We start from the raw sequence: 57411 nt of genomic DNA, 5'->3' as shown, positions 1-57411 counted from the left end.
TTCGCTGAGGCCAATGCCAATCTCTGGGAAGAGATCGCCGGCCCCGACCCGGACCCGTGGACGAAGCGCATGCTGGACGCCGCGCGACGCTGGTCTGCCCACCGCTCCGCACGGTGATCCACGTCTGAGGAATGCCCGGCCCCGGCCGACCGCCCGAGACGGCGCCGGGGCCTGTTACAGGCAGCGCGAGCTACTCGGCCGGCTGCTGGTCGCCCGGGGCTGTGACCCCGAGGTGGCGGTGCAGGTCGTACCGCGAGGCCCTGTACTGCCGGCCATGGCGCATCAGGCGAATCGGGTAGGCCCCGCGCTTCGCCATGTCGTAGCCGCGGGTGCGTCCGATGCCGAGCGCGCGGTTGGCTACCTCCAGTGGGACCGCCACGGGCAGGCCGATCAGTTCCTCGTGCGACATCTCGTGCTCAGTGCTGGCCATCTCCACCCCTCGTTGGCTCGCCGGCGGGCACTTTCTTCATCAACCGGTCTTGATCGACAACGTACGGCAACCCTCTGGACTTACGCAATCGGCAAAGCTAGCTTTGCCATATGCAAAACAACCGCACGACAAGCGATGTGATCGCGGATCAGGTCCGCCATCACCGAACCCGCCTGAACCTCTCCCGCGAACAGCTCGCCGCCGAGTGCGCCAGGCTCGGCGCCCCCGAGCTCACATACGCCGCCCTGGTGAGCATCGAACTCGGACGGCGCGACAAGAAGACCGGCAAGCGCCGCCGCGACATCAGCGTCGACGAGCTGCTCGTGCTCGGCCTCGCCCTCGCGGTCCCCCCACTCCTCCTGGTGCTCCCCTTGGGCACCGAGGACACGGTGCCCACCGTGCCCGCGGCAGAGCCGCGCGACCCGTACACCGTGTGGCGGTGGGTGACCGGCACCGAGACACCCACGCTCGTCGGCCCCATCGACGGCCGGCACCACGCCGATCACCGGCCCATCGCGGACACCGGCCCCAAGTGGTCCGCAGCATGGGGTGCCGCCGCGTACCCCGCCAGCCTCTATCCCCTGTTCGACCGGCGCCGGCAGGCGGTGTTCAAAGCTCACCGCCTCGTCGAGAACGCGAAAGCCGACCCAGCCGAGGGCGGAAGGGTGCCCGAGTTCCGCCGCGCCTACGTCGAGGAACTCAGCGACCTCGCCCACACCATCAACGAGATGACCCGCGCAGGTCTCACCCTGCCCCTGTGCGCCCCCGAGTGGATCAGGGACATGACCGAGCTCGACATGCTCGACAACCCCAGAGCGCTCACCACACAGGAAGACAACTAGGTGAACGGCACAATCACGAAGCGCTGCGGCTGCCGCGACGCAGACGGTAAACAGCTCAACAGCTCTTGCCCGAAGCTGTCGCAGCGCCAACACGGCGTGTGGACCATGACTCAGGAACTGCCGCCCCGCAGGGACGGCAGCCGCCGCCGGTTCCGCCGCAGCGGGTACGCCACCAAGGGCGACGCCCAGACCGACATGGACGCGCTGCGTGCCCTCCTCGACATCGCGGACAAGAAGACCGACCCGGAGGGCCGCGCCCGCATCGCCGACTTACTCGAAACCGTCGCAGCCAGCAAGGAGAACATCCCCGACTACGACGAGACGAAGCGCAAGTTCGCAACTGGACAGCCACTCAGCACGCACACGACCATCGGCGAGTGGCTTGAGCAGTGGCTTGAGAGCAAGAAGGGGCTCCGCAAAAAAGGATGGGACCGATACGAGGTCGACGTCCGCGTGCACCTCATACCGCGACTCGGACACATCCGTCGCGACAGGCTCATCGTTGGTCACCTAGACGAGATGTTCGCCAACATCGCCGAGTCGAACATCGAGATCAACGAAGCGAATGCCCTGCGTCGCGCTGCGCTGGACGAGCTCAAACTGATTCCGTGTAAGGGACTTGAAAACCGTCGCCGACGCAAGGCGCTCAAAGAGACCATCGACGCGATGCCGCCGTTCCGGCGGATCACGGGAGTCTCGACGCAGCACCACATCAAGGCGACGCTACGCGCCGCACTGAACGCAGCCATCGCGCGCGGACTGATCGTGTTCAATGCCGCCGCACACGTGGAACTCGAAGCCGCCAAGCGGCCCAAAGCTCTTGTGTGGACCGAGGAACGCATCGCGGAATACCTGCGGACCGGCGTCAAGCCGTCCCCGGTCATGGTGTGGACCCCGGAGCATGCCGGGCAGTTCCTCGACTTCCTCGCCGACACGGGAGAGCGCCTGTACGGACTCTTCCACCTGATCACCTTCCGAGGTCTGCGCCGTGGCGAGGCGTGCGGCGTCCGGCGCACTGACCGGAACCGCGCCGCGGGCACTCTCACCGTCGCGACGCAGCTCGTGCAGGACGGTTGGGAGGTCATCGAGAACGCGCCGAAGACCGACAGCGGCGAGCGCGTCGTCGCCCTCGACGAGTACACCAATGAGGTACTCGACGAACAAATGCTGCGGCAGGAAGCCGAGCGCCTCGCGTACGGCGAGGCGTGGATCGACTCCGGGCGTCTTTTCACCATGCCCGACGGGTCGTTCATTCACCCCGGATGGCTGACCGACTACTTCGAGCGGCTTGTCGAGCTCGCCGGTCTGCCGCCGATCCGGCTGCACGACCTGCGGCACGTCGCTGCCTCGCTCATGCTCGCCGCCGGCGTCGACATCAAGATCGTGTCCGAGACCCTCGGGCACTCCGACTCCCGGATCACCCGAGACATCTACCAGTCGGTCATGCCCAAGGTTGCTCACGATGCTGCCGAGGCAACCGCCGCCATCGTCCCCCGGGGCACCGTCCGTCGCCCGAAGCCGGTCGAGGCCCAGGTCGAGGCACTTGAAAAACACGATGGCCACACACCGGCCACACATGAGGGCGCGAAGATCATCGCGTTCCGCCCCCGCCGAGTCCCGGCATAAGCAAAAGCCCCAGGTCACGGCGAGTGAGTCCTGAGGCTTCCACAGAGCCGCCTTCGGGATTCGAACCCGAGACCTACGCATTACGAGTGCGTTGCTCTGGCCAACTGAGCTAAGGCGGCAAGCTGCCGAGCGCCGGAGCGGCATCAGCAGCGCGGCCTAGTCTACACAGTTTCCAGGGGTGCTCCGTACCGAGTAAGCGGGAGGGGGAAGCGCAGGTCAGGTGCACTTCCGGGCGGCGGGGGGCGCGGTCGTGGTGAGGAGGTAGTCGTTGATCGTCGTGTCGACGCAGTCGCTGCCCCGGGTGTAGGCCGTGTGGCCGTCGCCCTCGTAGGTGAGGAGGTGGCCCGAGGAGAGCTGGGAGGCGAGGGAGCGGGCCCAGGCGTAGGGGGTGGCGGGGTCGCGGGTGGTGCCGACGACGAGGATGGGGGCGGCGCCCTGGGCCTCGATGCGGTGGGGGCTGCCGGTGGCGGGTACCGACCAGTAGGCGCAGCTCAGAGCCGCCCAGGCGAGGCTCTCACCGAAGACCGGGGAGGCCTCCTTGAAGTCGGCGACGGCGCTGTGGACCTCCGCCGGGTTACGGAAGGCCGGGGGGAGGTCCAGACAGTTGACGGCCGAGTTGGCGTACATGAGGTTGGCGTAGGAGCCGCGCTGGTCACGCTCGTAGTAGGCGTCGGAGAGCTTGAGCAGCGGGGCGCCGTCGTTTTGCCGGGCGGAGCGCAGGGCGGCGCGGAGGAGGGGCCAGGCGCGCTCGTCGTACATGGCGGAGATCACACCCGTCGTGGCGAGGCTCTCGGTGAGCTCGCGCGGGGTGCCCGTCGGCACGGGGTGGGTGTCGATCCGCTTGAAGAGGTCCTTGAGGCGGTCACCGGCGGCGCCGGTGCTCCCGGTGCCCAGGGGGCAGTCCGCGCGGCCGACGCAGTCCTTCGCGAAGGACTCGAAGGCGGTCTGGAAGCCGGCCGTCTGGTCGCGGTTCACCCGCCGGGCGTCGAGGGAGGGGTCCAGCGCGCCGTCGAGCACGAGGCGGCCGACGCGGGACGGGAAGAGTCCGGCGTAGGTGGCGCCGAGGAAGGTGCCGTACGAGGCGCCGACGTAGTGGAGCTTGTCGTCGCCCAGGGCAGCGCGCAGGACGTCCATGTCGCGGGCCGCCTCGACGGTCGAGACATGACCGAGGACCTTGCCGGAGCGCTTGGCGCAGCCGTCGGCGAAGCCCCGGTACGCGTCGGTGAGTTCGCCGACCTCCGACGGGCTGTCCGGGCTCATGTCGACCCGGGTGTACGCGTCCATCTCCGCGTCGGACAGGCAGCTGACGGGCTCGCTGCCGGCCACACCACGCGGATCCACCGCGACCATGTCGTACCGGGCACGGACGGCGGCCGGGTAGCGGGTGCCCGCGTACGCCTGGAGGTAGCCGACGGCCGAACCGCCCGGGCCGCCGGGGTTGACCAGCAGGGAGCCCAGCCGCTTGCCGGGGCCGGTGGCCTTCTTGCGGGAGACCGCGAGCTTGAGGTCGCCGCCGGCCCGGGGCCGGTCGTAGTCCAGTGGGGCCCGCAGCGTGGCGCACTCGAAGCGGTCGCCCGCGCAGGAACGCCAGGTGAGCTTCTGCGCGTAATACGGCCGGAGCTCGACGGGCAGCTCGGTGGGCAGCGGCGCGAACCGCTGCGCCGGGCCGGCGTCGTCCCCCACATCCACTGGACCCTGCGATCTCGCCGACGCGGCCGCCCTCGGCGTCGCGGTCCCCGAAGCGCACCCGGAGATCAGCAGGGCCGCCGTCACGACGACGGTGGAGGAGGTGCGGAGCAGACGGCTGGTGTCCAAAGCTGTTCCCTCGGGGTGGGGGGCGGGTGGACAGTTACGCATAGGACATACACAGGGCCATTGCAGGCATACGGAGCGTATCCGCAGGAATGCCCAAGTTGGCTAATCCCGAGACCTACTAGTCCTCGTACGAGTGAGGTACGCGCCAGTACGGAGCGATCCGCCGCCGGATGCCGTACACCTCTGCCCCTACCGAGCCCCCGCTCACCCCGCCCGCAGCGCCACCGTCATCGCCTCGACCGCCAGCAGCGGCGACACATTCCTGTCGAGTGCGCGACGGCACTCGATGATCGCCTCGATGCGCCGCAGCGTCCGCTCCGGCCTGGAGGCCGACGCTATGCGCTCCAGCGCGTCCCGCGCGTCGATATTGGCGATCTCGACCCGGGAACCGAGCTGGAGTGCCAGCACATCGCGGTAGAAACCGGTCAGATCGATCAGGGCGAGATCGAGGCTGTCGCGCTGCGTCCGGGTGGCGCGGCGCTTCTGCCGGTCCTGGAGCTCCTTCATCGCGCCGGCCGTGCCGCGCGGGAGCCGACCGCCCGTGCCGGCGGCCGCGCCGAGTGCCGCGCGCAGCTCCTCGGTCTCCTTGGTGTCGACCTCCTCGGCGACCTGCTTCGCGTCCTCCCCCGCCGCGTCGATCAGCTCCTGCGCGGCCTTGAGGCAAGCACCGATGTCGTCCACGCGCAGCGGCAGCTTGAGCACGGCCGCACGACGGGCGCGGGCCCGCTCGTCCGTGGCGAGCCGCCGGGCCCTGCCGATGTGGCCCTGGGTGGCGCGGGCCGCCTGCGTGGCCAGCTCGGGCTCGATGCCGTCGCGGCGGACCAGGAGATCGGCCACCGCCGCCGGGGGCGGGGTGCGCAGGGTCAGGAGGCGGCAGCGGGACCGGATCGTCGGCAGCACGTCCTCCAGGGAAGGCGCACACAGCAGCCACACCGTGCGCGGAGCGGGCTCCTCCACCGCCTTGAGGAGGACATTGCCCGCGCCCTCGGTCAGCCGGTCCGCATCCTCCAGGACGATCACCTGCCAGCGGCCGGTGGCGGGCGACAGCTGGGCGCGACGGACCAGGTCACGGGTTTCCTTGACGCCGATCGACAGCTGATCCGTACGGACGATCTCGACGTCCGCGTGCGTGCCCACGAGCGAGGTGTGGCAGCCGTCGCAGAAGCCACAGCCGGGGCCGTTGAAAGCCCGGTCGGGGCTGACGCACTGGAGTGCCGCGGCGAAGGCCCGGGCCGCGGTGGACCGGCCCGAGCCCGGCGGGCCGGTGAACAGCCACGCGTGCGTCATGGAGCCGCCGCTGGTCGCGGGCGCGGGCGCCGGGGACGAGGCGGTGGCCGAGGCGACGCCCGTGACGAGCGCGTCCGCGTCCCGCGCGGCAGCGGCGAGCTGCTCCTGCACCCGGTCCTGGCCGACCAGGTCGTCCCACACCGCCATGGCTGTCCTCCGCGCTGTTGGTCCTGCGGTTACCCATTGTGGGACACGGCACTGACAACGATCCCCGCTGCCGGCAGGGCAGCCACGGCCGGCAGCGGGTCCGTCGGCCGGCCGCCCCCGTCCTACCGGCCCTTGCGCCGGCGGCGGCCCTCGTCCTCCTCGTCGCGTTCGCCGAAGAGCTCGTCCGCGAGGGTGGGAGCGTCCTTCTTCGGAGTCCGGCCGGCCCACCCCGGGCGCCGCTGGTCGGTGCGCGTGGGCTCCGCGCGACCGTCCGACTCGTCGGCATCGGTCCGGCCCTCGCCGACCTGCGGCAGTTCGCGCGTACGCTCACTGTCCGATTCCGCCGGGGACTTGCCCCGCTCGTCGTCCTCAGGCCGGAAGAGCCACGTCGGCACCCGGTCCGCCGGATCCGCCGGGCGCTCGACGCGCTCGGGTCGCGAGGACCGCGTGGATCGTTCGGACCGCTCGCGCCGTTCGGGCTTCACGGGCGGCAGCACCGCCGTGTCGTCCATCGCGCCGGGCGGCACGGACGGCTTCGGCGGGGTGGCGTCGGCGTCGGGCTGCGGAAGGACCGCGGTCTCCTCGGATTCCGACTCGGGCCCGGCCTTGGGCTTACCGGCCGCTCGCCCGCCGCGTCCCCCCACACCCCACGTGATCCGCTGGTCGTCCGGCCCGCCATCACCTACGGCGGGCGGAGTCGCGGGCGGAACGGGCGGAGCAGGAGGTACGGGCGGTACCGGCGGGACAGCCGGCATCACCGCGGTATCGGCGTTCCGCGACCAGTCCTGGTCACGCGGGTCGGCGGGACGGACCGCAGGCGTCTGCACCGTCTGCGCCTCGTCCGAGGCACGCCGCGCGTCAGCGTCCCGACGGGCGCCCGCGCCCTTGCGCGCGTCGGACGGGCGGAACGCCGGCCGCTCGACCGTCGGAGCCTCGGAATCGTCGGCCCCGGAACGGCGCTTCACGGAACGATCCGCCTCGGCCGCCGCGGCAGCCTCAGCGGCGACCCGCGCGGCCTCGGCCTCGGCCGCCGCGTCGGCCGCGGCCTTCGCCTCGGCCTCGGCCCTGGCCTGCTCGGCCAGGCGGGCCTGCTCGGCGGCCCGGGCCCGCTCGGCGGCCCGCTCCTCCTCGGCGACCCGCGCCCGCTCGGCCGCTCGCTCCTCCTCGGCCAGCCGCTCCCGCTCCGCCGCCCGTTCCTGCTCGGCGATGCGCGCCTGCTCGGCCCTCAGCAGGGCCTCTTCCGCCTTGCGCTGCTTCTCCAGGCGCCGTTCCGCGGCCTCGGCGCGCAGGCGTGCCTCTTCCTCGGCCTGCTTGCGCAGCCGCTCCTGCTCGGCGGCGTGGGCGCGCTCCTCCGCCTCACGGCGCTTGCGCTCCTCCTCCGCCAGGCGACGGGCTTCCTCGGCCGCCTGCCGGGCCTCCTCCGCCAGGCGCTCCTCCTCACGCCGCCGGGCCTCTTCCAGCTCGCGGCGCTTGCGCTCCTCTTCCTCCGCCCGCTCGCGGCGCTGCCGCTCCTCCTCCTCGGCGCGGAGCTTGGCGAGCTGGGCCTGGCGCTCGCGCTCCAGCCGCTCCTCCTCCGCCTTGCGGGCGGCCTCTTCCTCGGCCTTGCGGCGGGCTTCCTCCTCCGCCGCCTTCCGTGCCGCCTCCAGGGCCTTGATCTCGGCCTCGGAGAGGGGCAGCACCTGGTCGAGACGGTGGCGTACGACGGTGGAGATGGCCGCGGGCTCCTGGCCCGCGTCGATGACCAGATAGCGCGCCGGGTCGGCGGCTGCGAGGGTCAGGAACCCGGTCCGCACCCGCTGGTGGAACTCCATCGGCTCCGACTCCAGCCGGTCCGGGGCCTCGGTGAAGCGTTCACGGGCGGTCTCGGGCGAGACGTCCAGCAGGACCGTCAGATTCGGCACCAGCCCGTTCGTGGCCCACCGCGAGATCCGGGCGATCTCGGTCGGCGAGAGATCGCGCCCGGCGCCCTGGTAGGCGACGGAGGAATCGATGTAGCGGTCGGAGATGACGACCGCGCCGCGCTCCAGGGCGGGCCGGACGACGGAGGCGACGTGCTCGGCGCGGTCGGCCGCGTACATCAGGGCCTCGGAGCGGTCCGACAGGCCCGCCGACGAGACGTCGAGAAGGATCGCGCGCAGCCGCTTGCCGATCGAGGTGGCACCGGGCTCACGGGTGACGACCACCTCGTGGCCCTTGCCGCGGATCCACTCGGCGACCGCTTCGACCTGGGTCGACTTGCCCGCGCCGTCGCCGCCCTCGAAGGCGATGAAGAAGCCGGTGCCCGAGGGCGTCTGGCCCGGGTCGCCGCCGCGCACCACGTCCAGCAGGTCGCGTCGGAACGGCACACCGTCCCGGTCGTCGATCTTGCCGAGCACCAATGCGGCGACGGGCAGCAGCAGCGCGCCGACGAGCATCAGCGTGAAGGCCGCCCCGCCGTGCGCGAAGACGAAGCTGCCGCTTGCCAGCCGGTGCGGCCCGATGGCCGCCGCGAGCAGGGGCGCCACGACGGCGCTCAGCGCGACGGCGACGCGGACGACGGCGTGCAGGTGCTCGGTCGTACGGGCCCGGCGGGCCTCCTCGGTCTCCTGATCGAGGAGGGAGTGGCCGGTGTTGGCGGCGACGCCGGCGGACACCCCCGCGAGCAGAACGAGCAGCAGCACCGTCGTGGGGTCGGGCACCAGGCCCGCGGCCAGCAGCGCCACGCCCGTCACCGCGATCGCCAGCACCAGCAGGCGGCGGCGCGAGAAGCCGGGCAGCACCTTGCGGGCCGTGCGGATGCCGATGACCGGGCCACCGCCGAGCGCGAGGACGAGCAGCGCGAAGCCGACCGGGCCCCCACCGAGGTCGACGGCCTGGAGGGCGGCGATACCGACGGACGCGGCGATCGCGCCCGCGACGGCCGCGCAGGCCGGCACGAGCACCGGGATCGCGCCCGTGCGGCCCTTGTCGGGGCCCTGGGCGGTCCTGGGGCGGCGCAGCCCCTCGAGCGGGGAACGCGTGCGGGGTGTCTGCGTGGCGGGGAGTTCGAGGGCCTGGAGGAGCGCGATCGACGTCGCGAACAGACCGGCCGCGACGAACGAGCCGAGGGCCGCCTGGTGCAGATGGAACCAGTCGATCCCCGAGCCGAGCAGATTGCCGACGAGCGTGACGACGACGAGCACGGCCGCGGCGACGGGCAGGGCGACGAAGTTCGTACGGATCGAGAGCCGCCGCAGGGCGTCACAGTGGTCCGGCAGCGGCCGCACGGCCGCGCCTTCGGCGGGCGGCGCGGGCAGCAGCGCGGGGGCCGCGCTCTCCCGGGCGACGGTCCAGAAGCGCTCGGCGACGCCGACGACGAAGGCCGAGACCAGCAGCCAGCCGAGCGCCCGGCCCTCGGTCCAGTCGATCCACAGCGGTGCGACGGCGAGCAGCGCGAGCCGCACCCCGTCCGCGCCGATCATGGTCCAGCGGCGGTCGAGGGGACCGGCCGGGGCGATGAGGGAGGAGAGCGGGCCGAGCAGGACCGCGCCGAAGAGCAGGGTCGCGAGCAAGCGCGCGCCGAGGACCGCCGCGACGGCGAATGCGGCGCCTCGGTAGCCACCCCCGAACGACCCTGCGGCGACGGCCGCTTGCAGCGACAGCAGCATCAGGACGAGGAGGGCGAGGGAGTCCCCGATCCCGCCGACGGCCTGGGCGCGCCACAACCGCAGGAGCGGCGGGAAGCGCAGCAGGGCCCGTACGGCGCGCTCGCGGGAATCCGCGGCTAGGGCGCCGGATGTGGGGGTCACCACTGTTGGCTGCTCGGCTCGCGTCATCCTGCCAGCCTATCCGGACTGACCGAATCACAATCCTCTGCCCGAAGGCACCCATATGACCGGGCGACGACCGGGCTTCGCGTTGACCCCGCACACGACAGGGCGGTGAACCGGGTTCCGGTTCACCGCCCTGTGCATCACTGTGTGCGTCGTTCTGTGCGAACGGGCCCGGGTGCCGCCCGCCCGATGTTGCTACTCGTCCGAAGCCGACCCCGCCGAAGCGGCAGCGGTGGTCTTCTTCGCCGCGGCCTTCTTCGTGGTGGCCTTCTTGGCCGTCGTCGTCTTCTTCGCCGTCGTGGTCTTCTTGGCGGCCGTCTTCTTCGCGGCGGTCTTCTTGGCCGTCGTGGTCTTCTTGGCCGCCGTCTTCTTCGCCGGGGCCTTCTTGGCCGTCTTCTTGGCCGGGCCCTTGGCGCGCTTCTCCGCGAGGAGCTCGTAGCCGCGCTCCGGCGTGATCGTCTCGACGTCGTCGTCACGGCGCAGCGTGGCGTTGGTCTCGCCGTCGGTCACGTACGGGCCGAAACGACCGTCCTTGACCACGACCGGTCGCTCGCTGACCGGGTCGGTGCCCAGCTCCTTCAGCGGCGGCTTGGCCGCGGCCCGCCCGCGCTGCTTGGGCTGGGCGTAGATGGCGAGGGCCTCGTCGAGGGTGATCGTGAAGAGCTGGTCCTCGGTCTCCAGCGACCGCGAGTCCGTGCCCTTCTTCAGGTACGGGCCGTAACGGCCGTTCTGCGCGGTGATCTCCACGCCTTCGGCGTCCTGGCCGACGACGCGCGGCAGCGACATCAGCTTGAGGGCGTCGTCGAGGGTGACCGTGTCGAGGGACATGGTCTTGAAGAGCGACGCGGTGCGCGGCTTGACCGCGTTCTTGCCGGTCTTCGGGGTGCCCTCGGGCAGGACCTCGGTGACGTACGGGCCGTAGCGGCCGTCGCGGGCGATGATCTGGTGCCCGCTGACCGGGTCGGTGCCCAGCTCGAAGTCGCCGCTCGGCTTGGCGAGCAGCTCCTCGGCGTACGCCACGGTCAGCTCGTCCGGCGCCAGGTCCTCCGGCACGTCGGCGCGCTGGTGGCCCTCGGAGTCCTTCTCGCCGCGCTCCACGTACGGGCCGTAGCGGCCGACGCGCAGCACGATGCCCTCGCCGACGGGGAACGAGGACACCTCACGGGCATCGATCGCGCCGAGGTCGGTGACCAGCTCCTTGAGGCCGCCGAGGTGATCGCCGTCGCCGTTGCCGGCGTCGGCGGCGGAGGCGACCTGGCTCTCCTCGGTCCCGCCCTCGGAACCGAAGTAGAAGCGGCGCAGCCACGGCACGGCCTGGGCCTCACCGCGGGCGATGCGGTCGAGGTCGTCCTCCATGGAGGCGGTGAAGTCGTAGTCGACCAGTCGGCCGAAGTGCTTCTCCAGCAGGTTGACGACGGCGAAGGACAGGAAGGACGGGACGAGCGCCGTGCCCTTCTTGAAGACGTAGCCACGGTCGAGGATCGTGCCGATGATCGACGCGTAGGTCGACGGGCGGCCGATCTCGCGCTCTTCGAGCTCCTTGACCAGCGAGGCCTCGGTGTAGCGGGCCGGGGGCTTGGTCGCGTGACCGTCGGCGGAGATCTCCTCGGCGGTCAGCTGGTCGCCCTCGGTGACCTGCGGGAGCCTGCGCTCGCGGTCGTCCAGCTCGGCGTTCGGGTCGTCGGCGCCTTCGACGTAGGCCTTCATGAAGCCGTGGAAGGTGATCGTCTTGCCGGACGCGCTGAACTCGGCGTCCCGGCCGTCGCTCGCGCGACCGGCGATCTTGACGGTGACGGAGTTGCCGACCGCGTCCTTCATCTGGGAGGCGACGGTCCGCTTCCAGATCAGCTCGTACAGACGGAACTGGTCACCGGTCAGGCCCGTCTCGGCGGGCGTGCGGAAACGATCACCCGACGGCCGGATCGCCTCGTGGGCCTCCTGCGCGTTCTTGACCTTGCCGGCGTACGTGCGCGGCTTCTCCGGCAGGTAGTCGGCGCCGTAGAGCTGCGTGACCTGCGCCCGGGCGGCCTGCACGGCCGTCTCGGAGAGGGTGGTGGAGTCCGTACGCATATAAGTGATGAAGCCGTTTTCGTACAGCTTCTGGGCGACCTGCATGGTCGCCTTCGCACCGAAGCCCAGCTTGCGCGAGGCCTCCTGCTGCAGCGTGGTCGTACGGAACGGCGCGTACGGCGAGCGGCGGTACGGCTTGGACTCGACGGACCGGACGGAGAACCGGGTCTCCGCGAGGGCCGCGGCGAGCGCACGGGCGTTCGCCTCGTCCAGGTGGAGGACGGTGGAGCCCTCCTTGATCACGCCGGTCGAGCCGAAGTCACGGCCCTGGGCGACACGGCGGCCGTCGACCGAGGTCAGACGGGCGCCGAAGGTGCCGGGGTCGGAGGCGTCGCCGCCGCGGCCCGTCGCGAAAGTGCCGGTGAGGTCCCAGTACTCGGCGGAGCGGAAGGCGATGCGCTCGCGCTCCCGCTCGACGACGAGACGGGTCGCCACGGACTGCACCCGGCCGGCGGACAGCCGGGGCATGACCTTCTTCCACAGGACCGGCGAGACCTCGTAGCCGTAGAGGCGGTCGAGGATGCGGCGGGTCTCCTGGGCGTCGACGAGCTTCTTGTTCAGCTCGCGCGGGTTGGCCACGGCCTCACGGATCGCGTCCTTGGTGATCTCGTGGAAGACCATCCGGCGGACCGGGACCTTGGGCTTGAGGACTTCCTGGAGGTGCCACGCGATGGCTTCACCCTCGCGGTCCTCATCGGTGGCGAGGAAGAGTTCGTCGGACTCGGCCAGCAGGTCCTTGAGCTTCTTGACCTGGTCCTTCTTGTCGTGGTTGACGACATAGATGGGCTGGAAGTCGGCGTCGACGTTCACTCCGAGGCGGGCCCAGGGCTCGCCCTTGTACTTGGCCGGGACCTCGGCGGCCCCGTTCGGCAGGTCACGGATGTGCCCGACGCTCGCCTCGACGACGTATCCGGGGCCGAGGTAGCCCTTGATCGTCTTCGCCTTGGCAGGCGACTCGACGATGACGAGTCGGCGGCCGCCCTGTGCGGTCTCGCTGGTCGGGGACAACTTCGCTCTTCTTCCGGTCGGCACTCGGTGTGGGCGCTGCGGTGACGCTGCGGAGTGTGACGGTACATCCCGCCCCCGTGTCAAACGGAAAAAGCCCGCAACGCCACTCGAACGGTAACCCGACAAGCGTCCTGTCTGCCGCCCGGACCGGCACACCGCCGGTGCGAAGGGGGCGCCGGGGGCCACCTCGGGACCAGGTGGAAAGCGGTGCGTACGGGGGTTTCCGACGGTAAGCGGCACGTTTTATATCGGCTGTACCCGCTCGTGGCGCGTTGCGTGTCGACGAACCGACGGAAGCTCACCCTCCGGAACCGGCCCCGCCCGCGCGGCAGGGCCTCAGACGCCGAGCAGCAGCCAGAGGCCGGTGGCGAGCGTGCCCGCGCCGAAGAGGAGGGAGAGCGCTACCGCGGCGCGTGGGCTCGCCCCCTCCACCACAGGTGCCCCCAGCACCGCACGCGCTCCGGTCCACAGCAGCAGCGCCCCGCCGAACAGCGTGAAGGCGGTACCGGCGAAGCCCGCGGGCGCACTCTCCATGGCGGGCAGCCTGGCACCCGCACGAGGCGTACGGGCGAACCTGAAGTGAACGCGTCGAACATGACGAGAACCCGCCCCCTCCTTTTCCACCCCTCATGAGTCGGGGCGACGCCGGACGCCCGTCGGCGGCGGGGCGAGCGGCCGACGCTCGCGCGCTCGGCCGATCAGCCCCCACGGGCACCACCCCTCAGTCGCCCACGGGCACCCCCCAGTCGCTCACCGGCGTGAGGAAACCCTGCTCGACCAGCAGCCGGATCGACTCGGGCGTACGGTCGCGCAGCAGCACCGCGTCCTCCCCGACGAGCTGGGCGATGGCGTCCAGGATCCGGCCCGCGCTGAGTGAGCCGTCACACACGCCTGCGAAGCCCGCGCCGACCGTGTCCACCTTGGTCGCCCGGCGCATGCCGCGGTTCTGGCGGAGCACGACGTGCTCCGGGTCCTCCGCGCCCGGCAGCCCGACCTGCTCCTGCACGACCTCGTCGGCCAGCTTGAAACGGGCGGCGAGCAGCGACGCGTCGTCGTGCGCGCGCAGGAAGTCCTGCCGCTCGAAATGGGCCCGCACGGACGCGCCGAGCGGCTGCTCCACGGGGTGCGGCCACTCCTCCGCCATCACGGACGGCCGGTCCGAGCCGGATTTACGCAGCGTGATCCAGCCAAATCCGACGCCCTTGGTCTTACGGGCCTCGAATTCGTCCAGCCACGCGTCGTAGCGGGCCGCGTAGTCGGCCGGGGCCGTGCGGTGGTCGCCGGCGTCGCGCAGCCACAGCTCGGCGTACTGCGCGACGTCCTGCACCTCGCGCTGGACGATCCACGCGTCACAGCCCCGGGGCACCCAGGACGCCAGCCGCTCCCGCCAGTCCTCGCCCTCGACGTGCTGCCAGTTGGCGAGCAGCTGGCAGTAACCGCCGTCGTTGAGCCGGGCGGCGGACTGCTGGACGAGGGTGCGGCAGAGGTCGTCGCCGCCCATGCCGCCGTCGCGGTAGGTGAGCCGGGCGCCGGGGGAGATCACGAAGGGCGGGTTGGAGACGATCAGGTCGTACGTCTCGTCGGCGACCGGCTCGAACAGCGAGCCCTCGCGCAGATCCGCCTCGGGCGCTCCGGACAGCGCGAGGGTGAGCCGGGTCATGTGCAGGGCGCGCGGATTGAGGTCGGTGGCCGTGACCCGGGTGGCGTGCTGGGCCGCGTGCAGCGCCTGGATGCCGGAGCCGGTACCCAGATCCAGGGCGCTGGCCACGGGCGTACGGACGGTGATCCCGGCGAGGGTCGTGGACGCGCCGCCGACGCCGAGGACCAGCTCCGAACGGTCCGCCCCGCCCGGGGCGTCCGCGCCCCCGGCGATGCCGCCGGCGCCGCCGACCGCGCAGCCGAGGTCGGAGACGATCCACCAGTCCTGCCCCTCGGGGCCGCCGAACGGGCGGACGTCCACGGTCGCCCGTACGCCGGCCGCGTCGCGGACCAGCCAGCCGTCGGCGAGGCAGTCGTCCATGGGGAGCGCGGCGGCGGCCCGCCCGTACTCGACCGGCCGCTGCAGCAGGAAGAGCCGGACCAGCGTCTCCAGCGGGCTGTCGCCGCGCGTGGCGCGCAGGGCGGGGACGGTCTCGCTGCGGGCGAGCGCGGCGTAGGCGGGGGCGCCGAGCAGGTCGAGGAGGCCGTCGGCGGTGAAGGCGGCGGCGAGCAGGGCATCGCGCAGCCGGGCGGTGCGCGCGCGGTCGGAGGCGGCGGGCAGGTTCGTACTCACGGGACCATTGTCGGGGGCACCACTGACAAAAGGCGAAAGCCCGACGCCGCGCCCTGCCGGGGCGTGGCGCCGGGCGGAGCCAACCGCTGCTGTCTTCCGCACACTTCGGGCCCGGACCGTTCCCGCTCTCCGGCCGGGCCACGTGTGCGTCGGAGCTGTGTCCGCCGACAGCCGTCCGTGCGGCTACTTCTTCGTCGGCGTGGCCGAGGTCGACGTCTTCTGGCAACCGGGCTGCTTCGCCATCGCCTTGCCGACATCACCGGACTGCAGCTTCTTGAGGGCCTCGTCGCTCTGGCTGCTGAGCTTGCCGATGTCGCCCGCGATGCTCTTGAGCCCCGCGGCGAACTTGCCCTTGTCCCCGGTGTCCAGACCGTCCATCCGCTTCTTCAGGTTGGTGTAGGCCGCGGAGAGGTCGTTGAGCGCCTTGACGGCGTTCTGCTGGCTGGTCTCGCCGTCCTTGACGGGCGGCGCGCCCGCGTTCTGCACGGCCGAGCCCAGCGCCTTGTAGGCGTCGGCGTTGGCCTGGAAGGCCTTGGAGTCGGTCTGCTGGATCTTCTTCGAGTCCTCCTCGTTCTGGACGGAGGCGATCGAGGAGTTGGCGTCCTGGATCTTCTTCACCTGGGGCTGCATCTGGTCGCAGACCTTCTTGGCCCAGTCGTCGAGCTTCTTGTCACCGTTGTCGCTGTCGCTGCAACCGGTCAGCGCCATAACGAGCGCCGCACCGCCGGACAGTGCAGCCACAAGCTTCTTGTTCACCGGATTGGTCCCTTCGATGGCTCTCGGCCCGGAACTTACACGGCCGAGCCGTGCGGCCCATGAGCCGAGCACCCCATGCGCCCCCTTTTGAAGCCATTTGCACCAAGCTCGGCGTGGCGTTCGCCGCACCCCTGACGGCCCGCGCGCCACTCGCACGAACGGGCGGACGGCGTGCCCCCGCACGCCGTCCGCCGCCGTTGCCCGCTACCGGTCCGGGCTTTGTCTCCTGCCGTCTCGGGCTTGTCTCCTGCCGTATCCGGCCTTCGCCTGCCCGGGCGCCCCTTAGGACACCACCGCCCGGTCGACGGGTTTCGCCGCTCGTCCGGGGCTCTCCTCGTCGTCGCCCACGACGACGCCGCGCCGCTTGGAGACGTACACCGCGGCCACGATGACCACGATGGCGAGCACCGCGACGCCGATCCGCAGCCCGCTGTTGGCGTCGTCGCCGTAGGAGAACTTCACCACCGCGGGAGCGATCAGCAGTGCCACCAGGTTCATCACCTTCAGCAGCGGGTTGATCGCCGGGCCCGCGGTGTCCTTGAAGGGGTCGCCTACCGTGTCCCCGATGACCGTCGCGGCATGCGCCTCACTGCCCTTGCCGCCGTGGTGCCCGTCCTCCACGAGCTTCTTGGCGTTGTCCCAGGCACCACCGGAGTTGGCGAGGAACACCGCCATCAGGGTGCCGGTACCGATAGCGCCGGCGAGATACGAGCCGAGGGCGCCGACCCCGAGCGAGAATCCGACGGCGATGGGCGCCATGACGGCGAGCAGACCGGGGGTGGCGAGTTCGCGCAGCGCGTCCTTGGTGCAGATGTCCACCACGCGCCCGTACTCCGGCTTCTCGCTGTAGTCCATGATCCCGGGGTGCTCGCGGAACTGCCGCCGCACCTCGTAGACCACCGCGCCCGCCGACCGCGACACCGCGTTGATCGCCAGCCCCGAGAAGAGGAAGACGACGGCGGCGCCGAGGATCAGCCCGACCAGATTGTTGGGCTGCGAGATGTCCAGGCTCAGGCCCAACTCCCCGGACTTGGCGTGTACATCCGCCACGGCCGTGGCGATCGCGTCCCGGTACGAACCGAACAGGGCCGACGCGGCCAGCACCGCCGTGGCGATGGCTATGCCCTTGGTGATCGCCTTGGTCGTGTTGCCCACGGCGTCGAGGTCGGTCAGCACCTGCGCGCCCGCGCCCGTGACGTCACCGGACATCTCGGCGATGCCCTGCGCGTTGTCGGAGACGGGGCCGAAGGTGTCCATGGCGACGATCACGCCGACGGTCGTCAGCAGGCCCGTACCGGCGAGGGCGACGGCGAACAGCGCCAGCATGATCGACGTGCCGCCGAGCAGGAACGCCCCGTAGACGCCGAGCCCGATCAGCAGCGCCGTGTAGACCGCCGACTCCAGGCCGATGGAGATCCCGGCGAGGACGACGGTGGCGGGACCGGTCAGGGACGACTTGCCGATGTCCCGCACGGGCCGCCGGGTGGTCTCCGTGAAGTAGCCCGTGAGCTGCTGGATGAGCGCCGCGAGCACGATGCCGATGGCCACGGCGACGAGCGCGAGGACACGCGGGTCCCCGTCGTGGCCGCTGATGGCGTCGTCGCCGATGCCCTTCAAGTCCGCGTAGCTCGACGGCAGATACACGAACACCGCCACGGCCACCAGGACCAGTGAGATGACCGCCGAGATGAAGAAGCCGCGGTTGATGGCGGTCATACCGCTGCGGTCGGCGCGGCGCGGAGCGACCGCGAAGATGCCGATCATCGCGGTGACCACACCGATGGCGGGAACGAGCAGCGGGAAGGCGAGGCCCGCGTCACCGAAGGCGGCCTTGCCGAGGATCAGCGCGGCGACGAGGGTCACGGCGTAGGACTCGAAGAGGTCCGCCGCCATGCCCGCACAGTCGCCGACGTTGTCGCCCACATTGTCCGCGATGGTGGCGGCGTTGCGCGGGTCGTCCTCCGGGATGCCCTGCTCGACCTTGCCGACCAGGTCCGCACCGACGTCCGCGGCCTTGGTGAAGATGCCGCCGCCGACCCTCATGAACATGGCGATGAGCGCCGCACCGAGGCCGAATCCCTCCAGCACCTTGGGCGCGTCGGCCGCGTACACCAGCACCACGCAGGAGGCGCCCAGCAGACCGAGGCCCACCGTGAACATGCCGACGACACCGCCCGTACGAAACGCGATCTTCATGGCCTTGTGCGATACGGCCGTCAGATCCTTCTGCGGCTCGCCCTCGGCGGGAGTGGCCTCGCGAGCGGCGGCGGCGACCCGCACATTGGCGCGCACCGCGAGCCACATGCCGATATAGCCGGTGGCCGCGGAGAAGAGCGCGCCGATCAGAAAGAATGCCGAACGCCCGAGACGCTGTGACCAGTTGTCCGCGGGCAGCAGCATGAGCAGGAAGAAGACGACCACGGCGAAAACGCCGAGCGTCCGCAACTGCCGGGCAAGATAGGCATTCGCGCCTTCCTGCACCGCCGCGGCGATCTTTTTCATGCTGTCGGTGCCTTCGCCTGCCGCGAGCACCTGACGCACCAGCACCACGGCCACCGCGAGTGCCGCGATCGCGACGGCCGCGATCACCAGCACCAGCGTGCGGTTGCCCTCGGTCAGCTCGACCGCGAGGTTCTGAGTGAAGTCCACCTGTTCAGGGGTAAGGGGCCCCGCCATTCGTCCTCCTTGACGTTTGGCACATGGGCGCGCGGCTGACCCGCGACCGCGGAGCAGCCGCCACGCTCAGGCGTCCTGAGCTCAAGATGGACGGATTGTAGGGAGCATGGCGAGATCAAAACAGAGCGCGGGAAACGGAATGAGCCTGTGCAAGTGAAGGCCGGATGGATGATCCGCCGGATTCCCGATCTACGGGTGAAGATCCGAAGAAGAGATCGGTGAAGGAGATCGTCGAGCGGGCGCGGCGGTAAAGATCCGCGGCGCCGGGAGGAATCCGCGCGACGCCGTCCCGGAGAAAGATCGACGGCTGAAATCACACCCTGAAGAGGGAAGGAATTCGGCCATCGGCAGCGGCGGCGCCAGGGGCTTTAACGGCTCGGGCGGTGATGACATCGAATCAGGCCGAATCGGGGAGGCCGGACTACGACAAACGGGTGACGTGAGGCTACGGCGGCGGTGGAAGAGGGCCAGGATCCGCCGGCGGCACGGGAGAGCCGGGCTACGCCGGTGGCAGGGGTAGGGACGCCAAGGAACCCAGGCACCTGCATGCCGGGCCCCGGGGATCCGTGGTGCCGGGCTAGGGCAGCACGGGGGCGGGGATCGTCGGCCAGCTCATCCGAATGAGGCCGCCGGATTCGTCCGCGGTCACCTCGACGTCGTCGACCAGCCCGCTGATGACGGCGAGACCCATGTCGTCCTCGCCCTCTTCCGGCGCAGCGGAAGCCTCCCCCGCGGCGGCATCGGCGGCGGACGGATGGGGCGCGTCGTCCCCGACCTCGATGGAGAACTTCTTCTCGTCCTCGATCAGCACGACCCGCACCGGGGTGGTCACACCGTGGCCGGCATGCAGCCCCACCGCGCGCGTGCAGGCCTCACCCACGGCCAGGCGCACCTCGTCCAGCACGGCCTCGTCGACCCCGGCCCGGCGAGCCACCGCGGCGGCTACCAACCGGGCGGTGCGGACATGCTCGGGAAGGGCACTGAACAGCAGTTCGACGGTGGCCATGCCATCCCCCTCGGTCGCACGTGCCCTCTTCCCCAGTCCTGGAACAGGGCGAACTCACGGAGGGGCCGGGCCCTCACAGCCCGGTGCCCCCCGCGCGGCAGTGTCGTCCGGCGACCGTCAGTCGGTCGCCTGCACCGCGTCCTCGACCGAGGTGTGAATCGGGAACACCTTGGTCAGGCCGGTGATACGGAAAATCTTGAGAATGCGCTCCTGGTTGCAGACCAGGCGCAGCGAGCCCTCATGGGCACGCACACGCTTGAGCCCGCCGACCAGCACGCCGAGCCCGGTGGAGTCGAGGAAGTCGACGCCCTCCATGTCCACGACGAGGTGATAGCTGCCGTCGTTGACAAGCTCGACCAGCTGCTCACGCAGCTTGGGCGCGGTATACACATCAATCTCGCCACCGACCTCGACGACCGTACGGTCGCCTACGGTCCGGGTCGACAGGGACAGGTCCACGGATCCTCCAGCACCTTGCATCGAGCGGTCGCCCCCCATGGATCGGCAGCCGCGATGGCATTCAATCACTTACCGGCAGGCGCGCACGACGCCTTGAGTCCATTGTCCGTCACGCCAATGACACACTCGATGTCGATGGCCCACGATCAACTCCCGCCGGAGGCGGGCGTACATCCCGCTCCCCGGGTGGTCCTCGACAGACTCGCCACCGGGGCAGGCCGGGCTGCACGCATCACTCATACGGAGCACTTGCCCCCTCGTCCGGGACGTCATGCCCCCTGGCCCGAGAAGATCCGGCCGGAAGTGATCGGCGCGATCCGTGCCGCCGGAATCGACCGTCCGTGGGCGCACCAGGCGCTGACGGCCGAGCACGCGCTGCGCGGCGAGTCGGTGGTGGTGGCCACGGGCACCGCGTCCGGCAAGTCGCTCGCGTACCTCGCCCCGGTCCTCAGCGCGCTCCTGGACGGCTCCGAGGCGCCCAACGGGCGCGGCGCGACCGCCCTGTACCTGGCGCCCACCAAGGCCCTGGCAGCCGACCAGCGGCGCGCCGTACGGGCCCTCGCCGCCCCGCTCGGCAAAGGCGTCCGGCCGGCCGTCTACGACGGCGACACGCCCGTCGAGGAGCGCGAGTGGGTGCGCCAGTACGCCAATTACGCGCTCACCAACCCGGACATGCTGCACCGCTCGATCCTGCCCGCCCACCCCAAATGGGCCTCCTTCCTGCGCGCCCTGCGCTACGTCGTCATCGACGAGTGCCACACCTACCGCGGTGTCTTCGGCTCACACGTCGCCCAAGTGCTGCGTCGGCTTCGGCGTGTCTGCGCCCGTTACGGCGCCGATCCCGTCTTCCTCCTCGCCTCCGCCACCGCCTCCGACCCGGCCACCGCCGCGACCCGGCTGACCGGGCTGCCGGTGGTGGAGGTCACCGAGGACGCCTCCCCGCGCGGCGAAGTCGTCTTCGCCCTCTGGGAGCCCCCGCTCACCGAGCTGCACGGCGAGCGGGGCGCCCCCGTCCGCCGTACGGCCACCGCCGAGACCGCGGACCTTCTCACCGACCTCGCCGTCCAGGGCGTCCGGACCGTCGCCTTCGTGCGCTCCCGGCGCGGCGCCGAGCTCGTGGCCCTGATCACCCAGGAGCGCCTGGCCGCGGTGGACCGCTCCCTCCCTTCCCGGGTCGCCGCCTACCGCGGCGGCTACCTGCCCGAAGAGCGCCGCGCCATCGAGCGCGCCCTGCACACCGGCGAACTGCTGGGCCTCTCCGCCACCACCGCCCTGGAACTCGGCGTGGACGTCGCCGGCCTCGACGCCGTCCTCATCTGCGGCTACCCCGGCACCCGCGCCTCCCTGTGGCAGCAGGCCGGCCGCGCGGGCCGGACGGGCCGGGGCGCGCTCGCGATCCTCATCGCCCGCGACGACCCGCTGGACACCTATCTCGTCCACCACCCCGAGGCGCTTTTCCGGCAGCCTGTGGAGTCCACCGTCCTCGACCCGGACAATCCGTACGTCCTCGCCCCCCATCTGTGTGCCGCGGCCGCCGAGCTGCCGCTCACCGAATCCGATCTGTCACTCTTCGGCCCCGAGACGCCGGGCCTGCTGTCCCAGCTCGAAGGCCGGAAACTGCTCCGCCGCAGGGGCTCCGCCTGGCACTGGACCCGCCGCGAGCGCGCCGTCGACCTGGCCGACATCCGGGGCGGCGGCGGCCGCCCCGTCCAGGTCGTGGAGGAGGGCACGGGCCGGCTGCTGGGCACCGTGGACGCGTCCGCCGCCCACACGGCCGTCCACGACGGCGCCGTCCACCTCCATCAGGGCCGCACCTACCTCGTCCGCCATCTCGACCTGGAGGACTCCGTCGCCCTGGTCGAGGAGGCCGCCCCGCCCTACTCGACCACGGCCCGCGACACCACGGCCATCTCCATCCTGGAGACCAGCGCCGAGATCCCCTGGGGGGACGCACGGCTGTGCTTCGGCTCCGTCGAGGTCACCAATCAGGTCGTCTCCTTCCTCCGCCGCAAACTCCTCACCGGCGAGGTCCTCGGCGAGTCCAAGCTGGACCTCCCGCCCCGTACGCTGCGCACCCGCGCCGTGTGGTGGACGATCACGGAGGACCACCTCGACGAGGCCCGTGTCCACCCCGAGGCCGTCGGCGGCGCCCTGCACGCCGCGGAACACGCCTCGATCGGCATGCTCCCGCTCTTCGCCACCTGCGACCGCTGGGACATCGGCGGCGTCTCGGTGCCCCTCCACCCCGACACGGGCCTGCCGACCGTCTTCGTCTACGACGGCCACCCCGGCGGCGCCGGCTTCGCCGAGCGGGCCTTCCACACCGCCGCGAGCTGGCTCACCGCCACCCGCGAGGCGATCGCCGCCTGCGAGTGCGAGGCCGGCTGCCCCTCGTGCATCCAGTCCCCCAAGTGCGGCAACGGCAACGACCCACTCGACAAGAGAGCCGCCATCCGCCTCCTGACCCGCCTTCTCGCCGACGCCCCCGCCGAGGAGGAGCCGAGCACCCCGCTCCCGTAGCGCCACGGCCGCTCGGGGGCCTTGTTTGCCGGTGGGGCAGGCGCCCCCGAGGCGTCAGGGCCCGATCCCCGGGTGACCCGGACCGTCAGGGCCTGAAGCCGTGGTGGCCCGGGCCGTCGCCGCCCATCGGCTCAGGGGCGGTGAGCGGGCCCGTGAGGTCCGGAGGGCCGGCGCGGGAACTCACCCGGACGGTGTACGGCCCGGCCCGTGCCTCGGCCGCCACTTCGGCGATCTCACCGCTGACGGCGCACCGCACCACCCGCGCCGCCTGGGCCGCGGCCACCTTCCGGGCCAAGCCGCACGCCGTCCGGTGCCCCGACAAGGCGTGGTCGGCCGCCGCCAGCACCGCCAGGTCCGCCGCGCCGCCCGCGCGGTGGCGGGCCACCACGGCCTGCCCCATGGCCAGCGTCGCCGCGAACACCGCGCAGAAGGCCGCCGCGGCGATCGCCACCCATACCGATGCCATGCCCCCGTCACCCCACCGTCTCCTCCGCAAGGGCCACCGCCTCCCCGCCCAGCCGCACCGTCAGCGGTCCCGGGCCCGCGGTCCGGGCATCGACCCGCACCCGCACCAGGTCGCCCTCCCTCGCCACCGCGATCCGGGCCCCGGCCGGAGCGGCCGATCTGGCGGCGGCGACCGCCGCCGACGCCGGCTCCGAGCGGGCCGCCGCCCGAGCGCCCGCGCGGGCCGCGTCCACGCACTGGATCTGCGCGGTCGCCGCCATCAGCCCCCAGAGCAGTGCCATGCCGAACAGCGCCAGCGTCGGGAGGACCAACGCGGCCTCCGCCGTCACATAGCCGCCGTCAGAACGACGCATGGAGGGCCTTCACGATCAGCGACTGCAACGCCGAGCTGACCGCCCCACTGGTGACCACCTTGTAGAGCACCGCCGCGAGCGCGCATGCCGCCAGCGTCCCCACGGCGTACTCCGCCGTCGTCATTCCGTCCTCGCCGGCCACCCTCAGCCGGGCCCAACGCTTCGACCACCACTGCACGACCATCACTTGATCCCCCTGTCGTTTGCCTCAAACGCCTCATGTGCCTGATGCGCCACATGCACCTCATGTGCCTCACGCACCGTCAATTGCCCTCCATGAGCCCGCTCGCCAGACCGATGACCACCGGCACCACACCGACCGTCAAGAACGCGGGCAGGAAGCACAGCCCCAGCGGAGCCGTCGCCAGGACTCCGGCGCGCCGGGCCCGCATGCCCGCCGTCCGCCCTCGCGTGGCGCGCAACTGTCCAGCCAGCCGCGACATGGGCTCCACCGCCGGCACGCCTGTCGCCTGGGCCCGCTCCAGACAGCGGGCGAGCCCCCGGGCGCCGGGAAGGCTCCCCAGCCGGCCCCAGGCCGTGGCCGGCTCCCCGCCGAGCCGCACCTCGGCCGCGGCTTGGGCGAGTCGCTCGCCCACGGGCCCGCCCAGCGAGGCGCCTACCGCCGCGGCGGCCTCCCGGGGACCGGCCCCCGCGGCCATGCAGGCCGCCAAGAGATCCGCCGCGAACGGAAGTTGAGCTTCCGGTCCCTTCCCGGCCGGCTCACCGCGAGTACGCTTGTCGCGTCGCTGCCACCGCCACACGCCGTACGCGGCCCCGAGCCCCACCACACACCCGGCGATCCCCCCGACGAGGAGGAGACCGGTACACCCCGCCCCGACGGCCGGGAGCCCGGCCCGCACCACCGTCGGCCGCCCCGACCACCTCCGCAGTCGACTCCCCGGCCCGGCCGATCCACTCCCCTTCAGCAGCGACGCCGCCCGTCGGCGAACCGAGCGGATCCCGCGCGCCCGGCCCGCCCAGCCCAGGGTGATCATCAGGCCCGCGCCTCCGGCGGCGATCGAAATAAATATCCCCAGGCTGTGGATAACTTTTTCGCTCACGCCCTCCCACCCCCATCCGCTCCCCCAGCCGCCCGTACGATCCGAGCGGTCCACACGAGTCCCGCGCATTCCAGGACGCCACCGAGCGCCAGACAGCCCAGCCCGGCGGAGGTGTGCAGCAGCACCCGCAACGGGGCCGCCCCGAGCGCGCTGCCCATCAACAGGGCGAGCACCGGAAGCACGGCGAGCATCACGCCGGTGGACCTCGTTCCCGCCAACTGCGCGTGCAGGTCCTCCCGTTGATCCCGCTCGGCACTGAGAGCCGCCGCCACCCGTTCGAGTCCGGCGGCGAGCCCCGCCCCGCCATCGACCGAGACCTGCCAGCAGGCGGCCACTCCGTTCAGCCCCTCGGCCCCCGGCTGCCGTGCCACCTTCCGCAGGGCTTCCGGCACATCGCCGCCGAACCTCGCCGCCGCCGGAACGGCCGACCACGCCGCCCCGAGGTCCACCACCAGCCCCACCAGCGCCTCGCCGGGCTGCCGCCCGGCTCGCAGATCACCCGCGACGGCCCCGCACAGGTCGATCACGGCCGCCTCCCGCCGATCCCGCTCGCGTTGGCGCCGCCGGGTGGCGAGTCCACGTCTCACAAGGGGGACAGCGGCCACCGCGCCGATCAGCGGCAGCATCGACTCGCCCAGCAGCGCCACGGCACAACCGACCGGAAGACAGAGCAGCTCACGCCTCTCCCGCCCCCACCGACGCCATCGGCCGAAGCGCTCCCCGACCCACGGAAGAGACGCGCCACCGGACAGCCCTCCTCCCCTGGGAGCGAACAGGGCTCTGGCCCGCCGCGACTCCTGCCCCGGCCACATCGAGCCCCGGAGCGAGACCACCGCGCACCACACCGCCCCGAACACCGGGACCACAGCCCGGTACTTCGCTACGGCAACGGTCACAGCGCACCACCGCCCCGTTCGCACAGGGCTGCCAGCCGGCCCCAGCCACGCGCCGGCTCGAAACCGCTTTCGCCCCATACGGCCGCCGGTGCGGTCGTCACGAAGCCTCCGGCGTCGCGGTCCAGGACGTGGAGCTCCGCGATCCGCCGCCGCCCGCCCCGGTCACGCGCCAGGTGGACCACGACCGACAGCGCGGCCGCCAACTGGCTGTGCAGGGCCCCGCGGTCGAGTCCCGCCGTCGAACCCAGCGCTTCCAGCCGCGCGGGCACATCCGCCGCCGCGTTGGCGTGAACCGTGCCGCACCCGCCCTCGTGCCCGGTGTTGAGGGCGGCCAGCAGATCGGTGACCTCCGGGCCGCGCACCTCGCCGACGACCAGCCGGTCCGGCCGCATGCGCAACGCCTGCCGGACCAGGTCCCGCAGGGTGACCAGGCCCGTGCCCTCCTGATTCGCGGGCCGTGTCTCCAGTCGCACCACATGCGGATGCTCGGGGCGCAGCTCGGCCGAGTCCTCGGCCAGCACGATCCGCTCGTCCGGCGCGACCAGTCCGAGCAGGGTGGACAGCAGGGTCGTCTTTCCCGACCCCGTGCCACCGCTGATCAGGAAGGAGAGCCGGGCGTCCACCACGGCCCGCAGCAGGCGCTGCCCGCCGGGCGGCACGGTACCGGCGGAGACCAGCTCGTCCAACGCGAAGGCCCGGCGTCGCACCACACGCAGCGAGAGACAGGTCGAACCGACGGCCACCGGGGGCAGCACGGCGTGCAAACGCGTCCCGTCCGGCAGCCGGGCGTCCACCCAGGGCCGGGCATCGTCGAGTCGGCGTCCGGCGATCGCGGCGAGCCGCTGCGCGAGTCTGCGCACCGCCGCCGCGTCGGGGAAGGACACATCGGCGCGCTCCAGGCCCGCTCCGCGGTCCACCCACACCTGGTCGGGCGCGGTGACCAGGACATCGGTGACCTCGGGTGCGGAGAGCAGGGGCTCGAGCGGGCCGGTGCCGATCAGCTCGGACCGCAGCCGGGACGCGACACCGAGCACTTCGGCGTCGCCGAGCAGCCGGCCTTCGCGGCGCAACGCCTCCGCGACCCGCGCGGGCGTCGGCTCCACCCCGCTCTCCGCCAGCCGCAGGCGCACCGCGTCGAGCAGATCGGCGCTCATGTCGGCACGCCCGTGCCGTCGGCCGACGTCCGCGCCCAGAATTCCGCGCAGAAGCGCGCCAGCGGCCCGCGCTCGCCGCTCCCCGGTGGCCGACCGGCGAGCAGGGCGTCCGACAGGCCGGGCTCCGGTGGGAGTTCACCCGCCAGGGGCAGGCCGAGCAGGTTCGCGATCTCTTCGCCCCGCAGTCCCGAGCCGGCCTGCGCGCGCGTCACCAGCCGGAGGTCGCTCAGGACCATGCCGACCAACGAGGCGACCCGGTGGGCGGCCGCGACGGCTCGCAGCTCCGCGGGGACGACCAACAGCCCCACGTCCATCTGTTCGAGGGCTTCCACCGCCGCGTCGTCGAGTCGGCGCGGCAGGTCGACGACCACCGCCCCGCCTCGTCTGCGGGCCGCGGCCAGCACGGCCCGCATGGCATCGGACGAGACTGCGAGACAGTCGCCCCGGTCCCAGCTGAGGACCCGCAGCGAATGCAGCTCGGGCAGCGCTTCCTCCAGTGCCCGCCCGGCCACCCGGCCCCGCGAGTCGGCGAAGGCCGGCCATCGCAACCCCTCGGCCTTCTCTGCACCGAGCAGCACATCGAGGCCCCCGCCCAGCGGATCGCCGTCGATCAGCATCGTGCGCCGGCCCGCGCGGGCCGCGCCGACCGCCAGCGCGCAGGCGAGCGTGCTCGCCCCGGCGCCGCCCCGTCCGCCGATCACCCCTACCGTGAGCGCCGGGCGGCCCACGCCTTCCACGGCATCGGCGATCCTGTCGACCAGCCAGCTCTCGCCGTCGGGCAGGAGCGCCACATTGCGGGCTCCGATGCCCACCGCGCGCTGCCAGACGCCGGGGTCGTCCTGGTCCCTGCCGACCAGCACCACCCCCTCCCTGCGCATGGCGCCCCCGAGGCGGGCCGCGCAGTCGTCGCCGACCAGGACCAGCGGCGCGCTTTCCCAGCTCCCCCTGCGCGCGGGCATTCCCTGAGCGACTTCGGGCACGGCCCCGGCTGCGGCGCACAGCCGCAGCAGGTCATCCAGCAGCCCCTCGTCCTCCGTGACGACCAGCGGTCCCCCCGGCCTTCCGGCAACGGCGTCCGTCCGCCAATCGGATGTGATGGATCCGGTCACGGGTCTCCCCTCCCACTACGCGCTCTCTTCCGCGAACATCGCGGAACTCGCGGGGAATCACCGTGCATCGAACTGGAAAACCTTGTGGATCTTGGACAAAAACTGTGGACAACTCAGCGGTTGTGAATATCCCGCTCACCTATACCGGTGACTTCCGGAGAGCGCCAAGCCGATTACGCAGCGTGACGTGTATGAAGGAGGAGAGACCACGGCCGGACGGGCCGAACCAGAGGGAGGAACGCGGGATGAGGGCGCTCAAAATGCATCCGGACATGCGACGACCCCCGCCGGGGGGGAGAGCGGGGGTCGTCCCCACGGCCGACTCGGGGGGGGGAGGAGTCGGACCGGGTTAGACACGGTCGCGAACGATCCGTGACTTCCATGGTGTACCCGAGAGCCTTCTCAGGCAAACCCACACGCCTCAGCTTACGCCGAATGGAGGTCGGCCTATGCTCGGCGACGTGGAAAACCACTCGCTCCCTCGGACAGCCGCGTTCTTTGATCTGGACAAGACGGTCATTGCGAAGTCGAGCACGCTCACCTTCAGCAAGTCCTTCTACCAAGGCGGCTTGATCAACAGGCGCGCCGTGTTGCGCACCGCGTACATCCAGTTCGTCTTCCTGGTCGGTGGAGCCGACCACGACCAGATGGAGCGGATGCGCCAGTATCTCTCCGATCTGTGCCGTGGCTGGAATGTCCGCCAGGTGCGGGAGATCGTCGCCGAGACCCTGCACGAACTCATCGATCCGATCATTTACGACGAAGCCGCTTCCCTCATCGAGGAACACCACACCGCCGGGCGCGATGTGGTGATCGTCAGCACCTCCGGCGCCGAGGTGGTGGAGCCGATCGGCGAGCTGCTGGGCGCCGACCGCGTCGTCGCCACCCGCATGGTCGTCAAGGACGGCGCCTTCACCGGCGAGGTGGAGTACTACGCCTATGGCCCGACCAAGGCCGAAGCCATTCGGGAGCTCGCGGAGTCGGAGGGCTACGACCTGGCGCGCTGCTATGCCTACAGCGACTCCGCGACCGACATCCCGATGCTGGAGTCGATCGGCCACCCGCACGCGGTCAACCCGGACCGCGCCCTGCGCCGTGAGGCGATCGCCCGCGACTGGCCGATCCTCACCTTCAGCCGCCCGGTACGACTCAAGCAGCGCGTGTCGACCCTGCCTATGCCCTCACGCCCTGCCCTGATGGCGGCAGCAGCGGTCGGCGCCGCCGCGACGGCCGGCCTCGTCTGGTTCGCCAGCCGACGACGACCGCCCCACGTCCGCCTTGACCAGTTTTAACGCTAAAAGTAAAGAAACCGCGGCTTGGGCTTCCGCTTCCACCACGACAGGAGTAGAAAGGAGTTGACGGCCCGCGAGACCAGGGACATCCGAGAGGATGCCTTTAACGCAGTAGGCCCCACGGACCGAAGCACGGAAGCCGAGCACCCACGCGACGCCGACCCGTCGATTACGGGCCAGCCGCACCAGGTAACGGGCGAAGATCCCGGCCTGATGGGCAAATCTCGTGCACGCATGGTAACTCGGCCGACGTGCCAGCGGCGGTACCAAAGCTTGACGGTACCGCCGCAACCCTGTCCGCCTGCTGTCGACGTCGGCCGCTCCCCGAGCCCGCCGTGACGGAGACCCGTCAGGCCGCACCGCGTTGGAGCGCCTCGCACACGGCCGTACTCTCCCGCACACCCAGCTCGACAGCACGAGCGCAGTGCGTGATCCAGGCCGCCATGCCCTCCGGGGTCCCGGACGCGTAGCCGTCGAGCGCTCCCAGATAGGCCGCACGCCCCAACTCCGCGTGCCCCACCTCCGACGGGCAGATCGACTTGGGATCCAGTCCGCTGCCGATCAGCACGATCCGCTCGGCGGCCCGCGCGACCAGGCCGTTGCACGAGCCGAACGGGCGCAGGGCGAGCAGTTCGCCGTGCACCACCGCCGCCGTCACCAGCGCGGGTGCCTCACTACCCGCGATCAGCAGTCCGGCCAGCCCTTCGAGCCGGCCTGCCACCTCGTCCGCGCCCGGCAGCGCCAGCTCGATCAGTGGCTCGTCGACCGGCTCGCCCGCCAGCCGCGGGCGCCCCACGGTGTCGTCCGGCCGGGCTCCGCCCGCAGCCACCAGATGCAGTCTGGCCAGCACACGCAGCGGCGACTGCCGCCACACGCTCAGCAGTTGGCCCGACTCGGCGGTCAGCCGTAGCGCGGCGCCCACCGTGCGCGGCTCGCCCTCGACACCGAAGTCGGACCTCCGGCGCACCTCCTCGAGCGCCCAGTCCGCCCCTGACAGGGCGGCCGAGCCCCGGGCGCCACGCAGCGCCGCCTCGGCGGTGACCTCGTTGCTGCGGCGGCGCATCACCCGGTGGCCGTAGACGCGGTCCACCGCCTTGCGCACGGAGTCCACGGAGTCGGCAACGCCAGGAAGCGAGCCCAGGGCGGCGAGCGGATCGGCTGTCGTACTCATGGGTAAGACACTACGCACTTCGGCCTCACACCCCTCGAAGGAGTGGTTTTCTTCACTCACATCTCTCACTTTCCGCGCTTGCGCACCTACGCTTGGTGAACATGAAGATCGCTTTCGTAGGGAAGGGCGGCAGCGGCAAGACCACGCTGTCCTCACTGTTCATCCGCCATCTCGCCGCCGACCGGGCTCCCGTCATCGCGGTGGACGCCGACATCAACCAACATCTGGGCGCGGCGCTCGGTCTGGACGAGGCGGAGACGGCCGCACTCCCCGCGATGGGCGCACACCTGCCGCTGATCAAGGAGTACCTGCGCGGCACGAACCCTCGCATCGCCTCCGCCGAAACCATGATCAAGACGACCCCGCCGGGTGAGGGCTCGCGGCTGCTGCGGATTGACGAGGAGAACCCGATCCTCGAGACCTGCGCCCGCACCGTACGGCTGGACGAAGGCGCCGCCGTCCGGCTGATGGCGACCGGCCCCTTCACCGAGTCGGACCTCGGCGTCGCCTGCTATCACTCCAAGGTCGGCGCGGTCGAGCTGTGCCTCAATCACCTTGTCGACGGGCCCGGCGAGTACGTCGTCGTCGACATGACAGCAGGCAGCGACTCCTTCGCCTCCGGGATGTTCACCCGCTTCGACATGACGTTCCTGGTCGCCGAGCCGACCCGCAAGGGAGTCTCGGTCTACCGCCAGTACAAGGAGTACGCCCGTGACTTCGGCATCTGCCTGAAGGTGGTCGGCAACAAGGTGCAGGGCGCCGACGACCTGGACTTCCTGCGCGAGGAGGTCGGCGAGGACCTGCTCACCACGCTGGCCCACTCCGACTGGGTGCGCGCCATGGAGAAGGGCCGGCCACCGCTCTTCGAGCTCCTCGAGGGGCCCAACCGTGAGGCGCTGCGCACGTTGCGCGCGGCGGCGGACGGCGCGTACGAGCGACGCGACTGGCAGCGCTACACACGCCAGATGGTGCACTTCCACCTGAAGAACGCGGAGAGTTGGGGCAACGCGAAGACGGGCGCGGACCTGGCGGCCCAGGTCGATCCCAGTTTCGTTCTGGACGAGCGGCTGTTGGCCGCTCCGCAGCCCGTCTGAACTCACCGATCAGCCTTCCAGCCGAGGGTAATTGAGGAACTCTTACCGCAGGGAGACCAGAGAGGCCTGGCCGCCGGAATGGCCCTTCCGGCGGCCTTCCGGTGCGACGACACATCCGGCGAGGGGATTTCCCGCCCTTCAAGGAACGGCAGGGGCGGCCCATCCCCGATAGCGGTCCCGCCGCTTCCGCCCTTGACGGGGCGGACCCGCATTCCGGATTTTTCCCGTCCACTTCTCGGCCGACCAGCGACCGGTCCGCCATCGGGCCCACGGGAGGGCGGGACGAAATGGGACCCGTTTTCATCGGTTTTCAGCCTGACCCCAGCAGATTGAGCCACAGATCCGCACACGCCCGGCGCCAACGAATGCGGTTTGCGAACAAGAGCATGTACACGCCATTCACTCGTCGGTAACCCCTTCGCCTCGCCCGAGTGCCGGATGTTCGGTTTTATGCCGACCAAGGGTGAATTCGATCGCGGACAGCAGGCCCGCGCGTCCGCGAGAGGGTGGACGCCGAATCCCTCCCCCTTCGCCTCCAAGCACCCGAGGCCCCCCACCCACCCTCCGGCACCCGGCCGCGCCCAACGCCACTGCCACATGGGTCCGATAGAGGTATGGAACGACAAGCAGATAGACGTACGGATTCACTCGTTGGAAGGAAGTCGCCTTCCGCCAGCCCTGGCGAACTTCCCCATCTCTTTACTCTCCATTACGATTCGTTTACTCAGAGTTGAGAAAAGCCCGCCATCGCAGCCGCTCCCGCCGCTGCACGCCGTGACCACGGCCGCGCCCCATCACCGCTCGGCCGCGCCGCCCCGACGAAGACGGGAACGCCCATGCACGCTCAGCCGACGCAGACGAATCACCCCACGCCCCCGGCCCAGTCGGGCGGCCAGGACCTGCCGGTCCGGCGCCCGCGCAGTTGGCGCCAGGACCTCTCCGCCTCCGTGGTCATCTTTCTGATCGCGATCCCGCTCTCACTCGGCATCGCGCTCGCGACGGGCGCGCCGCTCCAGGCGGGGCTGGTCGCGGCAGCGGTCGGCGGGATCGTCGCCGGTCTGCTGGGTGGGGCCCCGCTCCAGGTCAGCGGCGCCGCCACCGGCCTGGTGGTCGTCACTGCCGAGCTCGTGCAGCGCTACGGCTGGCGGGCGACGTGCGCGATCACCGCGCTCGCCGGGCTGGCTCAACTCGCCCTCGGCGCCGCCCGCGTGGCCCGTAGCGCGCTGGCCGTCAGCCCGGCCATCGTGCACGGCATGCTCGCCGGCATCGGCGTCACGATCGCGCTCGGCCAACTTCCCGTCGTGCTGGGCGACCACCCCAACATCTCCGCGCTGGAGAACCTCGCGGCGCTGCCCTCGCGGCTGGCGGACCCGCACCCGGCCGCGCTGCTGGTCGGCGGGATCACGGTGGCCGTGGTGGCGTGCTGGCCGAAGCTGCCCGGCCGGGCCGGACGGTGGGCCCGTACGCTTCCGGCACCGCTCGCGGCCGTGGCAGCCGCCACCGCGGCCGCCGTCAGCATGGATCTGCCCCGGGTCAACCTTCCCCAGTGGGAATTGCGCGTCCTGCCCGCCCTGCCCGACGGTCCTGTGCTCGGCGTGTTCGCGGCCGTCCTCACCGTCACGCTCGTGGCCAGCATGGAGTCGCTGCTGTCCGCCGTCGCGGTGGACCGCCTGCGCGCCGCGCGGTCGGACGGAGAGCACCCTCCCGCCTCACTGGATCGCGAACTCGCGGGCCAGGGCGCGGCGAACGTGGTGTCCGGGCTGCTCGGCGGGCTGCCGATCGCGGGCGGCGCGATCCGCGGCACGGCCAACGTCGAGGCGGGCGCCGCCACACGGAAGGCCACGGTCCTGCACGGCGTGTGGGTGCTGGTATGTGCGGCGCTGCTCAGCACCGTGCTCGAGCTGATCCCACTGGCCGCGCTGGCCGCGCTGGTGATGGCGGTCGGCGTACGGATGGTGAGCTTCGCGCACATCAAGCACGTACAGCGGCACCGCGAGTTCCCCATGTACGCGGCCACGCTCGGGTCCGTGGTGCTCCTGGGAGTGCTGCAAGGAGTCGCCGTCGGCATCGCGATCGCGGCCTTCCTCTCCCTGCGGCGTCTCGCCCATACCCGTATCACCGTGGACGCGGACAGGGACTGCCATCGGGTCCGCGTCAATGGCCAGTTGACGTTCCTCGCGGTCCCCCGGCTGTCCCGGGCACTCGCCCAGGTGCCCGCCGAGGCCAATGCGGTGGTCGAGCTGGGCGGCTCCTTCATGGACCACGCGGCGTACGACGCGCTGCAGACCTGGTCCAACTCCCATCGGGCGGGTGGCGGCTGGGTCACTCTGCGAGGCCGTCACGGCCGGCCCATCGCGGAGCCCGCCAGCACGCACGTGTGCCGCCCCTGGACCCCCTGGCACAACCACCGCTGCACCCGCACCACCGCAGCCGCGAAGCCCGGCGTCAAGCACAGCGGAGATCAGCAACTCCTCGGCGGGGTGAGCGCGTTCCAGCGCAATACGGCACCCCTCGTACGGGACGAGCTGGCGCGGCTGGCCCGTGAGGGTCAGACCCCCAGCCAGCTCTTTCTGACCTGCGCCGACTCCCGGCTGGTGACCAGCATGATCACCTCGAGCGGCCCGGGCGATCTCTTCACCGTGCGCAACGTCGGCAATCTGATGCCGCCTCCCGGCAGCGACGGCACATGCGACTCGGTCGGGGCCGCGGTGGAGTACGCGGTCGAGGTGCTGAAGGTCGGCACCATTACCGTGTGCGGGCACTCGGGGTGCGGCGCGATGCAGGCCCTCCTCGACACCTCCGCCCCCGAGCCCGGCGCACCGACCCCGCTCGGGCGCTGGCTCCGGCACGGCCGGCCGAGCGTGGCCCGGATGCAGCGCATCGGACGGCTCGGCCGCGGGGAAGTCGCACTCGCCGACCGGCCCGTGTCCGACGACGTCGAACGGCTCGCCCTCGTCAACGTCCTCCAGCAGCTCGACCATCTGAGGGCCCACGCCTGCGTGGCCCGGCGGGTGGCCGAGGGTGCGCTGCGCCTGCAGGGCATGTACTTCCATGTGGCCGAAGCGCAGGCGTATGTACTGGACGAGCGGTCACGCACCTTCACCGCGGTCCGCCCGGAGGTGCTGGACGCCGTGTGACGCGCCGCTGCCGGGCGACGCGGAAGCACGGCCTCGCGCGTGTCCCCGCGCCCCGCCCACCCGTCTGACCTCGTGGAACCCCAACAAAGGACAGGTCTAAACCAATTTTTGTCCACACCCCTTGTCAGGGTGTGCCCCGGGCTGATGAGCTATGGCCGGGACGCAACGGGCACCCTGGGAAAGGGAGATGTCGTGAGCAACGAAAGCCTGGCCAACCTCTTGAAGGAGGAGCGCCGCTTCGCACCGCCTGCCGACCTGGCCGCGAAGGCCAATGTCTCGGCGGAGGCGTACGAGGAGGCGAAGGCTGATCGGCTGGGCTTCTGGGCCGCGCAGGCCCGCCGCCTGAGCTGGGAGACCGAGCCGACCGAGACGCTGGACTGGTCGAACCCGCCGTTCGCCAAGTGGTTCGCGGACGGCAAGCTCAACGTGGCGTACAACTGCGTCGACCGCCACGTGGAGAACGGCCTCGGTGACCGCGTGGCCATCCACTTCGAGGGCGAGCCGGGCGACACCCGTTCGATCACCTACGCAGAGCTGCAGCGTGAGGTCTCCAAGGCCGCCAATGCCCTGACCGAGCTCGGTGTCCAGGCCGGGGACCGGGTCGCCATCTACCTCCCGATGATCCCCGAAGCGGTCGTCTCGATGCTGGCCTGCGCCCGGATCGGCGCCCCGCACTCTCTCGTCTTCGGCGGTTTCTCGGCGGACGCCCTCGCGACTCGCATCCAGGACGCGGACGCCCGCGTCGTCATCACCGCCGACGGTGGCTACCGGCGCGGCAAGGCCTCCGCCCTCAAGCCCGCCGTCGACGAGGCTTTGACCCGCCCCGGCACGGAGGACGTCCGCAGCGTCCTCGTCGTCCGCCGCACCGGCCAGGACGACATCGCCTGGACCGAGGGCCGCGACGTCTGGTGGCACGATCTGGTCGAGCGCCAGTCCGACCGCCACACGCCCCAGGCGTTCGACGCCGAGCACCCGCTGTTCATCCTCTATACCTCGGGCACCACCGGTAAGCCGAAGGGCATCCTGCACACCACCGGTGGCTATCTCACCCAGGCTTCGTACACCCACCACGCCGTCTTCGACCTCAAGCCGGAGACGGACGTCTTCTGGTGCACGGCCGACGTCGGCTGGGTGACCGGCCACTCCTACATCGTCTACGGACCGCTGAGCAACGGCGCGACCGAGGTCCTCTACGAGGGCACCCCGGACAGCCCGCACCAGGGGCGCTGGTGGGAGATCGTCCAGAAGTACGGCGTGACGATCCTCTACACCGCTCCCACCGCGATCCGCGCCGCGATGAAGTGGGGCGACGACATCCCGGCCAAGTTCGACCTGAGCAGCCTGCGGATCCTCGGCTCGGTCGGCGAGCCCATCAACCCCGAGGCCTGGGTCTGGTACCGCAAGCACATCGGTGCCGACAGGACGCCCGTGGTCGACACCTGGTGGCAGACCGAGACCGGCGCCATGATGATCAGCCCGCTGCCGGGGGTCACCGAGACCAAGCCCGGCTCGGCGCAGGTGCCCCTGCCCGGCATCGCGGCGACCGTCGTGGACGACGACGCCAATGAGGTGCCCGACGGGGCCGGCGGCTATCTCGTCCTCACCGAGCCGTGGCCGTCGATGCTCCGCACCATCTGGGGCGACGACCAGCGCTACATCGACACGTACTGGTCGCGCTTCGAGCACAAGTACTTCGCGGGTGACGGCGCCAAGAAGGACGACGACGGCGACATCTGGCTGCTCGGCCGGGTGGACGACGTGATGCTGGTCTCGGGCCACAACATCTCCACCACGGAGGTCGAGTCCGCGCTCGTCTCGCACCCCAAGGTCGCCGAAGCCGCCGTCGTCGGCGCGAACGACCCGCAGACCACCCAGGCCATCTGCGCCTTCGTCATCCTGCGGGGCAACGCCGACGCCGAGGAAGCGGGTCTGGTCGAGGAGCTGCGGGCGCATGTCGCCAAGCAGCTCGGCCCGATCGCCAAGCCGAAGCGGATCCTGCCGGTCGCCGAGCTGCCCAAGACCCGCTCGGGCAAGATCATGCGGCGTCTGCTGCGGGACGTCGCCGAGAACCGCACGCTCGGCGATGTGACCACGCTGACCGACTCCTCGGTCATGAGCCTGATCCAGTCCCAGCTTCCCGCCGCGAGCAGCGAGGACTGACCCGGTCGAGCCACGCGACCGCGGCCCGGAGCAGGGCGCGCGGAAGCAGGCAAACCGATGAAGGGCACCCGGTGACCGGGTGCCCTTCACTCTTTCCGGTTAAGGTAAGTACTCATCGCGTAAAAATTGCGACAAGAATCAAAGGCGCGCCGGGAAGTCTGGTCGGCACACAGCACACGTGTATCCAGTCGCCCCAGGAGGTCCACCGTCGTGGCCGCGCCCAAGAACCGCCGTTCCGTCTTCCTCGGACGGCTGCCGCTGCCCGAGCGCAACTACCTGGCGGAAGCCCTCCGCACCGAAACCGTCGGCGGCGTGCTGCTGCTCGTCGCGGCCGTGGCCGCGCTGCTCTGGGCGAACACCCCGCTGCGCGACAGCTACGAGACCATCCGCGGCTTCCACCTCGGCCCCGGCTCCCTCGGCCTCGATCTCTCGGTGCAGCACTGGGCCGCCGACGGTCTGCTGGCCGTCTTCTTCTTCGTCGCGGGCATAGAACTCAAGCGCGAGCTGGTCGCCGGTGAGCTGCGCGACCCGAAGGCGGCCGCCCTTCCCGTCATCGCCGCGATCTGCGGCATGGCCGCCCCCGCGCTCGTCTACTTCACCGTCGCGAAGACCGGTGGCGGTGCTCTGGACGGCTGGGCCGTGCCCACCGCCACGGACATCGCCTTCGCCCTCGCCGTACTGGCGGTGATCGGCACGGCCCTGCCCTCGGCGCTGCGCGCGTTCCTGCTGACCCTCGCCGTCGTCGACGACCTCTTCGCGATCCTGATCATCGCGGTCTTCTTCACCTCGCAGCTCGATTTCGCCGCTCTCGGCTTCGCTGTGCTGGGCCTGGCCGTCTTCTGGCTGCTGCTGCGCAAGGGTGTGCGCGGTTGGTACATCTACGTGCCGCTGGCGATCGTCAACTGGGCGCTGATGTACAACAGCGGCGTGCACGCGACCATCGCGGGCGTTGCCATGGGCCTGATGCTGCGCTGCACGCGTCACGAGGGCGAGCGGTACTCCCCCGGCGAGCACATCGAGCACCTGGTCCGCCCCCTGTCCGCCGGGCTGGCCGTACCGCTGTTCGCGCTGTTCTCAGCGGGCGTCGCCCTCTCCGGCGGCGCGCTGTCGGACGTCTTCCGCAAGCCCGAGACGCTCGGCGTCGTCCTCGGCCTGGTCGTCGGCAAGGCGATAGGCGTGTTCGGCGGCACATGGCTGGCGGCACGTTTCACGAAGGCCGAGCTGAACCCCGACCTCGAATGGCCGGACGTACTGGCCGTCGCCTCACTGGCCGGTATCGGCTTCACCGTGTCCCTGCTGATCGGCGAGCTGGCCTTCGCCGGCGACCAACTTCTGACCGATGAGGTGAAGGCAGCCGTACTCATCGGTTCGCTGATAGCCGCCGTCATCGCGGGCACACTGCTCAAGCTGCGCGACAACAAGTACAAGAAGCTGTGCGCGGATGAGGAGCGGGACGAGGACCAGGACGGAATACCGGACATTTACGAACACGGCAACCCGGATTACCACCTCCGGATGGCCGCCATCCACGAAGCGAAGGCCGCAGAACACCGCAGGCTGGCCGAAGTCGCCTCCGGGCACACCACCGGCGACGATGGTCCGGCATGATCTAAGGGTCTTTACATCCGCTGAAGACGCGCCCAAGACCCGCAGATGACGAAGCTGATGAAGATGAGGGAGCAGCCGATGAGCGCAGCCGACGACGGTGCCAACCGCAGCCTCGGCCAGCTGGTGGCGACGGCCACCACCGAGCTGTCCGCGCTGGTGCACGACGAGATCGCACTGGCCAAGGCCGAGCTGCGGCAGGACGTCAAGCGCGTCGGCATCGGCGGCGGCGCGATCGCCGCGGCCGGCACCCTGGCGCTCTTCTCGCTGCCGGTGCTGAGCTTCGCGGCCGCATACGGGATCCACAACCTGGGCCTCGGGCTCGCCTGGTCCTTCCTGATCGTCGGCGGGGCGTTCCTGGTGATCGCGGCGGTTCTCGGGCTGCTGGCGGTGGCCAAGTTCAAGAAGGTCAGCAAGCCGGAGAAGAGCATCGCCTCGGCCAAGGAGACGGCGGCCGTGCTGGGCACGGTCAAGCCGCACCCGCGTCCGCTGGTCGGCACGAGCCAGGCGGACGCATCTGTGACACGCTCGTCCGTATGACGGTGCCCGATACTTCCGCAGCGCCCGCGTCCCCCGAACCCGACTCACCGGTCATCCCGCCCGCGCCCACCGGCTCCGCGTCCTCGCCCTCGGCGGTCGTACGCCCCGACGGGCCGTGGACCCACCGGGAGGTCGCGGCCAACGGTGCGCGGTTCCATATCGCCGAGATGGGCGAGGGGCCGCTGGTGCTGTTGTTGCACGGCTTTCCGCAGTTCTGGTGGACGTGGCGGCATCAGCTGCCGGCGCTCGCGGACGCGGGGTTCCGGGCGGTGGCGATGGATCTGCGCGGCGTGGGGGGCAGCGACCGGACACCCCGGGGCTACGACCCGGCGAATCTCGCTCTCGACATCACCGGTGTGATCCGCTCCCTCGGCGAGCCGGATGCCGCGCTGGTCGGCCATGATCTGGGCGGCTATCTGGCGTGGACAGCGGCCGTGATGCGGCCGAAGCTGGTCCGGCGGCTCGTGGTGTCCTCGATGCCGCACCCGCGCCGCTGGCGCTCGTCGATGCTCGCCGACCTCAAGCAGAGCGCGGCGGGCTCGTACATCTGGGGCTTCCAGCGCCCCTGGCTGCCGGAGCGCCAGCTCGTCGCGGACGACGCCGCGCTGGTGGGCCGGCTGATCCGCGAGTGGTCGGGGCCCCGGCTGCCGGACGACGACGCGGTCGACACCTACCGGCGGGCCATGTCGATCCCCTCGACGGCCCACTGTTCGATCGAGCCGTACCGATGGATGGTGCGGTCGATGGCACGTCCGGACGGCATCCAGTTCAACCGCCGCATGAAGCGGCCGGTGCGGGTGCCGACGCTGCACCTGCACGGGTCCCTCGATCCGGTGATGCGCACCCGCAGCGCGGCGGGCTCCGGGGAGTACGTGGAGGCACCGTACCGCTGGCGGCTGTTCGACGGACTCGGACACTTCCCGCATGAAGAGGATCCGGTGGCGTACTCGACCGAGCTGATCAACTGGCTCAAGGACCCGGAGCCGGACCGCTAGCCGACACGGCAGGGGCTGCCCCCGAGGGGAGCGACAGCGCCGCCCCCTGAGCCGCCCCGTCGGCCTCTCTCGCCCCCGGCTCACCCTCGAACACACGGGAACAGCTGTCCGTCGAATGGCCAATTGCCTCCCGCATAGGCCAATTGACGGACCCCCAGGCGATTACGGACCTTTGGGGCCGGGCACAGACCTCGGTATGGGCTGGACGCACGACTACCGTGATGTGACGCAGCAGCGCGGCGCCGAGGGCGATGCCGCGCTGGCCGTGACGGAGGCATCCGAGAGCGCGATGCGGGGTGAGCACGGGCCGGAGGCCTGTCACGACCCCCACATCGGCATTCCGCGCATCATCCGCCGCCGCGCCCGATGGGTGTCGGCGCGGCTGCGCCATCCACGCGGCCGCTGACCACCCCCGGACCGCTCCGGACCGGCAACCACCGCCTCAGAGCGCGCAGCCCTGGCTGTCCGCCCTGCCCGTGGCCGTGCTGCCGACGACGGCGTCCTCACGCACCTCGTCCGCCGTCAGGGCATAGCCGGTGTCCGCGTCGTCCAGGGACTTCGCGAAGACCACGCCGTAGACCTTGCCGTCCGGGGTGAGCAGCGGGCCGCCGGAGTTGCCCTGGCGGACCGTGGTGAAGAGGGAGTACACATCACGCCGGACATTGCCGCGGTGGTAGATGTCCGGTCCGTTGGCCTGGACGCGGCTGCGGACGCGGGCGGCGCGCACGTCGTACGAGCCGTTCTCGGGGAAGCCCGCGACGATGGCGCTCTTGCCGCTCTCCGCGTCGTCCCGGGCGAAGCGCAGCACCGGCGCGTCGAGTGACGGCACGTCCAGGACGGCGATGTCCCGCTTCCAGTCGTAGAGGACGACGGTCGCGTCATAGCGCCGGCCCTGGCCGCCGACCTGCACGGTCGGCTCGTCGACGCCGCCGACGACGTGGGCGTTGGTCATCACCCGGTGCGGTGCGAAGACGAAACCGGTGCCCTCGAGGACCTTGCCGCAGCTGGGCGCGGTGCCCACGACCTTGACGATGCTGCGCTGGGCAGCCGTGGCGACGGGGCTGCCGGCGAGCCTGGGGTCGGGTGCGGGCACGGAGGTGATGGGCTCGTTGGAGAAGGGCGCGAAGACCTGCGGGAAGCCGTTCTGGGAGAGGGCCGTGCTGAAGTCCGCGAACCAGGTGTTGGCCTGGGCCGGAACCACCCGGGCCACGCCGAGCAGCACCTTGGAATTGCGGACCTCCTTGCCGAGGGTGGGCAGGGAGGTACCGGCGAGGGCGGAGCCGATCAGCCAGGCCACGAGCAGCATCGCGGCGACATTGACGAGCGCGCCGCCCGCCGCGTCCAGGGCGCGCGCCGGCGACCAGGTGATGTGCCGGCGGAGCCTACTGCCGAGGTGGGTGGTGGCGGCCTGCCCCACCGAGGCACAGACGATGACGATCGCGACGGCCGCGATGGCCGCCAGCGTGCCCGGTGTGGCCTCGTCGGTGGCGCTGTCCCAGATCACCGGGAGGATGTAGACGGCGACCAGGCCACCGCCGAGGAAGCCGATCACCGACAGCACGCCGACGACGAAGCCCTGGCGGTAGCCGACGACCGCGAACCACACGGCGGCGAGCAGCAGCACGATGTCCAGCACGTTCACCGAAAAATGCCTCGCATTGAAGGGGCCGGCGCGGTCGTCGGCCTCGGGTCGGGTGGCTCGCAGGCCACCGTCTCACGCGGATCAGCCCTGCCAGTCCAAGGAGACCTGGCGCTCGCGGTCCCACGGGCGCTCCCAGCCCGCGAAGTGCAGGATCCGGTCGATCACCCCGGCGGTGAAGCCCCAGACCATCGCGCCGCCGACGCGGAAGGCCGGACCCCGGTGACCGCTCGGGTGGACGGCCATCGCCCGGTTCCCCGGGTCGGTGAGCTCGGTGACCGGGACCGTGAACACTCTGGCCGTCTCCGCCTGGTCGACCGCGCCGACCGGGCTGGGCTCGCGCCACCAGCCGAGCACCGGCGTCACGACGAAACCACTCACAGGGATGTAGAGCTGCGGCAGGACACCGAAGATCTGCACGCCGGACGCGTCGAGGCCGGTCTCCTCCTCGGCCTCGCGCAGCGCGGCCCGCAGCAGCCCGTCACCGGCCGGATCGCCGTCCTGTGGATCGAGCGCGCCACCGGGGAACGACGGCTGGCCCGCGTGCGAGCGCAGCGTCCCGGCCCGCTCCAGGAGCAGCAGCTCGGGGCCCTGCTCACCCTCGCCGAAGAGCACCAGCACGGCGGACTGCCGACCGCCCGTCTCCGGCGGGAGGAAGCGGCTCAGCTGGTGCGGCTCGATCGTTCTCGCAGCCTGGGCCACGGGCGCGAGCCACTCGGGCAGCCCCTCGGAGGTGATGGCGGTCCCACCGCCGTACGTGCTCGTCATGCGTGTCCCCTCGGCGTGTGTGCGGTCACTGGCGGGCGTGCGGTCACTCGGCTCCCAGCGGACGGGCCGGCAGGCCCGGGTAGTCGGGCGGGGGCTTGAGCCGCTGACCGGGCTGGCCGCCCTTCTCGTACTTGAGCAGCTTCCGCGCCTTCTCGGGATCCGTCTCGCCCTCGCCGTAGGACGGACACAGCGGCGCGATCGGGCAGGCGCCGCAGGCGGGCTTGCGGGAGTGGCAGATACGCCGGCCGTGGAAGATCACGCGGTGCGAGAGCATCGTCCAGTCGCTCTTCGGGAAGAGCGAGCAGATTTCCTCCTCGACCTTCTCCGGGTCCTGCTGGTCCGTCCACTTCCAGCGCCGGACGAGTCGCCCGAAGTGCGTGTCGACGGTGATGCCGGGCACACCGAAGGCGTTCCCCAGGACCACATGGGCGGTCTTCCGCCCCACGCCGGGCAGGGACACCAGGTCTTCTATGCGCCCCGGCACCTCGTCGTCGAAGCGCTCGTGCAGCGCGGCGGAGATGCCGAGCAGGGATCTGGCCTTGGCGCGGAAGAAGCCCGTCGGCCGGATGAGCTGCTCCAGCGTCTCGGGGTCGGCCGCCGCCATGTCCTCCGGCGTGGGATAGGCCGCGAAGAGGGCGGGGGTGGTCTGGTTGACCCGCAGGTCCGTGGTCTGGGCGGACAGCACGGTGGCGACGAGCAGCTGGAAGGGGTTCTCGAAGTCCAGCTCGGGGTGGGCGTACGGATAGACCTCGGCGAGCTCGCGATTGATACGACGCGCCCGGCGGACGAGCGCGGTCCGGGACTCCGTCTTCGCCGGTTTGGCGGCAGCGGCCTTCACTGATCTCCTGGAGGTGGGCCCGGAGCCGGATCCTCTGACGGAACCGGTCGGTCCGGAGGCGGAGCCCGGGGCGGGAACGGCGACGGATCCGTCGGCCTCGCCGATCTTCGCGGCCGCTTCGCCACCCGGCGGTTTGGGGCCCGTCGCGGCATTCGTCTTCTTCGCGGACACACGTTCGCCCACAGCGGAATCGCGGGCCGGGATCACCCTCCCGGTTCCCCTGCCCTGTGCTCTCACCGGCGTATTGGACACCCGGCCAGACTAGAGCCCAGCACTGACATCCGCCCCGGCCGCAGGAAAACCGCAGCCCAATCGGACCCCTGCCGTAGGGCTTCGGTCGACGATGCGCCACACTTGTGTTTGATCACACAGTTTTACCGACGGGCATCATGGGGACCACGGTCCTCTGTGCATGTCGACAAGGAGAGAACTCGTGGACGACGTTCTGCGGCGCGCCCCGCTTTTCGCGGCGCTCGATGACGAGCAGGCCGCTGAGCTGCGCGCCTCCATGGGCGAGGTCACCCTCGCGAGGGGCGACGCCCTGTTCCACGAAGGGGACCCCGGTGACCGGCTCTACGTGGTGACCGAGGGCAAGGTGAAGCTGCACCGCACCTCCCCCGACGGCCGCGAGAACATGCTGGCCGTCCTGGGCCCGGGCGAGCTGATCGGCGAGCTGTCGCTCTTCGACCCCGGCCCGCGCACCGCCACCGCCACCGCCCTCACCGAGGTCAAGCTCCTCGGCCTCGGCCACGGCGACCTCCAGCCCTGGCTCAACGCCCGGCCGGAGGTGGCCACCGCCCTGCTGCGCGCGGTCGCCCGCCGACTGCGCCGCACCAACGACTCGATGTCGGACCTGGTCTTCTCCGACGTCCCCGGCCGTGTCGCGAAGGCGCTCCTCGACCTGTCCCGCCGTTTCGGCGTCCAGTCCGAAGAGGGCATCCACGTCGTGCACGACCTCACCCAGGAGGAGCTGGCCCAGCTGGTCGGCGCTTCCCGGGAGACCGTCAACAAGGCGCTCGCGGACTTCGCGGGCCGTGGCTGGCTCCGCCTGGAGGCCCGCGCGGTGATCCTCCTGGACGTGGAGCGGCTCGCCAAGCGCTCCCGCTGACCCCGGGGCGTACGTACGCTCGTACGCACACACGTAAAAGCCCCTGCCGCCCGCTCAGGCGCGTGGCAGGGGCTTTCGCGTACCCAGGGACCCTCGGGCGCCTGCCGGCCCCTCAGATCAACCTGTGCGCCGCCGGAGTGCTGCCCTGTGGTTCACCGGCAGGGCCCGACAGCGCGTTCGACTCCGGCTCGGTCAGATCAGCCCGTGCTCGCCGAGATAGTCCAGCTGCGCCCGCACCGAGAGTTCCGCCGCGGGCCACAGCGAGGGGTCGACGTCCGCGTAGACATGGGCGACGACCTCCGCCGGGGTGCCGTGACCGTTCTCGACCGCGGTCTCGACCTGGGCGAGCCGCTTGGCGCGGTGGGCCAGGTAGTACTCGATGGCGCCCCGGGCGTCGTCGAGCACGGGCCCGTGACCGGGAAGCACCGTGACCACGTCCTCGTCGACCGCGAGCGAGCGCAGCCGGCGCAGCGAGTCCAGGTAGTCGCCGAGCCGCCCGTCGGGGTGGGCGACGACCGTGGTGCCGCGCCCCAGGACCGTGTCACCGGTGAGAACCGCCCGGTCGGCGGGCAGGTGGAAGCACAGGGAGTCGGCGGTGTGCCCCGGGGTGGACAGGACGTGCAGCTCCAGGCCGCCCGTGGTGATGACGTCACCCACGCCGAGCCCCTCGCCACCGAGCCGCAGCGCGGGGTCCAGCGCCCGTACCGACGTACCCGTCAGCTCGGCGAAACGCCCGGCGCCGTCCGAGTGGTCGGGGTGGCCGTGGCTGAGCAGCGTCAGCGCGACGCGCTTGCCCGCCGACTCGGCCGTGGCGATGACGGCCCGCAGATGGGTGTCGTCCAGCGGCCCCGGGTCGATGACGACGGCCAGGTCGGAGTCGGGTTCGGAGACGATCCAGGTATTGGTGCCGTCGAGCGTCATGGCGGAGGGGTTGGAAGCCAGCACGCAGACCGCGCGGGCGGTCGCGGGGCCGCCGATGGCGCCCTCGCGCGGCTTGCCGGGAAGAGCTGCTGCGAACGTCATGCGTCGGCCCCTGAAGAGATGTGTTTGGTGAATTCGCCGTGTCCCGGCCAGCTCAGCACGATCTCGCCCGCGACGAGGCGGGCTTGCGCGAGCACGGGTGTGAGGTCCGCCTCGCGCGCGGCCGCCAGGACCTCGGCGACGGTCCCGTACGGCAGGAGCGCGCGCAGCGTGGAGATGGTCGGCGGCATCATCAGCAGCTCGCCCCGGTCGTAGCCGGCGGCCGCCTCGGCGGGCGCGGCCCAGACCGTATGGTCCGCCTCCGTGGACGCGTTGCGGGTGCGCTGGCCCTCGGGGAGCGCCGCGACGAAGAACCAGGTGTCATAGCGGCGCGGTTCGAATTCCGGGGTGATCCAGCGCGCCCAGCCCCCGAGGAGATCGCTGCGCAGCACCAGGCCGCGCCGGTCGAGGAAGTCCGCGAAGGACAGCTCGCGGGTGACGAGCGCCGCCCGGTCGGCCTCCCAGTCGGCGCCGGTGGTGTCCGCGACGACCGACTCCGGCGTCGGGCCCGCCAGCAGCACGCCCGCCTCCTCGAAGGTCTCGCGGACGGCGGCGCAGACGATGGCCTGGGCGGAGGCGGCGTCGACACCGAGGCGGCGGGCCCACTCGGTGCGCGAGGGGCCGGCCCAGGGCACGTCCCGCTCGTCGCGGGGGTCCACGGAGCCCCCCGGATACGCGTACGCGCCTCCGGCGAAAGCCATGGAGGCGCGTCTGCGCAGCATATGAACGGTGGGGCCGCCGGTGGTGTCACGCACCAGCAGTACGGTCGCGGCGCGGCGGGGCGCGGCGGGCCGGAGCTCCCCACGGGTGAGCGCTCTGATCCGGTCCGGCCACTCCGGCGGGTACCACTGGCCGTTCGAAGTCGACATGGCCGGATGCTATGCGCTCACGCGCGGATGTTCGAGGGGACCGCTCGGGCCCCCTCCCGCGGTCAGTCCCGTACTTCCACCAGGATCTCGACCTCGACCGGCGCGTCCAGCGGCAGCACCGTGACGCCCACGGCGGAGCGCGCGTGCACGCCCTTGTCGCCCAGGACCTCGCCCAGCAGCTCGCTGGCGCCATTGAGGACGGCCGGCTGTGCGGTGAAGTCCGGGGCGGAGGCGATGAAGCCCACGACCTTGACCACGCGCACGATCTTGTCGAGGTCGCCGACGACCGACTTCACGGCGGCGAGGGCATTGAGCGCGCAGACGGCCGCCAGCTCCTTGGCCTGCTCCGCGCTGACCTCGGCACCGACCTTGCCGGTCGCGGGCACGGAGCCCTTGACCATGGGCAGCTGTCCGGCGGTGTAGACGTAATTACCGGTCCGCACGGCGGGCTGGTACGCGGCGAGCGGCGGCACGACATCCGGCAGGGTCAGGCCCAGCTCGGCGAGCCGCTTCTCGACGGCGCTCACGCCTTTTCCCGCTTGAGGTAGGCCACCAGCTGCTCGGGGTTGTTCGGCCCCGGCACGACCTGGACGAGCTCCCAGCCGTCCTCGCCCCAGGTGTCCAGAATCTGCTTGGTCGCATGGACGAGCAGCGGCACAGTCGCGTATTCCCACTTGGTCATGGGCCCGACTGTAATGCCTCCCACCGACAGCCTCGTGCGTAGCCCGCTCCGGGACTGGTTAGGCTCCGAATCATGAGCAGGCTCCATGTCGTAAGCGGCAAGGGCGGCACCGGCAAGACCACGGTCGCCGCCGCCCTCGCGCTCGCCCTCGCCGCCGAGGGCAAGCGCACCCTGCTGGTCGAGGTCGAGGGCAGACAGGGCATCGCGCAGCTCTTCGAGACGGAGGCGCTGCCCTATGAGGAACGCAAGATCGCGGTCGCGCCGGGTGGCGGAGGCGAGGTCTTCGCGCTCGCCATCGACGCCGAGCGCGCGCTCCTGGACTACCTCCAGATGTTCTACAAGCTCGGCAGCGCCGGACGGGCGCTGAAGAAGCTCGGCGCCATCGACTTCGCGACAACCATCGCGCCCGGACTGCGGGACGTCCTGCTGACGGGCAAGGCGTGCGAGGCGGTGCGCCGCAAGGACCGTCTGGGCAACTTCGTCTACGACCACGTCGTCATGGACGCCCCGCCCACCGGTCGCATCACCCGCTTCCTCAACGTCAACGACGAGGTGGCGGGGCTGGCCCGGATCGGCCCGATCCACCATCAGGCGCAGGCCGTCATGCGGGTGCTCAAGTCGCCCGAGACGGCGGTGCACCTGGTGACGCTGCTGGAGGAGATGCCCGTCCAGGAGACCGTCGACGGCATCGCCGAACTGCGCGGCGCGAAGCTGCCGGTGGGCAGCGTGGTCATCAACATGGTGCGGCCGGAAATACTCGACGCGGCGGCCGTCGACGTCGCCGCCAACGGTCGCCGGGCGGCCGTGGCGCGAGCCCTGTCGGACGCCTTGGCCCAGACCGGATTCGCCGGGGCGGACCGCGCCGGCCTCGTCGAGCAGCTGGTCGACCCTCTGGTCGAGCAGGCCCGCGAGCACACCGAGCGGGTCGCCCTGGAGCGTCGCGGCCGTGCCGAGATATCCGGGCTCGGCCTCCCCACGTACGAACTGGAACTGCTCGGCGACGGCGTGCACCTGGCGGGTCTGTACCGCATGGCGCGCGAACTGCGAAAGCAAGGAGTGGCTCGGTGAGTGTCACCGCAGGGGACGCGGTCACGGCGGGCGCCGGCGGCGCCTGGGCGAACGGCCTCGACGCCGCGTCCGTCCTCGACATCGACCCGGTCCTGGACAACCCCCGGACCCGCATCGTGGTGTGCTGCGGTTCGGGCGGCGTCGGCAAGACCACGACCGCCGCCGCGCTGGGCGTCCGGGCTGCCGAGCGCGGCCGGAAGGTCGTCGTCCTCACCATCGATCCGGCCCGTCGGCTGGCTCAGTCGATGGGTATCGACGAACTCGACAACGTGCCCCGCCCGGTAACCGGAATTGATACCTCCGCCGGTGGCGAACTACACGCCATGATGCTCGACATGAAGCGGACGTTCGACGAGATCGTCGAGACGCACGCCGACAAGGAGCGCGCCCGGGCGATCCTGGAGAACCCCTTCTACCAGTCCCTGTCGGCCGGTTTCGCCGGTACGCAGGAGTACATGGCCATGGAGAAACTCGGCCAATTGCGCGCCCGCGACGAGTGGGACCTGATCGTCGTCGACACCCCGCCGAGCCGCTCCGCGCTCGACTTTCTCGACGCGCCGAGTCGCCTGGGTTCCTTCCTGGACGGGAAGTTCATCAAGGTCCTGATGACACCGGCGAAGATCGGCGGCCGGGCCGGGATGAAGTTCCTGGGCGTCGGCATGTCGATGATGAGCGGGCCGCTCAACAAGCTGATGGGGGCACAGCTCCTGCGGGACGTACAGACCTTCGTCTCCGCCATGGACACCATGTTCGGCGGCTTCCGTACCCGGGCCGACGCCACCTACCGGCTGCTCCAGGCCCCGGGTACGGCCTTCCTGGTCGTCGCCGCCCCGGAGCGGGACGCCCTGCGGGAAGCGGCCTACTTCGTCGAACGGCTGGCCGCCGAACGGATGCCGCTGGCCGGGCTCGTACTGAACCGGGTGCACGGCAGCGGGGCGGCACGTCTCTCGGCCGAGCGGGCCCTGGCCGCGGCGCAGGCCCTGGCCGACGGCTCGGGAGTCCCGCGCACCCCGGATTCCTCAGAAAATCTTGATGGCGTCGGCATTGTGGATCGAGACAGCGGGCAGACTGGCTCACGTACCACCGATGACCCCGGCACCCGCACTCCCTCCGACACGTCCTCTCCCAGGAGCGGCTCCCCCCAGCCCGCGCCCTCAGGAGACCCCGCACCATCCGCGCCGTCCACGGACTCCACCGCGCGCCTCACCGCAGGACTGCTGCGTCTGCACGCCGAACGCATGCAGGTCCTCGCCCGTGAGCGTCGTACGCGCGACCGCTTCACTTCGCTGCACCCCGAGGTCCCTGTGGCCGAGGTGGCCGCCCTGCCCGGAGATGTACACGATCTGGCAGGCCTGCGGGCGATCGGTGAACGTCTCGCGGTCCAGTCGGCCCGGCACGACACCGCCCCCGCGGAGCCCACCGCGGACGGCAAGGGTGCCGAGAGCCCGTAGGAGACAAGCCCGTAGGAGACGGCAAAGGGCGCTCAGGGCGCCGCGAGAAGCACGCAACGGTAGGCACGGACGCGCCCCGGTACCGAGTCGGCACGGCACCGGCATCGTCGGCTCCGGCAGCGTCGGCATCGGACGACTGCTCGGGTGCCACCACGCGCGACGTCACCGCTCGACGTCAGCCCGACGTCACCGCTCGACATCGCTGAAGGACGTCGGCGTGCGCGCAACCGCGACCGACGCCGGTACCAACAGGGGTACGGGCACCGGCACGGGCGCCGTCGGCTACCCGCCGTCCACCACCCGTCGGCTACCCGACGGCGGCGTACTCGTCGTACTCCTCGTCGCCCAGCGGCAGGATCCCGGAACCGCGCTCGTACTCCGTACGGGCCGTCTCCAAGAGCCTGCGCCACGACGTGACCGTGGGCCGACGGCGCAGCAGCGCCCGCCGCTCGCGCTCGGTCATCCCGCCCCACACGCCGAACTCCACACGGTTGTCCAGCGCGTCGGCCAGACACTCCGTACGCACCGGGCACCCGGTGCAGACCGCCTTGGCCCTGTTCTGCGCTGCGCCCTGAACGAATAGTTCATCCGGATCGGTAGTGCGGCAGGCTGCCTGCGCACTCCAGTCGGTTACCCAGCTCATGCTGGCGCCGTCCTCTCCCGAATCGAGGCTCCCCCACGGCGGCAGCGGCATATTCACCGTTGCCAGTTGAGGACGTTACGGAAGGCAGACAGGGGGCAACACCCCCTTCGGGCCCAATCTTGAATGGCCCGAACGGACTATGCGTACGCGGCAGATCACCCAACGGAGTGACCTGGCGACATCAGCGACCAACCACCGCATACCGGGACGGTCCGCCCTTGTAGCGGCGGGCACCCGGTAACACAGGCGGCAATACGGACACGTCTCATCACTCACAAGAGTGAGAGCGGCGGTGATGCGGAACCGCACCACAGTTACTGGCGTGAAACAGCGTAGGCGAACACACGGGCGTCTGTCCGCCGAATGAGAACGTAGGCTTCCTCCTATGGCTAAGAAGCGCTCGGGCGAGGGTCCCACCGTGACCCGGCAGGCCGCGAAATTCCTAGGCGTCAGCGTGCTCTCCGGAGCGGTCCTGGCGGGTCTGGCCCTGCCGGCGATCGGGGCGATGGGGCTGGCGGCCAAGGAGTCCGTCGAAGGATTCGACGAGATCCCGGCCAATCTCAAAACCCCGCCCCTGAGCCAGCGCACCACCATCCTCGACGCCCAGGGCGGCGAGATAGCAAAGGTGTACTCCCGCGACCGCACGGTCGTGCCGCTGAGTCAGATCTCGCCGTACATGCGGAAGGCGATCGTCGCGATCGAGGACGCCCGCTTCTACGAGCACGGTGCCGTGGACCTCAAGGGCGTGCTCCGCGCGCTCAACAAGAACGCGCAGTCCGGCGGCGTCTCCGAGGGTGCCTCGACGCTCACCCAGCAGTACGTCAAGAACGTGTTCGTCGAGGAGGCGGGCGACGACCCGGCGAAGGTCGCCGTCGCCACTCAGCAGACCATCGGCCGCAAGGTCAAGGAGCTGAAGTACGCCATCCAGGTCGAGAAGGAACTCGGCAAGGAGCGCATCCTCAACAACTATCTGAACATCACCTTCTTCGGGCAGCAGTCCTACGGCGTGGAGGCCGCCGCCCAGCGCTACTTCAGCAAGCGGGCCAAGGACCTCACCCTCGACGAGTCCGCGCTGCTGGCCGGCATCGTCCAGTCACCGAGCCGCTTCGACCCGGTCAACGCCCCGAAGGAAGCCACCAAGCGCCGCAACATCGTGCTGCAGCGCATGGCCGAGACGAAGAACATCACCCCGGCCGAGGCCGCCGCCGCCCAGGCCAAGCCGCTCAAGCTCAAGGTCAGCCGCCCCAAGAGCGGCTGCATCACCGCCGTCAACGGCGCCGGCTTCTTCTGCGACTACGTGCGCGAGGTGTTCCTCCAGGACCCCGTCTTCGGCAAGACGAAGGAGGCGCGGGCCAAGCGGTGGAACCAGGGCGGCATGACGATCCGGACGACCCTGGACCCGCAGACCCAGAAGTCCGTACAGAAGTCGATCACCGATCACGTCTACCAGTCGGACCCGGTGGCCACCGCCGTCTCCATCGTCGAGCCCGGCACCGGCAAGGTGCTCGGCATGGGGCAGTCCCGCCCGTACGGCTTCGGCGAGTTCCAGACGCAGATCAACCTCTCGGCCGACAAGGCCATGAGCGGGTCGAACTTCGGTTTCCAGACCGGCTCGACCTTCAAGCCGATCCTCGCGGCGGCCGCCCTGGAAGAGGGCATCTCGCCCAACAAGGTGTACTCCTCGCCGTACCAGATGCCCTACCCGGACGAGGTCGAGACTTGCGGCCGCCCCTGGAAGAACGGCGGGGGCGACATGGTCAGCAACGAGAACCGCAGTGAGGTCGGCCCGTACGGGATGCGGGAGGCGACCGGGAAGTCGGTCAACACCTACTTCATCCAGATGATCGGCGACATCGGCGTCTGCCCGGTGACGAAGATGGCGACGAAGCTGGGCCTGAAGCCCGCGTCCGGCGCGAAGATCGACCAGGTGCCGTCGATCGCCCTCGGTACGCAGGGCATGTCGCCGCTGAAGATGGCGGCGGCCTACGCCGCGTTCGCCAACGGCGGCAAGTACTGCACCCCCGTCCTCATCGGCTCCGCCACCGGTCCGAACGGCAAGAGCCTGAACGTGCCGAAGTCGCACTGCTCCCGGGCCATGTCCGAGGAGACCGCCGACACCGTCAACACCCTGCTCAAGGGCGTGGTCGAGGACGGTACGGGCAAGGAGGCCGGGCTCAGCGGCCGGGACAGCGCCGGCAAGACCGGTACGACGGACGAGCGCAAGGCCGCCTGGTTCGTCGGCTACACCCCGAACATGGCCGGGGCGGTCTGGGTCGGCGGCTCGGGCAAGGACGTCGAGATGGAGGGCATCACCATCGGCGGCCAGTACCACGACAAGGTCTACGGCGGTGACACCCCGGGCCCCATCTGGCGTGACGCCATGGCCGGGGCGCTGGAGGGCAAGCCCGCGCCGACCTTCGACACCGTCGCGATCGCCGAACCCGAGAAGCCCAAGGGCTCGGACAAGGGCGGCCGGGGCAAGCCCAACAAGCCGAACAAGCCCGGCAAGAACAAGCCGTGGCCCCGGTTCTCCATCCCGCCGGGCGTCATCGGCGGCAACGACGGGCGATAGCCCACGGGAACCCCGAGGAAATCCCCACAGGGCCCTCGGACCACAGCAACGCGGAGGGGCGCCCGGAACCTATACGGTCCGGGCGCCCCTCCGGCGTAGGTATCCGGTGATCAGACCGCGAGGAGCTTCTTCACCTGGGCGGCGACCCGGCCGCCCTCGGCGCGGCCCGCCACCTGCGGGTTCACGATCTTCATGACCGCGCCCATCGCACGGGGCCCCTCGGCGCCGCCGGCCTGGGCCTCCGCCACCGCGGCCGCCACGATCGTGGCCAGCTCCTCGTCCGTCAGCTGCTGGGGGAGGTACTCGGCGAGCACCTCGCCCTCCGCGCGCTCCCGCTCGGCCGAGTCGGCCCGGCCGCCCTTGTCGAAGGCCTCGGCCGCCTCGCGACGCTTCTTGGCCTCGCGCGTGATCACCTTCTGCACCTCGTCGTCGGAGAGCTCACGGGCGGACTTGCCCGCGGTCTCCTCGTAAGCGATCGCGGAGAGGGTGAGGCGGAGCGTCGAGGAGCGCAGCTCGTCGCGCGCCTTGATGGCGGTCGTGAGGTCATCGTGGAGCTTGGACTTGAGGGTGGTCATGGCGCAATCTTCGCACCCGGCCCACGCGTGCGCTCCGCATTAACGGCCGGGGCGGCTGACGAGGGCGCCCCCGCGGGAACCGGCGAGGGCCCGGTCATAGAACCCCCGCCACCCCCTACGGCCACCCTCGCCTCTTGCAACTCCCGCTTTGCCCCCGGCCCGTGACCCGGCGGCCCCCGCGGTCTGCGACCATGGGCAGCATGCGCGCGCGATACGGAGTACCCCTGGGAATCACGGCCGTCGGCGCCGCCGGCATTGCCTATGCCGCCGGCTTCGAAGTCCGTTCCTTCCGACTGCGGCGGGTCACGGTGCCCGTGCTGCCGCGAGGCATGCGGCCGCTGCGGGTCCTCCAGGTCTCCGACATCCACATGGTCGGCGGACAGCGCAAGAAGCAGCGCTGGCTCCAGTCCCTGGCCGGGCTGCGCCCCGACTTCGTCATCAACACCGGCGACAACCTCTCCGACCCCGAGGGCGTGCCCGAGACGCTCGACGCCCTCGGCCCGCTGATGGAGTTCCCCGGCGCCTACGTCTTCGGCTCCAACGACTACTACGGGCCCAAGCTGCGCAACCCCGCCCGCTATCTGCTGGAGAAGGCCAGCGGCCGGCACGGGCTGAACGGCAACGCCCCCGCGGTCGCCGCGATCCACAACCCGTGGGAGGACCTGCGCGACGGCTTCGACTGCGCGGGCTGGGTCAACCTCACCAACACCCGGGGCAGCCTCAAGATCGACGGCTATGAGATCGCCCTGACCGGCCTCGACGACCCGCACATCAAGCGCGACCGGTACGCCCACGTCACGGGCGGCCCGCGCGAGGACGCCGACTTCTCGCTCGCCGTCGTCCACGCCCCCTACCTCCGGGTGCTCGACGCCTTCACCGCCGACCGCTACCCGCTGATCCTCGCCGGGCACACCCACGGCGGCCAGCTCTGCATCCCCTTCTACGGCGCTCTCGTCACCAACTGCGACATCGACACGAAGCGCGTGAAGGGCCTCTCCACCCACCGGGCCGGCGGCAACCGCTCCTACCTCCATGTCTCCGCGGGCTGCGGCACCAACCGCTACACGCCGGTCCGCTTCGCGTGCCCGCCCGAGGCCACCCTGATCACCCTGACCGCGCGCGACTGAGCCCCGCGCGAGCGGCCCCGGGAATCGGATTTCGTCTCCGGGCCCGGGTCCGCTAAAGTAGAGCTCGTTGCGCCGGGGAACTGCGAAAGCAGAAACTCGGGGGCACATCGGGGTGTAGCGCAGCTTGGCAGCGCGCTTCGTTCGGGACGAAGAGGTCGTGGGTTCAAATCCCGCCACCCCGACAGCTGAAACACCAGGTCAGGGGCCTGATCCGCGAAAGCGGGTCAGGCCCCTGAGTGGTTTCCGGGGTCTTTTGGAACCCCGTCAGAGATTTATGGAAGAGGGCGTGTCGCGTGCCTCGTCCATGAGGTGACGGGCTTCGTCCGGCGGTGATTCGGGCGGTACGACCAGCAGGTCGCAGCGGCCGATGCCGTAGGACAGCAGACAGATCTTGTGCCGGCCGGCGGCGGTGCCGCACCGGCTCAGATGCACCACCCGGCCCGCGAGGGTCATCCGGCGGGGGCCGACGGGCCACATGCCGCTGTCCACCGTGACCCGGGTGATCCCGCCCCACCTGGCATTCAGCGCGATGAGCAGAGCGGGCAGTTCGTCCCCCAGGTCGTGTGAACGGGGCCACCACGCGCCGTCGGTCCGGCGCAGGCCGGGGTCCGGCCCTGCCAGGGTCAACCGGGCGGCGAGGAAGGCCTGCTGCGGGGGAAGAGTCGGCTCGCTCATGGTGCCGGTCACGTGGTGGGCCTTTCAGTTCTCGTCGCGGAGCGGGGGGTCGGTGACCAGGCGGGGCCGGAACGGCCCGAGGACCTCGGGGGCGTGGATGGTGTCCACGGTGAGGTGGAGTCCGGTGGCGCCGTCGCCGGGGTCGTAACCGCGCGGTTCGGTGGCGGCGAAGCGGAGGCGGAGCACTTCGGTGATCCGTCGTGCCGTTTCGGGGGACGCGGCGATGATCCGGACCTCCGCGAGACCGGCGGCGGGCAGCGTCTGCCCGGGCGCGGACGCCGCCGGGCGTTCGCGGGTCACGCCCGGCTCCGGGAGTGCGCCCTGCTGCGGAGCCGGCGGCGTGGACGCAGTCGTCCGCGGCCGCCGTCCCGGTGGTCGCGGCGCTCACCGTGGCCGGAACGGTCGCGGGAATCCGGCGCATGGCGTTCGTGGGGAGAGGTCTCGGCGCGTCGGGGGTGCTGTCCGTTGAGCAGATGGATCACGAATTTCTCCCAGGGCGTTCGTTGGGGGCACCATCGCCACGACGGCGGGAGTGCCCATGGAGGTCATGTCTCCGCGTGCCGAGGTACTTGTGGGCCCTTCGCCCGTGACGTGTCGGCGGGGCCGTGCCCGCCCTCGGATTCCCAGGCCGTCTCATCCGTGCTGTCGTCCCGCGCCGCGGCCATGAGGCCGCTCGCCGTGAGGCGGTTGCCCGGGTCTCCGGCCGCGGCCATCAGCCGGGCGGCGGTGTCGGGGGCAGTCTCCGGAGGGATCACCAGGAGGTCCCAGCGACCGACACGGAAGGAGAGCAACAGCAGGTCGTGGGGGTCCTGCTCGACGAACCAGCCCACGTGCACCACCCGTCTGCCCACGGGGACCTTGCTGGGGATGACGGGCCAGTGGACGGGGTTCACCGCGACGCGGGTGATGCGCCCCCAGGGCAGGTCCAATGCCATGGCCAAGGCGGGGAGTTCACGGGTGAGGTCGCGTGAATAAGGCCACCAGGCACCGTCCACCGGGCCTGGACGGGTGGCAGCCGGGTTGAGGAACAGGCGCACCGGCAGCGGCGGCGCGCTCTCGATCAGGGACGTCGTGGGGGTACTGGTCGTCGTCATGACGCGGACCCGTCTCCGGGCGCGTCTTGCGTCTGCCCGGACTGATGGCTCGCCGAGAACGGCACCTGCGTGAAGCCGGTGCGCGAAGAATTCTCGGTGAGCCGAGCCTACTCCGCCATCACCTTGAACGGGTGCCCGCTCGGGCACCGGTTTCCCACGGTCGGCAGGGGTGGTCCAGGACTCGGGCGGGGCGTCACGTCCCGTCCTCGCCTCCCGGGTCCGGACGCGGCGCTTCCGCGGGGCTCGGGTGGACCGGATGGGTGCCGGTCTCGATAAGAATCTGCTCGGCCTGGGTGACGTTGCCGACCCGCACCGCCCGGGCCATCGCGGCGCGTGCCGCGTCCGGCGTCGCCTGCGGCGGGATCACCAGCACGGAGAAGTGGTCGTTGTCGCCTCGGGTGATGAGAACCGTGTCGTCACCGGCCGGAAAGGAGTCGATGTGCACGACCCGGTCGTCGACGACGAGGCGCATCGGGAGTTCGTCCCAGGCGCTCGCGTCCAGGCCCACACGCGCGATGGGGCCGAGGTGCTCGGTCAACGCCATGATCAGACCGGGGAGTTCGGTACGGATATCGCGGGAGCGCGGCCACCACGCGCCGTCGAGAATCCCCTCACGCGAGTGTGTCGTCTCCAGCCGCACGAGAGCCGTCCCGGGTTTCACGGCCCGGTGGATCGCGTCCGGCAGAAGCTTGGGAAGGTCCGGGAATTCGGAGTCGGCCATGATGGATTCTCCCGTCTGCGGGACCGGCATACACCGCAAGCGGAATGCCCTCGGTGGTTTCACCTTACTCTGCGGCCGAAACAGCGGCCCGTTCGCCGAATTCGTCCGGCGAGACGGGAAAGTAGCTGGTCACAGGCCTTCTGGCGTTCTGGCCGGAGTAGAGTGAAAAGGCAACGCCGGATGTGGACAAGGCGGCAGACATGGCAACACTGCGCGAGCGGAAGCACTACCGCGAGATGGTCCTGCAGGCGCTCTACGAAGCCACGGAGGGGAACCGCCTCCTGGGCGTCACCGGGGCGAAGCTCCGCGACGACCTCGATGTCCACGAAGAGGACCTGGCAGCCGCCTGCACATATCTGGCCGGCGAGGGCTTGATCGTGGTCGACTGGGCGACGGGAAATACGCCGTCAATGGTCACACTGACACACCAGGGAATTCGCCTCATGGAGGCCGAGGAGGAGCAGCGCGGCGACTGAGAGGCTGCTTTTCCGCTCCGCATTCCGGTAATCGTCTGGCCGGGATATCGCCTCGGGCGTAGCGTGGGAAGTGGGTCCGCGCACTCTCACGTGCAACGACCTGAAAGGGCGGCCCCGGTATGTACGTGCCGGGGCCGTTGGCACGACCGCGGCGGGACCCCCGCGGACCGCTCCCCCACCGGTCGGCGCGCGATGGTCCGGCCCGGCGGCGAGGAGTTATCCACAGGCTGCGGCAGCTCCGGGCATGTTGTCGCCCGTTCGGCGCAGAATGGGGGGCATGACTGAGAGCAACGGGCCCCAGCGGGGCGACGGGTCCATGGGGGCCGACGGGTCCATGCCGGATTGGGA

Annotated in this window: 51 protein-coding genes and 2 tRNA genes (2 of these 53 running past the window's edge); 20 read left to right on the top strand and 33 right to left on the bottom strand. The window is 71.0% G+C overall.

The window, feature by feature from the left end; all coding sequences use genetic code 11:
* Positions 1–117: the final stretch of an aminoglycoside phosphotransferase gene (locus tag AB8O64_RS19640; protein WP_370420300.1), read on the top strand. Its footprint begins 690 nt before the window's first position; the window shows 117 of its 807 coding nt (coding positions 691–807); the start codon falls outside the window, past its left edge; it ends in the stop codon at positions 115–117.
* A gap of 73 nt (positions 118–190) precedes the next feature.
* Here AB8O64_RS19640 and AB8O64_RS19635 read toward each other — a convergent pair whose 3' ends face one another.
* A complete protein-coding gene (locus tag AB8O64_RS19635) occupies positions 191–430 on the bottom strand; it encodes a hypothetical protein (RefSeq protein WP_370420298.1) in 240 nt (79 codons plus the stop codon).
* A gap of 110 nt (positions 431–540) precedes the next feature.
* Between AB8O64_RS19635 and AB8O64_RS19630 the strand changes: the two genes are divergently transcribed.
* Entirely contained in the window at positions 541–1272 is a 732-nt protein-coding gene (locus tag AB8O64_RS19630; RefSeq protein ID WP_370420297.1) for a hypothetical protein, read from the top strand.
* The gene (locus AB8O64_RS19625) at positions 1273–2898 is read left to right on the top strand and encodes a tyrosine-type recombinase/integrase (RefSeq protein ID WP_370420295.1); all 1626 of its coding nucleotides are present in this window, start codon (positions 1273–1275) and stop codon (positions 2896–2898) included.
* A gap of 45 nt (positions 2899–2943) precedes the next feature.
* On the opposite strand, the gene AB8O64_RS19620 is transcribed toward AB8O64_RS19625, so the two are convergent.
* The 11 genes from AB8O64_RS19620 to bldG form a co-directional block, all read right to left on the bottom strand.
* Positions 2944–3017: transfer RNA gene (locus AB8O64_RS19620), tRNA-Thr, on the bottom strand.
* 97 nt (positions 3018–3114) lie between these two features.
* Entirely contained in the window at positions 3115–4713 is a 1599-nt protein-coding gene (locus tag AB8O64_RS19615; RefSeq protein WP_370420294.1) for an alpha/beta hydrolase, read from the bottom strand.
* Between the two features lie 204 nt (positions 4714–4917).
* The gene (locus AB8O64_RS19610; RefSeq protein ID WP_370420292.1) at positions 4918–6147 is read right to left on the bottom strand and encodes a DNA polymerase III subunit delta'; all 1230 of its coding nucleotides are present in this window, start codon (positions 6145–6147) and stop codon (positions 4918–4920) included.
* 122 nt (positions 6148–6269) lie between these two features.
* Positions 6270–9941, bottom strand: a complete 3672-nt coding sequence (tmk, locus tag AB8O64_RS19605) for a dTMP kinase (protein WP_370420290.1) — start codon at positions 9939–9941, stop codon at positions 6270–6272.
* A gap of 192 nt (positions 9942–10133) precedes the next feature.
* Entirely contained in the window at positions 10134–13016 is a 2883-nt protein-coding gene (gene topA, locus AB8O64_RS19600) for a type I DNA topoisomerase (RefSeq protein ID WP_361927983.1), read from the bottom strand.
* Positions 13017–13352: 336 nt separating this feature from the next.
* Complete coding sequence (locus AB8O64_RS19595) at positions 13353–13550, bottom strand: hypothetical protein (RefSeq protein ID WP_370420289.1); 198 nt, start codon at positions 13548–13550, stop codon at positions 13353–13355.
* 187 nt (positions 13551–13737) lie between these two features.
* Positions 13738–15288, bottom strand: a complete 1551-nt coding sequence (locus AB8O64_RS19590) for a methyltransferase (RefSeq protein ID WP_370420288.1) — start codon at positions 15286–15288, stop codon at positions 13738–13740.
* Between the two features lie 183 nt (positions 15289–15471).
* Positions 15472–16044 (bottom strand): small secreted protein, encoded by a 573-nt coding sequence (locus AB8O64_RS19585; protein WP_130878361.1) that lies wholly within the window; start codon positions 16042–16044, stop codon positions 15472–15474.
* 282 nt (positions 16045–16326) lie between these two features.
* Positions 16327–18720 carry a sodium-translocating pyrophosphatase gene (locus AB8O64_RS19580; protein WP_370420287.1) on the bottom strand — a complete coding sequence of 798 codons (2394 nt, stop codon included), beginning with the start codon at positions 18718–18720 and terminating at the stop codon, positions 16327–16329.
* Between the two features lie 577 nt (positions 18721–19297).
* The gene (locus AB8O64_RS19575; protein ID WP_370420286.1) at positions 19298–19726 is read right to left on the bottom strand and encodes an ATP-binding protein; all 429 of its coding nucleotides are present in this window, start codon (positions 19724–19726) and stop codon (positions 19298–19300) included.
* Between the two features lie 117 nt (positions 19727–19843).
* The gene (gene bldG / locus AB8O64_RS19570; RefSeq protein ID WP_030392670.1) at positions 19844–20185 is read right to left on the bottom strand and encodes an anti-sigma factor antagonist BldG; all 342 of its coding nucleotides are present in this window, start codon (positions 20183–20185) and stop codon (positions 19844–19846) included.
* 54 nt (positions 20186–20239) lie between these two features.
* Here bldG and AB8O64_RS19565 point away from each other — a divergent pair, with 54 nt between their 5' ends.
* Entirely contained in the window at positions 20240–22705 is a 2466-nt protein-coding gene (locus AB8O64_RS19565; protein WP_370420285.1) for a DEAD/DEAH box helicase, read from the top strand.
* 85 nt (positions 22706–22790) lie between these two features.
* Here AB8O64_RS19565 and AB8O64_RS19560 read toward each other — a convergent pair whose 3' ends face one another.
* The 7 genes from AB8O64_RS19560 to ssd form a co-directional block, all read right to left on the bottom strand.
* Positions 22791–23171, bottom strand: a complete 381-nt coding sequence (locus tag AB8O64_RS19560) for an Rv3654c family TadE-like protein (protein ID WP_370420284.1) — start codon at positions 23169–23171, stop codon at positions 22791–22793.
* 7 nt (positions 23172–23178) lie between these two features.
* Positions 23179–23523, bottom strand: coding sequence for a TadE family type IV pilus minor pilin (locus AB8O64_RS19555; protein WP_370420282.1), 345 nt, complete (start codon positions 23521–23523; stop codon positions 23179–23181).
* Positions 23510–23707, bottom strand: a complete 198-nt coding sequence (locus AB8O64_RS19550) for a DUF4244 domain-containing protein (RefSeq protein WP_365205464.1) — start codon at positions 23705–23707, stop codon at positions 23510–23512. The genes AB8O64_RS19555 and AB8O64_RS19550 overlap by 14 nt, the downstream gene beginning before the upstream one ends.
* A gap of 79 nt (positions 23708–23786) precedes the next feature.
* Positions 23787–24584: a type II secretion system F family protein gene (locus AB8O64_RS19545; RefSeq protein WP_370420281.1), complete on the bottom strand. Its 798-nt coding sequence runs from the start codon at positions 24582–24584 to the stop codon at positions 23787–23789.
* A complete protein-coding gene (locus AB8O64_RS19540) occupies positions 24581–25396 on the bottom strand; it encodes a type II secretion system F family protein (protein ID WP_370423905.1) in 816 nt (271 codons plus the stop codon). Before AB8O64_RS19540 ends, AB8O64_RS19545 begins: the two co-directional genes overlap by 4 nt.
* A gap of 80 nt (positions 25397–25476) precedes the next feature.
* Positions 25477–26634 carry a TadA family conjugal transfer-associated ATPase gene (locus tag AB8O64_RS19535; protein WP_370420279.1) on the bottom strand — a complete coding sequence of 386 codons (1158 nt, stop codon included), beginning with the start codon at positions 26632–26634 and terminating at the stop codon, positions 25477–25479.
* Positions 26631–27743: a septum site-determining protein Ssd gene (gene ssd, locus AB8O64_RS19530; protein WP_370420277.1), complete on the bottom strand. Its 1113-nt coding sequence runs from the start codon at positions 27741–27743 to the stop codon at positions 26631–26633. The genes AB8O64_RS19535 and ssd overlap by 4 nt, the downstream gene beginning before the upstream one ends.
* 449 nt (positions 27744–28192) lie before the next feature.
* On the opposite strand from ssd, the gene AB8O64_RS19525 reads away from it, so the two are divergent.
* Positions 28193–29035, top strand: a complete 843-nt coding sequence (locus AB8O64_RS19525; protein ID WP_370420275.1) for an HAD family hydrolase — start codon at positions 28193–28195, stop codon at positions 29033–29035.
* Positions 29036–29384: 349 nt separating this feature from the next.
* Here AB8O64_RS19525 and AB8O64_RS19520 read toward each other — a convergent pair whose 3' ends face one another.
* Positions 29385–30206 carry an oxidoreductase gene (locus AB8O64_RS19520; protein ID WP_130878371.1) on the bottom strand — a complete coding sequence of 274 codons (822 nt, stop codon included), beginning with the start codon at positions 30204–30206 and terminating at the stop codon, positions 29385–29387.
* A gap of 101 nt (positions 30207–30307) precedes the next feature.
* Here AB8O64_RS19520 and AB8O64_RS19515 point away from each other — a divergent pair, with 101 nt between their 5' ends.
* From AB8O64_RS19515 to AB8O64_RS19485, 7 genes are all read left to right on the top strand, one after another.
* On the top strand, positions 30308–31300 hold the full coding sequence (locus AB8O64_RS19515; protein WP_370420273.1) for an ATP-binding protein: 993 nt from the start codon (positions 30308–30310) through the stop codon (positions 31298–31300).
* A gap of 836 nt (positions 31301–32136) precedes the next feature.
* Positions 32137–34437: a SulP family inorganic anion transporter gene (locus AB8O64_RS19510; RefSeq protein WP_370420272.1), complete on the top strand. Its 2301-nt coding sequence runs from the start codon at positions 32137–32139 to the stop codon at positions 34435–34437.
* A gap of 192 nt (positions 34438–34629) precedes the next feature.
* Positions 34630–36597: an acetate--CoA ligase gene (gene acs / locus AB8O64_RS19505; RefSeq protein WP_370420270.1), complete on the top strand. Its 1968-nt coding sequence runs from the start codon at positions 34630–34632 to the stop codon at positions 36595–36597.
* Between the two features lie 210 nt (positions 36598–36807).
* A complete protein-coding gene (gene nhaA, locus AB8O64_RS19500; RefSeq protein ID WP_370420268.1) occupies positions 36808–38205 on the top strand; it encodes a Na+/H+ antiporter NhaA in 1398 nt (465 codons plus the stop codon).
* A gap of 78 nt (positions 38206–38283) precedes the next feature.
* Positions 38284–38742, top strand: coding sequence for a phage holin family protein (locus AB8O64_RS19495; protein ID WP_370420267.1), 459 nt, complete (start codon positions 38284–38286; stop codon positions 38740–38742).
* Entirely contained in the window at positions 38739–39737 is a 999-nt protein-coding gene (locus AB8O64_RS19490) for an alpha/beta fold hydrolase (protein WP_370420266.1), read from the top strand. Before AB8O64_RS19495 ends, AB8O64_RS19490 begins: the two co-directional genes overlap by 4 nt.
* A gap of 196 nt (positions 39738–39933) precedes the next feature.
* Positions 39934–40143, top strand: coding sequence for a hypothetical protein (locus AB8O64_RS19485; protein ID WP_365205446.1), 210 nt, complete (start codon positions 39934–39936; stop codon positions 40141–40143).
* Between the two features lie 36 nt (positions 40144–40179).
* On the opposite strand, the gene AB8O64_RS19480 is transcribed toward AB8O64_RS19485, so the two are convergent.
* From AB8O64_RS19480 to nth, 3 genes are all read right to left on the bottom strand, one after another.
* The gene (locus AB8O64_RS19480; RefSeq protein ID WP_370420263.1) at positions 40180–41379 is read right to left on the bottom strand and encodes a MarP family serine protease; all 1200 of its coding nucleotides are present in this window, start codon (positions 41377–41379) and stop codon (positions 40180–40182) included.
* An 81-nt stretch (positions 41380–41460) separates the two neighbouring features.
* A complete protein-coding gene (locus tag AB8O64_RS19475) occupies positions 41461–42144 on the bottom strand; it encodes a CoA pyrophosphatase (protein ID WP_130878380.1) in 684 nt (227 codons plus the stop codon).
* 43 nt (positions 42145–42187) lie between these two features.
* Positions 42188–43165, bottom strand: a complete 978-nt coding sequence (gene nth / locus AB8O64_RS19470; protein WP_370420261.1) for an endonuclease III — start codon at positions 43163–43165, stop codon at positions 42188–42190.
* A 250-nt stretch (positions 43166–43415) separates the two neighbouring features.
* Between nth and AB8O64_RS19465 the strand changes: the two genes are divergently transcribed.
* Positions 43416–44090: a Crp/Fnr family transcriptional regulator gene (locus AB8O64_RS19465; RefSeq protein ID WP_004939715.1), complete on the top strand. Its 675-nt coding sequence runs from the start codon at positions 43416–43418 to the stop codon at positions 44088–44090.
* A gap of 192 nt (positions 44091–44282) precedes the next feature.
* Here the strand turns inward: AB8O64_RS19465 and AB8O64_RS19460 are convergent, their stop codons facing one another.
* The 4 genes from AB8O64_RS19460 to AB8O64_RS19445 all read right to left on the bottom strand — a co-directional run bounded on the left by AB8O64_RS19460 (position 44283) and on the right by AB8O64_RS19445 (position 46661).
* A complete protein-coding gene (locus AB8O64_RS19460; RefSeq protein ID WP_356451388.1) occupies positions 44283–45113 on the bottom strand; it encodes an MBL fold metallo-hydrolase in 831 nt (276 codons plus the stop codon).
* Positions 45110–45979: an NUDIX hydrolase gene (locus tag AB8O64_RS19455; protein WP_370420260.1), complete on the bottom strand. Its 870-nt coding sequence runs from the start codon at positions 45977–45979 to the stop codon at positions 45110–45112. The genes AB8O64_RS19460 and AB8O64_RS19455 overlap by 4 nt, the downstream gene beginning before the upstream one ends.
* 62 nt (positions 45980–46041) lie before the next feature.
* On the bottom strand, positions 46042–46506 hold the full coding sequence (locus tag AB8O64_RS19450) for a RidA family protein (RefSeq protein WP_370420259.1): 465 nt from the start codon (positions 46504–46506) through the stop codon (positions 46042–46044).
* Complete coding sequence (locus AB8O64_RS19445) at positions 46503–46661, bottom strand: DUF4177 domain-containing protein (protein ID WP_003967454.1); 159 nt, start codon at positions 46659–46661, stop codon at positions 46503–46505. Before AB8O64_RS19445 ends, AB8O64_RS19450 begins: the two co-directional genes overlap by 4 nt.
* 72 nt (positions 46662–46733) lie before the next feature.
* Between AB8O64_RS19445 and AB8O64_RS19440 the strand changes: the two genes are divergently transcribed.
* Together AB8O64_RS19440 and AB8O64_RS19435 are read left to right on the top strand one after the other, a co-directional pair.
* Positions 46734–47729: an ArsA family ATPase gene (locus tag AB8O64_RS19440; RefSeq protein WP_370420256.1), complete on the top strand. Its 996-nt coding sequence runs from the start codon at positions 46734–46736 to the stop codon at positions 47727–47729.
* A complete protein-coding gene (locus tag AB8O64_RS19435) occupies positions 47726–49180 on the top strand; it encodes an ArsA family ATPase (protein WP_370420255.1) in 1455 nt (484 codons plus the stop codon). Before AB8O64_RS19440 ends, AB8O64_RS19435 begins: the two co-directional genes overlap by 4 nt.
* A 307-nt stretch (positions 49181–49487) precedes the next feature.
* Here the strand turns inward: AB8O64_RS19435 and AB8O64_RS19430 are convergent, their stop codons facing one another.
* Positions 49488–49823 carry a WhiB family transcriptional regulator gene (locus tag AB8O64_RS19430; RefSeq protein WP_184739076.1) on the bottom strand — a complete coding sequence of 112 codons (336 nt, stop codon included), beginning with the start codon at positions 49821–49823 and terminating at the stop codon, positions 49488–49490.
* A gap of 385 nt (positions 49824–50208) precedes the next feature.
* On the opposite strand from AB8O64_RS19430, the gene AB8O64_RS19425 reads away from it, so the two are divergent.
* Positions 50209–52395 (top strand): transglycosylase domain-containing protein, encoded by a 2187-nt coding sequence (locus AB8O64_RS19425; RefSeq protein WP_356451380.1) that lies wholly within the window; start codon positions 50209–50211, stop codon positions 52393–52395.
* A 110-nt stretch (positions 52396–52505) separates the two neighbouring features.
* Here the strand turns inward: AB8O64_RS19425 and AB8O64_RS19420 are convergent, their stop codons facing one another.
* A complete protein-coding gene (locus AB8O64_RS19420; protein WP_370420254.1) occupies positions 52506–52970 on the bottom strand; it encodes a GatB/YqeY domain-containing protein in 465 nt (154 codons plus the stop codon).
* 200 nt (positions 52971–53170) lie between these two features.
* On the opposite strand from AB8O64_RS19420, the gene AB8O64_RS19415 reads away from it, so the two are divergent.
* On the top strand, positions 53171–54097 hold the full coding sequence (locus tag AB8O64_RS19415) for a metallophosphoesterase (protein WP_370420253.1): 927 nt from the start codon (positions 53171–53173) through the stop codon (positions 54095–54097).
* A gap of 108 nt (positions 54098–54205) precedes the next feature.
* A tRNA-Pro gene (locus AB8O64_RS19410) sits at positions 54206–54279 on the top strand.
* A gap of 82 nt (positions 54280–54361) precedes the next feature.
* Here the strand turns inward: AB8O64_RS19410 and AB8O64_RS19405 are convergent.
* The 4 genes from AB8O64_RS19405 to AB8O64_RS19390 form a co-directional block, all read right to left on the bottom strand.
* Complete coding sequence (locus tag AB8O64_RS19405; protein ID WP_370420252.1) at positions 54362–54784, bottom strand: DUF5994 family protein; 423 nt, start codon at positions 54782–54784, stop codon at positions 54362–54364.
* Positions 54785–54796: 12 nt separating this feature from the next.
* Positions 54797–55072, bottom strand: coding sequence for a hypothetical protein (locus AB8O64_RS19400; RefSeq protein ID WP_370420251.1), 276 nt, complete (start codon positions 55070–55072; stop codon positions 54797–54799).
* A 245-nt stretch (positions 55073–55317) separates the two neighbouring features.
* Entirely contained in the window at positions 55318–55866 is a 549-nt protein-coding gene (locus tag AB8O64_RS19395; protein WP_370420249.1) for a DUF5994 family protein, read from the bottom strand.
* A gap of 193 nt (positions 55867–56059) precedes the next feature.
* A complete protein-coding gene (locus tag AB8O64_RS19390) occupies positions 56060–56587 on the bottom strand; it encodes a DUF5994 family protein (protein ID WP_370420247.1) in 528 nt (175 codons plus the stop codon).
* A 200-nt stretch (positions 56588–56787) separates the two neighbouring features.
* On the opposite strand from AB8O64_RS19390, the gene AB8O64_RS19385 reads away from it, so the two are divergent.
* Positions 56788–57063 carry a hypothetical protein gene (locus AB8O64_RS19385; protein ID WP_370420246.1) on the top strand — a complete coding sequence of 92 codons (276 nt, stop codon included), beginning with the start codon at positions 56788–56790 and terminating at the stop codon, positions 57061–57063.
* 277 nt (positions 57064–57340) lie between these two features.
* Positions 57341–57411, top strand: the start of a protein-coding gene (locus AB8O64_RS19380) for a prolyl oligopeptidase family serine peptidase (RefSeq protein WP_370420244.1). The gene runs 1819 nt beyond the window's last position; the window shows 71 of its 1890 coding nt (coding positions 1–71); its start codon is at positions 57341–57343; the stop codon falls past the right edge of the window.

Source organism: Streptomyces sp. QH1-20, assembly GCF_041283565.1.
In the GTDB taxonomy this organism is placed as follows: Bacteria; Actinomycetota; Actinomycetes; order Streptomycetales; family Streptomycetaceae; genus Streptomyces; species Streptomyces syringius.
The sequence above is the reverse complement of the archived record's forward strand: the minus strand, read 5'-3'. Positions and strand labels throughout refer to the sequence as shown.

Coding starts and splice junctions, on each gene's coding strand:
- AB8O64_RS19635 (WP_370420298.1), bottom strand. CDS start 430: ATGGCCAGCACTGAGCACGAGATGTCGCACGAGGAACTGATCGGCCTG.
- AB8O64_RS19630 (WP_370420297.1), top strand. CDS start 541: ATGCAAAACAACCGCACGACAAGCGATGTGATCGCGGATCAGGTCCGC.
- AB8O64_RS19610 (WP_370420292.1), bottom strand. CDS start 6,147: ATGGCGGTGTGGGACGACCTGGTCGGCCAGGACCGGGTGCAGGAGCAG.
- tmk (WP_370420290.1), bottom strand. CDS start 9,941: ATGACGCGAGCCGAGCAGCCAACAGTGGTGACCCCCACATCCGGCGCC.
- AB8O64_RS19595 (WP_370420289.1), bottom strand. CDS start 13,550: ATGGAGAGTGCGCCCGCGGGCTTCGCCGGTACCGCCTTCACGCTGTTC.
- AB8O64_RS19580 (WP_370420287.1), bottom strand. CDS start 18,720: ATGGCGGGGCCCCTTACCCCTGAACAGGTGGACTTCACTCAGAACCTC.
- AB8O64_RS19575 (WP_370420286.1), bottom strand. CDS start 19,726: ATGGCCACCGTCGAACTGCTGTTCAGTGCCCTTCCCGAGCATGTCCGC.
- AB8O64_RS19565 (WP_370420285.1), top strand. CDS start 20,240: ATGGCATTCAATCACTTACCGGCAGGCGCGCACGACGCCTTGAGTCCA.
- AB8O64_RS19560 (WP_370420284.1), bottom strand. CDS start 23,171: ATGGCATCGGTATGGGTGGCGATCGCCGCGGCGGCCTTCTGCGCGGTG.
- AB8O64_RS19555 (WP_370420282.1), bottom strand. CDS start 23,523: ATGCGTCGTTCTGACGGCGGCTATGTGACGGCGGAGGCCGCGTTGGTC.
- AB8O64_RS19550 (WP_365205464.1), bottom strand. CDS start 23,707: ATGGTCGTGCAGTGGTGGTCGAAGCGTTGGGCCCGGCTGAGGGTGGCC.
- AB8O64_RS19540 (WP_370423905.1), bottom strand. CDS start 25,396: ATGTGGCCGGGGCAGGAGTCGCGGCGGGCCAGAGCCCTGTTCGCTCCC.
- AB8O64_RS19535 (WP_370420279.1), bottom strand. CDS start 26,634: ATGAGCGCCGATCTGCTCGACGCGGTGCGCCTGCGGCTGGCGGAGAGC.
- AB8O64_RS19525 (WP_370420275.1), top strand. CDS start 28,193: ATGCTCGGCGACGTGGAAAACCACTCGCTCCCTCGGACAGCCGCGTTC.
- AB8O64_RS19520 (WP_130878371.1), bottom strand. CDS start 30,206: ATGAGTACGACAGCCGATCCGCTCGCCGCCCTGGGCTCGCTTCCTGGC.
- AB8O64_RS19515 (WP_370420273.1), top strand. CDS start 30,308: ATGAAGATCGCTTTCGTAGGGAAGGGCGGCAGCGGCAAGACCACGCTG.
- AB8O64_RS19510 (WP_370420272.1), top strand. CDS start 32,137: ATGCACGCTCAGCCGACGCAGACGAATCACCCCACGCCCCCGGCCCAG.
- AB8O64_RS19495 (WP_370420267.1), top strand. CDS start 38,284: ATGAGCGCAGCCGACGACGGTGCCAACCGCAGCCTCGGCCAGCTGGTG.
- AB8O64_RS19490 (WP_370420266.1), top strand. CDS start 38,739: ATGACGGTGCCCGATACTTCCGCAGCGCCCGCGTCCCCCGAACCCGAC.
- AB8O64_RS19485 (WP_365205446.1), top strand. CDS start 39,934: ATGGGCTGGACGCACGACTACCGTGATGTGACGCAGCAGCGCGGCGCC.
- AB8O64_RS19475 (WP_130878380.1), bottom strand. CDS start 42,144: ATGACGAGCACGTACGGCGGTGGGACCGCCATCACCTCCGAGGGGCTG.
- AB8O64_RS19460 (WP_356451388.1), bottom strand. CDS start 45,113: ATGACGTTCGCAGCAGCTCTTCCCGGCAAGCCGCGCGAGGGCGCCATC.
- AB8O64_RS19455 (WP_370420260.1), bottom strand. CDS start 45,979: ATGTCGACTTCGAACGGCCAGTGGTACCCGCCGGAGTGGCCGGACCGG.
- AB8O64_RS19445 (WP_003967454.1), bottom strand. CDS start 46,661: ATGACCAAGTGGGAATACGCGACTGTGCCGCTGCTCGTCCATGCGACC.
- AB8O64_RS19440 (WP_370420256.1), top strand. CDS start 46,734: ATGAGCAGGCTCCATGTCGTAAGCGGCAAGGGCGGCACCGGCAAGACC.
- AB8O64_RS19430 (WP_184739076.1), bottom strand. CDS start 49,823: ATGAGCTGGGTAACCGACTGGAGTGCGCAGGCAGCCTGCCGCACTACC.
- AB8O64_RS19425 (WP_356451380.1), top strand. CDS start 50,209: ATGGCTAAGAAGCGCTCGGGCGAGGGTCCCACCGTGACCCGGCAGGCC.
- AB8O64_RS19420 (WP_370420254.1), bottom strand. CDS start 52,970: ATGACCACCCTCAAGTCCAAGCTCCACGATGACCTCACGACCGCCATC.
- AB8O64_RS19415 (WP_370420253.1), top strand. CDS start 53,171: ATGCGCGCGCGATACGGAGTACCCCTGGGAATCACGGCCGTCGGCGCC.
- AB8O64_RS19395 (WP_370420249.1), bottom strand. CDS start 55,866: ATGACGACGACCAGTACCCCCACGACGTCCCTGATCGAGAGCGCGCCG.
- AB8O64_RS19390 (WP_370420247.1), bottom strand. CDS start 56,587: ATGGCCGACTCCGAATTCCCGGACCTTCCCAAGCTTCTGCCGGACGCG.
- AB8O64_RS19385 (WP_370420246.1), top strand. CDS start 56,788: ATGGCAACACTGCGCGAGCGGAAGCACTACCGCGAGATGGTCCTGCAG.